This window comes from Micromonospora sp. GCM10011542, assembly GCF_042650685.1.
GTDB lineage: Bacteria > Actinomycetota > Actinomycetes > Mycobacteriales > Micromonosporaceae > Micromonospora.
This window is the reverse complement of record NZ_JBHSBO010000026.1, coordinates 1-56,436: the sequence shown is the minus strand read 5'-3', so window position 1 is coordinate 56,436 and position 56,436 is coordinate 1. Positions and strand designations below refer to the sequence as shown.

Genomic DNA, 56,436 nt, shown 5'->3' with positions numbered 1-56,436 from the left:
GCCCCGACTGGGACCCGGCCGAGGCGGTCCGCCGGCTCGCGGGCCACCCGGAGGAGACCATCGGCGAGGCGCTGCTGGACCAGCGCAACCTGGCCGGCGTCGGCAACCTCTACAAGTGCGAGGTGCTGTTTCTGCGCGGCGTCTCGCCATGGACGCCGGTGGGCGCGGTGCCCGACCTCGCCGGCACGGTGAACCTGGCCCAGAAGCTGCTCGCCGCCAACCGCGGCCGCTGGACGCAGAGCACCACCGGTTCCCTGCACCGGGGGCAGACCAGCTACGTCTACGGTCGGCGCGCGCAGCCGTGCCGCCGCTGCGGCACCGCCATCCATAAGCAGGAGCTGGGCGAACGGGTCACCTACTGGTGCCCGGTCTGCCAGCCCGAGCGCCGGGCCGGGCCGACCCCCGCCTGATTCCCCACGCGCCGGCCAAGATCGGCCAGATACGGACGATTGGGTAATTCCTAACCGGCCGTCCGCGTCGCATGCTGCGGTTGAGTCCTCACCGATCGTCAGCAGAATGCCGGGCCCGACCCGGTCGCCACGCCGGGGTGGCGACCCTCTGGCCCCGACCCCGGGGAGAGCCATGGCGATGTTCCGCAGACTCCGCTCCACCTGGACCGAGCGGACCACCCGCGACGGGAACGGCCGGACGGGGTCCGTCCCGGCCGCGCGTACCGCCGAGGAGACCACCCCGGCGGCCAGCCTGGACCCGGCCGCCGTCCCCCGCTGCTTCGGCCCGGTGCCCAACTTCGCGTACAGCCCCCGGCCGGTCCAGGACCCGGACGGGCGGGTGGTCCCCGGCACCGGGCTGCGCAAGTTCGTTGACGCGCTGCCCACCCCCGGCCCGCTGGGCCGCAACGACCTGGGCGGGTACCTGCCGGTGGCCGTGCCGGACACCATCAGCTACCCGGGCTGCGACTACTACGAGATCGGGCTGCAGGAGTACGCCCAGCGGCTGCACCGCGACCTGCCGGCCACTCGGCTGCGCGGCTACCGGCAGCTCAACCTGGGCACCGACGCGGCGGGGCACAACACGGTCGCGCCCCCGGAGCGGCCCTTCCACCTCGGGCCGATGATCGTCGCGCGCCGGGGCCGGCCGGTGCGGGTGAAGTTCATCAACCAGCTTCCCACCGGGCGGGGCGGCGAACTCTTCCTGCCGGTGGACGCCACCGTCGAGGGGGCCGGACTCGGCCCGCTGGACGGCCCGGCCCCGTACCCGCAGAACCGCGCGGTGCTGCACCTGGCCGGCGCACAGACCGGCTGGATCAGCGCGGGAAACCCGGGGCAGTGGATCACCCCGGCCGGGGAGATCACCCCGTACCCCACCGGGGTGGGGCTGACCCACGTGCCGGACATGCCGCCGCCCGGCGCCGGCGCCACCACGCTCTACTACCCGAACGAGCAGAGCGGCCGGCTGATGTGGTTCCACGACAACACCCTCGGCCTGGCCCGGCTGACCGTCTACGGCGGGCAGCTCGCGCTCTACCTGCTCGGCGACCCCGCGGAGGACCAGCTCGTCACGGACGGGGTGCTGCCCTGCGACCAGGTTCCGCTGGTCATCGAGGACAAGACGTTCGTGCCGGACGACACCCAGCTGGCCGCCGAGGATCCCACGTGGGACCGGGAGCGCTGGGGTGCCCGGGGCAGTCTCTGGCACCCGCACGTCTACCAGCCCCGGCAGCACCCGTACCGGGCCGGCGGGCGCAACCCGACCGGCCGCTGGGACTACGGACCGTGGACCGGGGGCAGGACCGACGACCACGGCCGGCCGGACGGGTGGCCGGTCGCCGACGGGCTCGACGGCGCCGCGCCGCTGACCGGCCCCGGCCCGGTGCCCAACCCGCACCACGATCCGGTCGGCGCCCCCGACGAGCCACCGCTGAGCCCCGGCGTGCCGCACCCGTCGGCGGTGCCCGAGGTGTTCGGCGACACACCGCTGGTCAACGGCGTCGCGTATCCGTACCTCGAGGTGCGCCCGCGCACCTACCGGTTCCGTGTCCTCAACGCCTGCCCGGACCGCAGCCTCAACCTCCAGCTCTACCGAGCCCGCTCGGACGCGCCGATGTGGGCGGCCGACGGCAGTCTCGCCGACGCCCACGCCGGGGAGGTGCCGATGGTGCCGGCCGTACGGGCGGCGGGCCGGCCCCCGGGCTGGCCGACCGACGGGCGCGACGGCGGGGTGCCCGACCCGGACGCCGCCGGACCGGAGTTCATCCAGATCGGCAACGAGGCGGGGCTGCTCCCCGCACCGGTGGTGCTGCCCAACCGCCCGGTCGGCTACCGGTACGACCGGCTCGACCCGACCGTGCTGAACGTCGACGGGCACGCCCTGCTGCTCGCCCCCGGCGAGCGCGCCGACGTGCTGGTCGACTTCTCCACCCTGCCTCCGGGCAGCACCCTGATCCTGTACAACGACGGCCCGGCCCCACTGCCCGCCTTCGACCCGCGCTACGACCAGCACACCGACGCGTCGGACCGCACGGCGGAGGGCGGCCCGCCACCCACCGTGCCCGGGTACGGGCCGAACACCCGCACGCTGCTCCAGTTCCGGGTGACCGGCGCGCCGGCGCCCCGCTACGACCTGAACCGGCTGCGGGAACGGCTGCCCCTCGCGTACGCGGCCAGCCAACGCCCGCCGATCGTGCCGCAGCGGGCGTACGACCTGGCGTTCGGCACCCGCACCGCCCGGGACACGACCGTGCCGGTGCACGCCACCTCGCTCACCTTCACCCCGACCGGCGCCCCCGGCCCGGTCACCCTGCCGATCGCGGTGAAGGCCGCGCAGCAGGTCTTCGAGCCGCAGCACGGCCGGCTGGCCGGGCGGCTCGGCGTCGGGCACCCGCAGGCCGGGCCGCTCACCGCGGCCACCCTGCCGCTCGGCCCGACCGACCCGGCCACCGAGGTGCTCTTCGTGACCGACCCGGCGGTGCCCATCGGCGCGCCTACCGACGGCACCCAGCTCTGGCGGATCAGCGGCAGCGCCCGGCAGACCCAGCCGCTGTGCTTCGCCGGCTGCGACGTGCAACTGGTCAACCGGGTCGGCTGGGACGGGACGATCCGCCCCCCGCACCTTGCGGAGCTGGGCTGGAAGGAGATCGTCCGGGTGAACCCCCGGGAGGACGTCGTGGTGGCGCTGCGCCCGCTCGCGCCCACCCTGCCGTTCAAGCTGGGCGACAGCGTCCGGCTGCTGGACCCGGGGCGTCCCGCCGGCGCCCGGACCGGCTCCACCCCGGTCAGCCCGGCCGACGGGCGACCGGCCGTGGTGGTGAACCAGCTGGTCAACCTGGGCTGGGAGTACCGCTGTCACAGCCAGTTGGCCGGCCACCGCGACCTGGGCATGAGCCGCCCGCTGGTGCTGCGGGTCGCCCCGAAGGCGCCGACCGGGTTGACCGCCACGCCGGTGCCGGGCTCGGCCACCGCGCTGCCGGCGATCGCGCTGGCCTGGACCGGCAACGGTGGCCGCCCGCCGGCCACCAGTCACCTGCTGCAACGCTCCACCGACGCGACCTTCGCCGGCGCGGTCACCGCCATCACCGTGGCGGCTGCCGCGACCCGGTACACCGACGCGACGGTCACCCCCGGGGTGACCTACCACTACCGGCTGCGCGCGGAGAACGCGGTGAGCTGCTCGTCCTGGTCGAACAGCGTGCCCGCCTCGGTGCAGCTCGCCGCGCCCGCCGGCCTGACCGCGGCGATCCCGCCGGCCCCGCCGCTACGGGTCGCCCTACGCTGGACCAACCGCTCCTTCGCCACCGGCATCGACGTGCAGCGCGCCACCAACCCGACGTTCACCAGCGGCCCGGGCACCACCGCGATCGGGGTCGGGGACAACCACCTCGACGGTGCCCTCGCGCCGGACACCACCTACTACTACCGGGTCCGCACCACGTACCTGGGCGCCGCCTCGGCGTGGTCGACCGTGGCCGCGGCGCACACCCCGCCCGCGCCGGGCACACCCACCGGGGTACGCGCCACCGCCAGCGCGCCCGGACCGGACACCGCGACGGTGATCCTCGGCTGGGCGGCGAGCACCCCCACCGGCCCCGGGTCGGGGTTCATCGTGCAGCGGGCGCTGGACCCCGCGTTCGGTCAGGAGGTGGTCACCTTCACCGTGACCGGGCGGGGCTTCACCAACACCGGGCTCGCCCGGGGGGTGACCTACCACTACCGGATCCGCTCGTTCAACGTGGTCGGCAGCTCGCCGTTCACCGGCCCGATCCCGGTGACCACCCCGCCGTGAGCGGGTCAGTTGGTGGGCGCGCGCAGCGGCATGGCGACGGCGCGCAGCTCGGCCAGCGCCGAGGCCACCCCGTGCAGCAGGTCGGTGGCCTCGGTGAGTCGGGCGGCCGGGTGGGTGGTCTCCGGTCGGGCGTCCTCCGCGAGGTAGCCGGCGGCGGCCACCACCAGCCGTTCGTAGGCGACGACTCCGCTTTCCAACTGGGCGGTCAGCACGGCGTGCGCCTCGGCCAGCGGCGGGCCCGCGTCGGCCGGGGCCAACCGCAGCGCCCGTTCGACGCTGGCCACCCGCGCGGCCAGCTCCCGCAGCGAGCGGTCGGCGGCGGCGGCCTCCAGCACGGCCGGCTCAGCCAGCCCGGTGAGCCGGGTCGCCATCCCCGCCAGGGTGAGCGCCGCCCGGTCGAGCCGGGCCCACGGCTGCGCCGCGCTGGTGCCGCGCAGGGCGACCCGGGAGCGCACCCGGCGTACCTCGGCCAGCACGCCCGGACCGACCGGCAGCCGCTCCACGGCCGCGACCAGTCGGGCCCGCGACCGGGCCGCCGCCTCGGCCGGATCCAGCGCCGGCGGCACCGGCCGGGCGGCGAGTGCGCGCAGGTCGACCCAGCGCCAGGCGGCCAGCGCGATCGCGCTGCCCGCCGCGCCGGCCCAGGCCGCGTCCGGCAGACCGAGACCGGCGTACGGGGTCAGCACCGCCGCCGCTCCGCCGAGCCCACCGGCCAGCACGCTCCACCGCCGGGCGGAGCGGCGCAGCCGACCCAGCCGGCGGAAGTACCGTGTCCGTTCGTCTGCCACCCTGACCTCCTCGGACCGGCCGCTCAGCCGGCGGCGGTGGGATCGCCGGTGCCCCGCTCACGGGCCATGTTCGCCCGGATCTCGTCCAGCCGGGCGGAGGCGGCCGGGTCGGCGGGCGGGGCGGCCGAGTCGGCCGGGGTGGCCTGCGGCACCGAGGGCCGCTGCGGCGCCCCGCCGAGCTGCTCCCCCGCCATGCTGGAGCGGATCTGCTCCAACCGGGCCGAGCCGGCCGAGTCGAGCGTCGCCTTCTGGATCTCCAGCATGCGGCCCTCGACCGAGTTGCCGGCCAGCTCGGCGCGGCCCATCGCGTTGGCGTAACGCCGCTCGATGCGGTCGCGCACCTCGTCCAGCGATGGAGTGGTGCCGGGCGCGGTCACCGACGACATCGACTCCAGCGAGCGGGCCACGCTCTCCTGCATCTTGGCCTGCTCGAGCTGGCTGAGCAGCTTGGTGCGCTCGGCGAGCTTCTGCTGGAGGATCATCGAGTTGTTCTCCACCGCCCGGCGGGCCTGCGCGGCGGCGCCCAGCGCCTGGTCGTGCAGGGTCTTCAGGTCCTCGGTGGCCTGCTCGGCGGAGACCAGCTGGGTGGCGAGGGCCTGCGCGGACTGCTCGTACCGGCCGGCCTCGGCCTCGTCGCCCCTGGCCCGGGACTGGTCGGCCAGCACCAGCGCCTGCCGGGCATTGGCCTGCAACCGCTCGACCTCGGACATCTGCCGGGACAGCTTCATCTCCAGCTGACGCTGGTTGCCGATCACGGCGGCTGCCTGCTGGACCAGCGCCTGGTGCTGGCGCTGGGCATCCTCGATGGCCTGCTGGATCTGCACCTTGGGGTCGGCGTGCTCGTCGATCTTCGCGCCGAAGAGCGCCATCAGGTACTTCCAGCCCTTGACGAACGGGTTCGCCATCTCCGCGGTATCCCCTCAGTAGCGTCGCTCCGCCGAGGCCGGGCCGGATGGACCGACCGACCACGACACGGCCGGTCTCCATCGTCCCAGCCAGACGCCAGACCGGCATCCGTACCGGGCGGTCGACGGCACCGGTGGCCCCTGCGGGCCACCCTACGCGGCCCGGACCAGCCCGCCCAGGTAGCGGCTCAGGCGGCGCAGACCACGTCCCGGTCCCGATCGGTGGGACGGACCCGGGTGCTGCGCAGGGTCGCCTTGAGCGGCGAGTCCTGACGGACCGAGACGGCGACCTTGCCGTCGGAGCTGACCTGGCGTACCCCGCGGTTGGTGCTCCTGCGCACGGCGGTGCCCGCCCCGACGGGAGCGGGCTCGACCGGCTCGTCCTGCACCGGCACCAGCACGTCGGGCATCTGCTCGGCCAACGCCACGGTGTGACTGACCTCGCGCAGCAATTCGGAGAGGCGGGCGCCGAGCGCGTCGCAGATCGCCGCGAGCAGCTCGCTGGACGGCTCCTTGTGCCCCCGCTCGATCTCGGAGAGGTAGCCGAGGCTGACGTTGGCGGCGGTTGAGACCTCGCGCAGGGTGCGGTGCTGCCCCTGGCGGCGCGCCCGCAGTGCGTCACCGATCACCCGGCGTAGCAGGACCATCGCACCTCCCCCTGAGGGATACCACTCGTCCGGCGCGCCGGACGGCCGGTCGCGGCGGACCGCGCCGACCCCGCAGCGCCGGAGCCTTCCCGCAACCGTACCCGGTGCGGGCCCGGGCGACATCCCGCCCCGCCCGTCAGCTCGGTCGGACGCCTCACCGGCGCCCGGCCCCGGCCGTTCCCGTCGCGTCCCGGGCGTCCTCGCCCGGCCCGTCGGCGCTGCCACCGCCACCGGCCTCGTCGGCCGCGTGGATCCGCTCGGCGAGCAGCCGCAGCGCCTCGATCACCGCGGCCGAGCGGACGTGGTCCCGCCCGCCGTCCAGGTCGAGTTGGCGTACCTCCCCGCCGTTCGGGCCGGCGACCGCGACGTAGACCAGGCCGACCGGTTTGCCGTCCTGCGGCTCCGGGCCGGCCACGCCGGTGGTGGCGAGGCCCCAGTCGGCCCCGCAGCGCCGCCGCCCGCCCTCGGCGAGCGCCGCGGCCACGTCCGGGTCCACCGGCCCGCGCTCGGCCAGCAGCTCGGCCGGTACGCCGGCCAGCTCGCTCTTCAGCTCGGTGGCGTAGACCACCAGGCCACCCCGGTAGACCCCGCTGACCCCGGCGATCTCGACGATCGAGGCGGAGAGCAGCCCACCGGTCAGCGACTCGACCGTGGCCAGCGTCTCGTGCCGCTGCGCCAGACTGTGCACCACACCGGCCGCCGGACTACCGATCGGTCGCCGTCCGTCGGCGTCACTCTCCCGCTCCATACACCCGTCCTTCCCGCGCCCGCATCGCCTAACCCTCACCGGCCAACCTCGTTGATCATGAAGTTGTCGCCACGACCCGCCGCGCCGGACGGCAACACATGGTCAACGGGCGATGGGCGGGTTCAGTTGGGGCGGCGGAGGCGGAGGGCCTGGGCTATGTAGTCGAAGCCGGTCAGCACCGTGACCACGACCGCGGCGGCCATGATCCAGGGGCCGACGGTGGCGAGGGCGGCCGGCATCGGCCACAGGTACCAGGCGATGGCCAGGATCTGCAGCGCCGTCTTCGCCTTGCCACCCCGGCTGGCGGCGATCACGCCGTGCCGGATCACCCAGAACCGCAGCCCGGTGATGCCCAGCTCCCGGACGAGGATCAGCGCCGTGACCCACCAGGGCAGCTGGTCGTACCAGGAGAGCAGCACCAGCGCGGCGCCGGTGAGCGCCTTGTCGGCGATCGGGTCGGCCACCTTGCCGACCGAGGTGATCAGACCGAAGCGGCGGGCGATCCAGCCGTCCACCAGGTCGGTGACGGACGCCACCGCGAAGATCAGGCAGGCGGCCATCCGCCAGCCGGCGTGACTCATCCCGGAGAGGACCACCGAGGCACCGAAGACCGGCACCAGCACCAGCCGCAGCGCGGTCAGCGCGTTGGCCGCGTTGAGCACCGGAACGACCGGGACCACCCGGGCCGGCTTGGGTTCCGTCGCCTCGGTCACCGCCTCGCCCCGCTCCGGTCGCCGCGTTCCCGGCACCGCGCCACCTGGCTCCCCCGCTCCGTCCGGCCCGCCGTCACCGTGCCGCGCCGGGCGCCGCCGAGATCATCTCATCCGGCACGGCGAGCAGGTCCACGCCTTCGGTGCCGGTCACGGTGGCGCGCACCAGGTCGCCGGGGCGCAGCGCGGCGAGGTCGACCCCGCCCTCGACCGGGGCGACCAGCGTCGTGGAACCGTCCACCTCCGGCGCCTGGTGGGCCGCCCGGCCCTCCACCACGCCGTCGGTGACCGAGTCGACCAGCACCTCGACGGTGGAGCCGAGCCGGTCCTCGGCCCGCTGCGAGCAGAGCTCGTCGGCGAGCGCGCTGAGCCGGTCGTACCGCCGCTTGACGGTTGCCGCCGAGACCTTGCCGGGCAGGCCGGCGGCCTCGGTGCCGTCCTCGTCGCTGTAGTCGAACATGCCGATCGCGTCGAGCCGGGCCTCGGTGAGGAACCGGATCAGCTCATCGACGTCGGCGCGCGTCTCGCCGGGGAAGCCGACGATGAAGTTGCTCCGCGCGCCCGCCTCGGGGGCCAGAGCGCGGGCGCTGGCCAGCAGCTCCAGGAACCGGTCGGTGGAGCCGAACCGGCGCATCCGGCGCAGCACCGGCTCGCTGGAGTGCTGGAACGACAGGTCGAAGTACGGGGCGACGCCCGGCGTGGTGGCGATCACCTCGACCAGGCCGGGCCGGGTCTCGGCCGGCTGGAGGTAGCTCGCCCGGACCCGGACGATCCCGTCGATCGCGGCGAGCTGCGGCAGCAGCTTCTCCAGCGCCCGGGGGTCGCCCAGGTCCTTGCCGTACGAGGTGGAGTTCTCGCTGACCAGCACCAGCTCCCGTACGCCGGTCTTGGCCAGCCACTCGGCCTCGGCGAGCAGCTCGTCCGGCGTACGCGAGACGAAGGCGCCGCGGAAGGCCGGGATGGCGCAGAACGCGCAGCGCCGGTCGCAGCCGCTGGCCAGCTTCAGCGATGCGACCGGGCCGGTGTCGAGCCGGTGGCGCAGCACCTGGCGCAGGTGCGCCGGGGTGTGCTCGTCGGTCTCGGTCACGATGCGGGTCGGGGTGCCGTGGCCGGGCAGGGAGACCGCACTGTCGCGGCGGGAGACCGGGGTGAGCGGCAGCAGCTCGCGCCTGTCGCGCGGGGTGTGCGCGTCGATCGCCTCGCCGGCCACCACGGCGTTCAGGCGGGCGGAGATCTCCGGGTAGTCGTCGAAGCTCAGCACGGCCTGCGCCTCGGGCAGGCTGTCGGCCAGCTCACGGCCGTACCGCTCGGCCATGCAGCCGGCGGCCACCACCTTGGCGCCGGTGTCGGCGGCGGCCAGCAGGGTCTGGATGGAGTCCTGCTTGGCCTTCTCCACGAAGCCGCAGGTGTTGACGACCACCACGTCGGCCCCCTCGCCGTCGGTGGTCACCTGCCAGCCGTCGGCGTGCAGCCGGGCGGCCAGCTCCTCCGAGTCGACCTCGTTGCGGGCACAGCCCAGGGTCAGCAGGGCGACACGACGGCCGTCGGCAGCGGGAGAGGAGGTGGCAGACACCATCCGAGGGTACCGGGCCACCCGGCGACGCCCACGCACGGCGGGCCGCCGGCATCGGCCGGCTCACATCCGGTCGGCCCGGCGGGCGCTCAGACCGGGGCGGCGACGGCGACCAGCCGGCTTAGCAGGAAGACCTCCGTGCCGGCCAGGCCGACCGAGCAGAACAGCGAGATCTGGTCCGCGCCGGTCCGGCCGGGGACCGCCCCGGCCAGGATCGCGCCCAGGTCGTGCAACCGCTCGGCGTACGGGGGCGCGGCGGCGAGCATCGGCGGCTGGTACGCGTGCGCCTGCGCCGGCGAGTCGGTGACCAGCAGGTCGGCGGTGTCGAGCAGGTCGGTGTCGAACTCGCTGCGGTCGCGCTGCTTGAAGCCGACCGCGTTGACGTGCGTGCCGGGGCTCAGGTCGGCGGCACGGAGCACCGGGGTCGGGCTGGTGGTGGCGAGCACCACGACGTCCCGCCCGGCCACCGCGGCACCGGGGTCGGCCACCGCGCGGGCGGGCACGCCCAGCTCGGCGCGGACCCGGGCGGCGAAGGCGTCGCGCCGCGCCGACGAGCGGCTGTGCACCACCACCTCGCGCAGCGGGCGTACCGCCGCCGTGGACCAGACCTGGGTCCAGGCCTGCCGGCCGGAGCCGATCACCCCGAGCGTGGCCGCGTCGGGGCGGGCCAGCGCGTCCACCGCGACCCCGCCCAGCCCGCCGGTACGCCGCGAGCCCAGTTCCTCCCCGACGGCCACCGCCCGGACGGCGCCGGTCCGGCCGTCGTGCAGCACCACCACCTGCTCACACTGCGCGTGGCCGAAGGTGTCGTACGAGCGGAAGCCGTACCACTCACCGACGAGGTGGCCGGCGGTGAGCACCATCCGCCCGCCGCCGAGCGAGGCGGCGGCCCGGGGCGGGGCGACCAGCCGGCCGTCGTACACGGCCAGCAGGGCCGCCCGCATCGCATCGACCGTGGTGGCGGCGTCCAGCGCGGCGGCGACCTCGGGATCGGCGTAGAGCAGCGTCATCCGGAGATCCTGCAAGTTGAAGTGAGGTACAGGTCAACGGAGGGTGGCCGGCGTCACCCGCTCGCCGCCGGTGCTAGCGTCGGCACCGGTGGCCCGGTCGCCCGTGGCCGCCCCGGACGAGTGGTGGGCGTACCCGGTCAGGCCAAGACGCCCGCGTGACGTGCAGACTCGACTCGTCCGGCCCGGCGGGCCCGGGCGCTCCTCCGCGAGGTGAACGATGGCCTGGTTGGTACTGGTGATCTCCGGACTGCTGGAGACGGCGTGGGCGGTGGCGCTGGACCGCAGCGCCGGGTTCAGCCGGCTCGTCCCGTCGCTGGCCTTCGTGGTGACCCTGGTGCTGAGCATGGCCGGCCTGTCGTACGCGCTGCGGGAGATCCCGGTCGGCACCGGGTACGCGGTGTGGGTCGGCATCGGCGCAGTCGGCACCGCGCTGGTCGGGATGCTGGCGCTCGGCGAGTCGGCGAGCCTGCCGCGGATCCTCTGCCTGCTGCTGGTGGTCGCCGGGGTGGTCGGCCTGAAGGTCTTCCACTGAGCCGCGCTGGGCGTGGTGCCGACCAGTACGCGTGCTGATCGACCACAGTGGGTAGAAATCGACCGTCCACGCAGGCTCTCATCCCGGAGGCAGACATGGCCGACATGCCCACCACCGCCCGTCCGCGCAGCCAAGCCGCCCGGATCCTCACGATCCTCGGTTTCGTCTTCGCGGTGCTCGCGCTGCTGCTCAACCCGGTCATCTTCGGCGTGCTCGGCGTGATCGCGGGCATCGTCGGCGCGGTGCTCGGCGACAAGCCGCTCGGCTGGTACGCCGCCGCGGCCAGCGTCGTGGCCGCGGTGATCAGCCTGGTCATCATCTCCGCGCTGATCAACAACTGACCTCGCCGCTCCCCGCGCCCCGGGCCCGTCGGACGATCGGCGGGCCCGTGGCGTACCCGGGCGCCGGTCAGTCGCCGCCGCCGCGCAGGCCGACCAGGACCTCCTTCAGCTCGTCCGGCTTGACCAGCACGTCACGCGCCTTTGAGCCCTCCGACGGCCCCACCACGCCGCGGGTCTCCATGAGGTCCATTAGCCGGCCCGCCTTGGCGAACCCGACCCGCAGCTTGCGCTGGAGCATCGAGGTTGAGCCGAACTGCGAGGTGACCACCAGTTCCACCGCCTGCACCAGCAGGTCCAGGTCGTCGCCGATGTCCTCGTCGATCTTCTTCTTGCTCTCCTGCGCGGGGGCCAGCACGTCCGGCCGGAACTCCGGCTCCCGCTGGTCCTTGCAGAACTTCACCACGTCGGCGATCTCGCGCTCGGTGACCCAGGCGCCCTGGATGCGTACCGGCTTGGACGCGCCCATCGGCAGGAAGAGCCCGTCGCCACGGCCGAGCAGCTTCTCCGCGCCGGGCTGGTCGAGGATGACCCGCGAGTCCGCGAGGGAGGAGGTGGCGAAGGCCAGCCGGGACGGCACGTTGGCCTTGATCAGACCGGTCACCACGTCGACCGAGGGCCGCTGGGTGGCCAGCACCAGGTGGATGCCGGCGGCGCGGGCCAGCTGGGTGATCCGGACGACCGAGTCCTCCACGTCGCGCGGCGCGACCATCATCAGGTCGGCCAGCTCGTCCACGATCACCAGCAGGTACGGGTACGGGCGCATCTCCCGCTCGCTGCCCGGCGGCGCCTTGATCTCGCCGTTGCGCACCTTGCGGTTGAAGTCGTCGATGTGCCGGACCCCGTTGGCGGCCAGGTCGTCGTAGCGCATGTCCATCTCGCGGACGACCCAGTCCAGCGAGTCGGCGGCCTTCTTCGCGTTGGTCACGATCGGGGTGACCAGGTGCGGGATGCCCTCGTAGCCGGTCATCTCGACCCGCTTCGGGTCGATCAGCAGCAGCCGCACCTCGTCGGGCGTGGCCCGGGTGAGGATCGACACCAGCAGGGTGTTGAGGCAGGACGACTTGCCCGCGCCGGTCGCGCCGGCGATCAGGATGTGCGGCATCTTGGCGAGGTTGGCCACCACGTAGCCGCCCTCGATGTCCTTGCCGAGCGCCACGACCATCGGGTGGTGGTCGCTGGTCGCGGCCCGCGAGCGCAGCACGTCGCCGAGGGCCACGTTCTCGGGGTCGGTGTTCGGGATCTCCACGCCGACCGCGCTCTTGCCCGGGATCGGGCTGAGGATCCGCACGTCCGGTGACTTCACCGCGTACGCGATGTTGCGGGAGAGCTGCGTGATCCGCTCGACCTTGACCCCGTGCCCCAGCTCGACCTCGTACCGGGTGACCGTCGGGCCGCGGGTGAAGCCGGTGACCGCCGCGTCCACGTCGAACTGGTCGAACACGCCGGTCAGCGCGGCGATCACCTCGTCGTTGGCCTTGCTGCGGGTCTTCGGCGCGGCCCCGCTGCTGAGCATGTTGGCCGGCGGCAGGGTGTAGTCGCCGGCCAGCCCGTTGAGTTCGAGCTGTTCGGCGCGGGTGGGCAGCGGCGAGTGCTCCGGCGGCTCGGCCGGCTTGCGGCTCGCCGGCACCTTCGCCGGTGGCTTGCGCGGGATGACCAGGGTCTCCTGCATGTCGACGCCGTCGACGTCGTCGAAGTCGTCCGGATCCACCGGCGGTCGGGTGCGCTTGGTCGGTCGCCGACGGGCCGGCGCGGCGGGCGCCTCCTCGGCGTCCTCGGCCGACGGCGGCGCGACCAGCGTGCCGGCGAGCAGGCCCAGCCGCTCGGGGATCTTGTTGATCGGCGTCGCGGTCACCACGAGCAGGCCGAAGAGCAGCAGCAGGATCAGCAGCGGCACCGCGACCCAGGCGGTGACCGCCCGTTCCAGCAGCCCACCGACGCCCGCGCCGACCAGGCCGCCGGCGAAGTCGCGCTGCACGTCGTCGACCGGGTCCTGGCCGATCTGGAGCAGCGCCGCCGTGGACACCAGCAGCGACCCCCAGCCGATCAGCCCCCGGCCGCGGTGCGCCGGATCGGCCGGCTGGCGCATCAGCCGCCAGGCGCCGATCATCAGCAGCACCGGCACGACGATCGCGATCGCGCCGAGGAACAGCCGCACCGTGTCGGCCAGCCGCGCCCCCACCGGCCCGGCACCGGAGAGCCAGATCGCCACGGCGCTGAGCAGGGCGAGCCCGAACAGCAGCAGGCCGGCACCGTCGCGCCGGTGCTCCGGGTCGAGGTCGCGGGCGGAGGCGGCCTGCCGGCCGGCGGCCCGCACCGCCCAGCCCATCCCGTGCGCCAGGCCCATCCACAGTGCACCCACCGCGCGGCCGACGTAGACCGCCGGACCCGGCCGGGCCGGCGCGGTGCGCCGGCGGACCGGCGCCCGGGTCTTCTTCGCCGGTTGACGGGCACGGCTGTTGGAGCCACCGCGCGGCGACGCGCCGCGCCGCCGGCTCGCCTGAGAGGTACGGCCCGCCATAGAGTCACGGTAACGGCGGGACCCGGTAGATCCCCGCTTTTCCGGGTCGTGTCCGCGCGTCGCAGCACGGACCCCGCCGCCGGTCGTGATATCCGCCGCAGAAGGGATGCCCGATGGCGTCGTCGGGAATCGAGGACGGTCCGGACGATCCACTGGCCGGGCCCCCGGAAGCACTGCGTCCGCTGACCGGCGAACTGGTCGCCGCGGTGCTCGCCGCCCGCGGCCGGTCGGTCGGCCGCGACGTCGAGGGCGACCTGGTCGGCCGCTTCGACGACAACCTGATCTGGTTTCTGCGCCTGGGCGGGGCCGGCGAGCTGCTCCAGGTCCGCACCATGGTCACGCCGACCTTTCCGATCGAGCAGGTGCCCGCGCTCTACGCCTTCTGCAACTCCTGGAACCACGACCGGCTGTGGCCGAAGGCGTTCGTCCACGTCGACGACGACGGCCGGGCCCGCGTCTACGGCGAGGTGATCACCGACCTCGAGCGCGGGGTCACCCCGCACCAGCTCGACCAACTGCTCGACTGCGGCATCTCCACCGGTTGCCAGCTAGCCGCGGCGGTGGGTCGACTGCCCGGCGCGGTGCCGGCGTGATCGGCCGGGAGGAGCCCGGCGTCGGTGTGACCGGCCGCGGGACCGGTGCCCGGGGTCCCGACGCCGCCGACCCCGCCCTGGTGGCCGCGCTCGCCGATGCTCGGGACCTGCCCGACGGAACGGCCCGGGTGGCGGCCCTGGAGCAGATCGCCGGGCGGGCCGACGCGGCCGGCGACGTCAAGTCCGGAGTGGAGGCCAGGTTCGCGCTGATCGAGGCGTACCTGCTGCACGGGGAGCGGTGGCGGCTGATCGAGCCGGTGCGGCGCTGCCGGGCCGCCGTGGACGCCCGACCCGAGCTGCTCGACGACGCCGAGGCTGGGCTGCTGCTGCGCTACCAGCGCTACGCGGTGGAGGCGTTGCTCGGCACGCCCCGGATCGGGTTGGACCAGACCCGGTCCCTGCTCGACGACCTGGCCGGTCGGGTCGAGGCGGACGCCCCGGACGCGGCGACCGTCGCCGAGCTGCGCTGCCGCATCGCCGACCACCTCGGCGACGAGCCCACCGCCCGGAGCTCGTACCAGAGGTGGGTCGACGCCGAACCCGGGCCGGCCGGGGGCTGCCCCGGCTGCGCCCCGGCCCGCCGGGCGGAGCTGCTCGCCGGTTGGGGCGAGTGGGCCGCCGCACTGGCCGAGCTGGCCGAGCCGGCCGTGGACTGCACCGACCAACCCGAGCGGGCACTGGTGGCGGGGCTGCTGCCGTGGCTGCGGGTGGGCGAGCCGGAGCGGGCCGCGACGGCGCACGTGCGGGCGTACCGGCGCCACCGGCGGGAGCGCTCGGCGTTCCCGTACCTCGCCGCGCACCTGCGGTACTGCGCGCTGGGCGGGCACCCGGCGCGCGGGCTCGACCTGCTGGCCGAGCAGCTGCCCCGGCTCGACCAACCCGCCGACGACCTGGCCGCGATGGAGTTCGCCGCCGCCGGTGCGCTGGTCTGCGCGCTGGCCGTGGAGGCCGGGCTGGGCGAGCGGCGGGTACGCCGGCCGGCGCACGGCGGGCGGCCAGCGATCGAGCTGGACGTCCCGGCGCTCGGCACGCTGCTGCTCGGTGTGGCCACCGAACTGGCCGGCAGCTTCGACGCCCGCAACGGCACCGGCCACCAGTCCGGGCGGATGGCGGCCTGGCTGGCCGAGCGCCCGCTGGCGGCGCCGGTGCCGCTGCCCACCGAGGCGTCCGACGACGAGTCGGACGACGAGCCGCCGGCCGGTCCGGGCGGCGCGGGCCTCGACGAGCTGGAGCCCGTCCCGCTCAGCCTCAACCTGATCACCGCGGCGCTGGACCGACGTGGCGACCGTTACGTGGTGGACGAGGGCGGCACGGTGGTCGGTCGGTGGGGCGCGGCGGTGATCCAGTTCCGCCGGGCCGGCGAGCGCGGCGAGGTGCTGCACGCGCGGGCGTTGGCCACACGCCGGCTGCCGGCCGACCGTCGCGCCGAGGCATACGCCTTCTGCAACGCCTGGAACCACGACCGGCTGCTGCCCAAGGCGTACGCCCACGAGCTCGGCGACGAGCTGGTGCTGGCCGGGGACGTCGCCACCGACCTGACGCACGGGGTGGCCCCGGCGCAGCTGCTGGTCCTCGTGGACGCCGCGGTCGCCACCGGCGTCGCGTACGCCGAGGCGGTGGCCGCCCTGCCCTGATCCGCGAACGGGGCAAACGGTTGCAGGCAAGGCGGAAAGAGTGCGACATCCGACAGTACGCAACCGGGGGCGTCGGACGGATGTGGTACCGCCGTCATCCGCCGCACACCCCCGGGAGTTGTCATGAAGCGCTCAGTCAGGGCCGCCATTCTCGCCACCGTCGTACTGTCCGCGCTGGCCGTCGCCGGACCGGCCGTCGCCGGACCGGCCGCCACACCGACGTCGACCCCCACGACGGGCGCGACCACCGCAGCCGCGGAGGCGACGATCACCGCCCGCGCCGAGCTCCTCCCCCTCGGCGGCGACCCGTGGCACCCGTCGGCCCCGCTGGAGGTCGACGTCCGGAATCAGGGTGCGACGGCGGCGAAGGGCTTCTTCGTGCTCCGCCTTCCGCAGAATGTCGGGCTGACCTCGGGCGGGGACTGCCGACCTGACGACGGTGCGAAGAGGACCTGGCTGTGCGGCGGCGCGCAACTGCCGGCCGGAGGTGGCCGGGTCTACCGGCTGACGGTGACGTCGTCGGCCCCCGAGCCGGTCTTCGGGTTCAACGCGTGGGGCTCGGTCGCCGGCCGGGACGCCGACGGCGTCACCGAGCGACCCACCGACTTCCGGATCAACTGGCCGGATCGCACGTCGCTGCGTCTGCGGGCCACCGCCGGCCCGGTCGTGGACGGCGTGGCGACCATCCGGGTGGGGGTGACCAACACCGGCACCTTCGACCTCGGCGGGTACGCACTGAACATCGCCACCCCGGCCGGGGTGCGGGTGACCGCGCCGGCGTGCTCCGACAGCGGCCGGATGAACGGCGTGGGCTGCGAGATCCTGCGGCTGCGTGCGCTTCCGGACGGCGCCACGGACGGCTTCGACGTGCGGGTGGCGGTCACCGGCGGCACGAAGGACGTGCGGCTCTGGCTGGCCCCGGTCAACCGGTACACCAACAAGGACACCTCGGTGACGCTTCGGCTGACGGGCGGTGGGTCCGGCGCCGGCGATGCCACCACCCCGCCGCCGGTGAACCCGACCGCTGCACCGACCTCGTCCACCCCGAAGGCGGCTGAGCTGCCCCGCACCGGGTCGGCCAGCACCACGTACGTCCTGGTCGGCGCGGCGTTGCTGACGCTGGGGGCCGGGCTGCTGCTGCTCCGACGCCGGTTCTTCCGCGGCTGAGCCGGACCGGCTGTTGCGACGACCGGGCAGTCCGCGAACGGCGACGCCCGCCGGCACACAGGGTGCGGACGGGCGTCGCAGCGCGCGGTCTCAGACCTCGACGACCGTGGGCACGATCATGGGCCGACGGCGGTACTTGTCGTTGACCCAGCGGCCGACGGTGCGCCGGACGATCTGCTGGAGTTGGTGCGGGTCGGTGATGCCGTCCGAGGCGGCCCGGTTGAGCGCCTCGGTGACCAGCGGGACCACCGGGTTGAATGCCTCCGGGTCCTCGGAGAAGCCCTTCGCGGACAGCGTCGGACCGGCGACGACCTTGCCGGTGACCGAGTCGACCACGACGGTGGTGGCGATGAAGCCACCGTCGCCGAGGATCCGCCGCTCGGTGAGCAGCGACTCGCTCACGTCGCCGACCGCGAGGCCGTCGACGTAGACGTACCGGCTCTTCACGTGCCCGACCAGACTGGCCCGGCCCTCGACCAGGTCGACCACGTCGCCGTCCTCGCAGAGCACCACCCGGTCGGCGGCCACCCCGGACTCCACGCCGAGGCGGGCGTGGGCGCGCAGGTGCCGCCACTCGCCGTGCACCGGCATGAGGTTGCTGGGCCGGACCACGTTGAGCAGGTAGAGCAGCTCACCGGCGGGAGCGTGACCGGAGACGTGCACCTTGGCCACGTCCTTGTGCACGACCACCGCGCCGGCCCGGGCCAGCCGGTTGATCACCCGGTAGACCGAGGTCTCGTTGCCCGGCACCAGCGAACTGGCCAGCACGACGGTGTCACCGGGGGCGATGGTGATGTGCCGGTGGTCGCCGCTGGCCATCCGGCCCAGCGCGCTCATCGGCTCACCCTGCGATCCGGTGGACATCAGCAGGATCTGCTCCGGCGGCAACGTGGTCGCCTCCTCGATCCCGACCACCAGTCCGGCCGGGATGTTGAGCAGGCCCAGGTCCCGGGCGATGCCCATGTTGCGGACCATCGACCGGCCGATCAGCGCGACCTTGCGGCCGTGCTCGGCGGCGGAGTCGAAGACCTGCTGGACCCGGTGCACGTGCGAGGCGAACGACGCCACGATGATCCGGCCGGTGGCCTTCGCGAAGATCGAGTCGAGCACCGGCCCGATCTCCCGCTCCGGGGTGACGAAGCCGGGGATCTCCGCGTTGGTGGAGTCGGACAGCAGCAGGTCGACGCCCTCGGCGCCGAGCCGGGCGAAGCCGGCCAGGTCGGTGATCCGGCCGTCCAGGGGCAGCTGGTCCATCTTGAAGTCGCCGGTGTGCAGCACCAGGCCGGCCGGGGTGCGGATGGCCACGGCCAGGGCGTCCGGAATGGAGTGGTTGACCGCGAAGAACTCGCACTCGAACGGGCCGAGCCGCTCCCGGCCGCCCTCGCGCACGGTCAGCGTGTACGGCTGGATCCGCCGCTCGGCGAGCTTCGCCTCGACCAGGGCCAGGGTGAACTGCGAGCCGACCAGCGGAATGTCCGGCTTGTGGGCGAGCAGGTAGGGCACGGCGCCGATGTGGTCCTCGTGACCGTGGGTGAGCACGATCGCCTGTACGTCGCCGAGCCGGTCCAGGATCGGCCCGAAGTCGGGGAGGATCAGGTCAACGCCCGGCTGCTCGACGTCGGGGAAGAGCACCCCGCAGTCGACGATCAGCAGCTTGCCGTCGTACTCGAAGACGGTCATGTTGCGACCGATGGCGCCGAGCCCGCCGAGCGGGATGATCCGCAGCCCACCCTCCGGCAGCGGCGGGGGCAACTCCGCGTCGATGTGCGCCTCGGTCACGCGTCCACCTCATTCTGCGACGCCGTCACTCGGCGCCCATCGTGTCGTTCGATCATTCGGGCAGTTCCAGGCCCGCTGCCGCGAAGTCCGCGCGCAGCTGGGCGATCTCGTCGTCGGTGGCCTCCACGAGCGGAGGGCGCACCGGACCGGCCGGCAGGCCAAGCGCCGCGAGGCCCGCCTTCACCAGGATGGTGCCCTGGGTGCGGAAGATGCCGGTGTACAGGGGCAGCAGCCGCCGGTGCAGGGCCAACGCGGTCGACATGTCCCCCGCGTCGTACGCGTCGATCATCTGGCCGGTCAGGACCCCGGTGAAGTGCGTCGAGGTGCCGACCACGCCGACGCTGCCCACGGCCAGCGCGGGCAGGATGAGCGCGTCCTCGCCGCTGTAGAAGGCCAGACCGGTCCGGCTGGTCACCCAGCTGGTGGCGGTCAGGTCGCCCTTCGCGTCCTTGACCGCGACGATCCGGCCGTGGTCGGCGAGCCGGACCAGCGTCTCGGTGTCGATCGGCACACCGGAGCGGTGCGGGATGTCGTACAGCATCACCGGCAGGCCGGTGGCGTCCGCCACGGCGGTGAAGTGCCGCGCCAGCCCGGCCTGCGGCGGCTTGTTGTAGTACGGGGTGACCACCAACAGGCCGTGCGCGCCCGCCTTCTCGGCGGCGGCGGCCAGCTCGATGGTGTGCCGGGTGTCGTTGGTGCCGACCCCGGCCACGACCCGGGCCCGATCGCCGACGGCCTCCACCACCGCGCGGATCAGACGTTCCTTCTCCGCGTCCGTGGTGGTCGGCGACTCGCCAGCGGTGCCGTTGACCACCAGTGCGTCGTTGCCCTGCTCGTCGACCAGGTGCCGCGCCAGAAGGGCGGCGCCGTCGAGGTCGAGCGAGCCGTCGGGAGTGAACGGGCTCACCATGGCCGTGATCACCCGCCCGAAGGGGCGGGACACCGCGCGGTCGGCGGCGTCAGGGTGGTCGTGCGTCATGCCTCCAACCTAGCGGACGACCAGCGGCGGCCCGCCGGGGAAGGGCTCAGGACGCCTCGGCGTGCGGGCTGGTCGCCACCTCGGTGCCGTCCGGAAGCTTGGAGATCACGAAGTCGGCGAAGACGTTCGGCGCGACCCGCTGGAGCTGGCGCAGGCACTCCACGGCCAGCTCGCGGATCTCCACGTCGGCGTGCTCGGTGGCCCGCATGGCGACGAAGTGCCGCCAGGCCCGGTAGTTGCCGGTGACCACGATCCGGGTCTCGGTGGCGTTGGGGAGCACCGCGCGGGCGGCCTGCCGGGCCTGCTTGCGGCGCAGCGTCGGGTTCGGCTCGTCGGAGAAGCGCTGCTCCAGCCCCTCCAGCAACTCGTTGTACGCGCGCACGCTCGCCTCGGCGGCCTCGACGAAGCGCTTGTGCAGCTCGGGGTCGTCGGCGATCACGGCGGGCTCGACCATGGCGGCGTCCCGCTCCGGGACGTAGCGCTGGGAGAGCTGCGAGTACGAGAAGTGCCGGTGCCGGATCAGTTCGTGCGTGAAGGAGCGGGACACCCCGGTGAAGTAGAAGCTCACCGAGCCGTGCTCCAGCACCGAGAGGTGCCCGACCTCCAGGATGTGCGCCAGGTAGCCGGCGTTGGTGGCGGTCGCCGGGTTCGGCTTCTTCCAGGACTGGTAGCAGGCCCGGCCGGCGAACTCGGCCAGCGCCTGACCGCCCTCCGCGTCGGTCGACCACGGCACGTCGTCCGGGGCCGCGAACTGGGTCCACGCGATCAACTTGACCTGGGGTTGCACCATCTCCGGCATTCCTCGGACTGTAGTGGGCCACCGCCGCGCACCCAACTCCGGCTCGCGGCGGTGAAACCGCCCACCCGCCGCCAGGCACGGACACTTCCGGTAGGTCCCGCCCGACAGGTGTCCAAGATCTCGGCATGCTGTCCGTCGGTGTGGTCGTTGTCGTGCCCCATGGCCGGCCGACGCCGGCGGCGGCCAGGGTCACCGGCCCCTCGGCGATGCGGTCAGACGTAGAGAGAGGTGAACGGCGCCCAGGGCAGGTTGCGCAGTACCGAGAAGGCCAGCCACGCGGCCAGGAAGCCACCGATGACCTTGGAGCTGATCCGCAGCTCGGGCAGCCGCCAGCCGAACGCCTGGCTGCCCGCCCAGGCCACGAAGAGGTACGCCAGGAACGGCAGCGCGAACACGAACAGGAAGTGGTGCCGGGCGGCGGCCGGCAGGTCGCCGTGCAGCACGTACCAGAGAGCGCGGGTGCCGCCGCAGCCCGGACAGTCCAGGCCCGTGGTCAGTTTGAGCAGGCAGCTCGGGGCGGCGTCCGGATCGGCGTGGGTCGGGTCGCTGAGCAGCGCGTAGCCCATCCCGGCGGCGACGCAGCCGACCGCGGCCAGCGGCACCGCCCAGCGCGGCGAGCGGTCGTAGAGCTTGAGGACGAAGCGGGTGAGCCGGTCCGGCTCGGCGGCCGGGTAGCCGCCCACCGGCGCCGTCGGCCAGCCGGCGGCGGGCACCGTCGTGGGCGTGGGCTGCGGCTGGTCGACCGGTCCGTCAACGCTCGTCACGCGCTCACGGTACACCGGACACGCCGGCCAACGCGGCGGTGAGCGGACCGGCCAGGTCGCCGGCCGCGGGCGGGGCCACCGCGTCCAGCCCGAGCCAGCCGGCGAGCCGGTACAGCTCGGCGGCGAGGGCCACCGCGGTCTCCCCCGGGTCGGCGCCCGGCTCGACCCAGGCGGCCGGCACCAGCAGCACCCCGGCCTTGCGGTCGGCCTTGAGATCGACCCGGGCGGTGAAGCGCTCGCCCTGCAGGAAGGGCAGCACGTAGTAGCCGTACACCCGCTGCGGCGCCGGGACGTAGATCTCGATCCGGTACGCGAAGTCGAAGAGCCGCTCGGTGCGGGCGCGTTCCCAGATCAGTGGGTCGAACGGGCTGACCAGGGTGTTGCCCCGCACCCAGCGGGGCAGCCGGGCGTCGGCGTGCAGCCACGCCGGCTGGCGCCAGCCGGCCACGGTGACCGGGACCAGCTCACCGGCCTCGGCCAGCTCGGCGATGGCCTGCCGCGCGCCGGCCAGCGGCAGCCGGAAGTAGTCGCGCAGCTCCGGCTCGGCGGCCACCCCGAGCGACCGGGCGGCGAGCGCCACCAGCGCGCGGTACGCCTCGGCGTCGGTCGGGGTGGGCGCGTCCAGCACGGCCGCCGGCAGCACCCGCTCGGGTAGGTCGTAGCGGCGGGCGAAGGAGGTGGTGCGCTCCGCGGCGGCCACCTCGCCGGCCCAGAACAGGAACTCCAGGGCCCGCTTCACCGCCGACCAGTTCCACCCCCAGTGGCCGGTCTCCCGGGGCGCGTCGTGCTCGATCTCGGCGGCGGTCAGCGGCCCCCGGGCGGCCACCTCGTCGCGGACCCAGGCGACCAGCTCGGGCTGCTCCTGGGCGATCCGCCGCATGCCGCCCCAGGACTCGGAGTGGGCCCGGGCCATCCGCCAGCGCAACGCCGTGTGCAGCGCGACCGGGACCAGCGACGCCTCGTGGCCCCAGTATTCGAACAACTCGCGGGGGCGGCGGTAGGCGGCCTGGTCGAGCAGCGTGGTCGGGTAGGGCCCGAGCCGGCTGTAGAGCGGCAGGTAGTGCGCCCGTTGCAGCACGTTGACCGAGTCCATCTGGATCAGCCCGACCCGGTCGAGGACCCGGCGCAGATGCCGCCGGGTGGGCACGCCGGCGGGCGTGGGATCGGCGAAGCCCTGGGCGGCGAGCGCCACCCGCCGGGCCTGGGCGAGGGAGAGCGATTCCGGTGCGGCCATCGTCGGCGACCCTAAAACATCGGTACGACGTCGGTGCGGGAAGCTGGACTCCGACGGCTCCCGGGGCATAGAACGGTGCAATGCTGACCATCCGCCGCGAAGAACCGGACGACGCCGAGGCGGTCGCCCGGGTGCACGTACACGGCTGGCAGGTGGGCTACGCCGGCATCGTGCCGGACGAGGTGCTCGGACGGCTCAACGTCGCGGCCTGGGCGCAGCGCCGACGCGACGTGGGCACCGCCGAGCCGGAGCACCCGTTCACCACCCTGCTCGGCGAGGTCGACGGGGTGCTCGCCGGCTTCACCACCTTCGGGCCGTACCGCCGCAACCAGGACCGCGACGACCTGGACCCGACGTTCGGCGAGGTGCTGGCGCTCTACGTCGAACCGGCGCGCTGGGGCGACGGGACCGCGGCCGCACTGCTGACCGCCGCCCGGGCCGGGCTCACCGAACGGGGCTGGACCGGGTACCGGCTGTGGGTGCTGGCGGAAAACCGGCGGGCCCGCCGGTTCTACGAGCGGGCCGGGCTGTCACCGGACGGTGAGCGGTCGACCTACCCGGTGCCGCTGGCCGGCGGGCGCCCGCCCGTCGGGTTGGTCGAGCTGCGGTACGCCGGCAGCCTCGACGGCTGACCCCGAGCCGGTCAGCCAGTGGCGCACCGGCAGGAACGCCAGCAGCGCCAGGCTGATCCAGACGTAGGCGTTGCTGCCGAGGAAGCCGTCGAACCCGCTGAAGTCCTTCTCCCAGGCCCAGACGGTCCGGCTGATCAGTAGGACGTACCCGACGAACGCGGCGGCCAGCAGGACCCGGCGGCGCCGGCCCTCGGCGGGCGCGGCCATCGCGTTGTCGACCAGCAGGATCAGGGCGGGCAGCAGCCAGACCAGGTGGTGCACCCAGGTCACCGGGCTGACCAGGCACATCACCGCGCCGGTCAGCGCCAGGCCGGTGGCCTCGTCGCCGGCCGCGACCGCGGCCCGGGAGCGCCAGGCCCAGAGCGCCAGGGTGCCGAGCACCAGCAGCAGCCAGGCCAGCGTGTTCGGGTGCTCCGGGTCGAGCCGGGCGACCACGCCCCGCAGGGACTGGTTGGAGACGAACGCCAGCTCGCCCACCCGGCCGGTGTTCCACAGTGCCTCGGTCCAGAACTCCCGGGAGGCGTCCGGAAAGAGCGCGCCGGCCAGCAGGGTCACTGCGGCGGCGGTCCCGCTGGCGGTCAGCGCGGCCCGCCACCGGCCGGTGACCAGCAGGTAGACGATGAAGATGCCAGGGGTCAGCTTGATCGCGGTGGCCAGCCCGATGCCGGCTCCGGCCCACCGGTTGCCGGCCGGCAGCAGTCGCAGCAGGTCCACCGCGACCAGGAAGAGCAGCAGCGTGTTGACCTGGCCGAAGTTGACCGTCTCCCGCATCGGCTCGAACGCGGCGACCAGGCAGAGCGCCACGGCGAGGGTGTACCAGCGGGTCCAGCCGGCCCGGCGGGCGATCGGGTCGACCAGCCACCAGATCAGCAGCGCGGTGGTGGTCACGCTGGCCAGGACGCTCACCACGATCGCGGCCGACCACGGCAGGTACGCCATCGGCAGCATGACCAGCGCGGCGAACGGCGGGTAGGTGAAGCCGTACTGCGTGCCCGGCTTGAGATAGTCGTAGATCTCCCCGCCGTCGTGCACCCACCAGGTCAACGCGCCGTAGTAGACCTTCAGGTCGAAGAATCCATGCCGGACGGCCGCCATCGACAGGAAGAGGGCGACCGCGACCGCGAGCCCGACCACGCCGCCGACCTGCCCGAGCGTCCTCCTGGCACCCTGCGCCACCGTCGCCTCCCTGGTTGTGCGTAGGCTTCCGTCCCATGGCTCTCGGGTACGTCCGCCCGGCGCGTCCCGAGGACGCCGGCGAGATCGCACGCATCCAGCTCGCGACCTGGCGGGTCGCGTACCGCCGGATCCTGCCCCGGCACGTGCTCGACAACCTGGACGAGGCGTTCCTCGCCCGGCGGTGGAGCGCTGCGGTGCTGGAGCCGCCCTCCGGCGCGCACCGGGTGCTGGTCGCCGTCGAACAGGCCGAGCAATCGTATCTGGTGGGCTTCGTCGCCTCCGGTCCGGCCGACGCGGAGGCGCTGGCCCCGGGCGAGCCGGCCGACGCGTTCGGCCCGGACGCGGCAGCGGTGACCGACCTGCTGGTCGAGCCGCGCTGGGGCCGGCGGGGGCACGGCAGCCGACTGCTGGCCGCAGCCGTCGACCTGTGGCGGGAAGACGGTTTCGCCCGGGCGGTGGCCTGGGCGTTCGACGGCGACGAGGCGACCCGCAAGTTCCTCACGAGCACCGGCTGGGAGCCCGACGGCGCGGCCCGGGCGCTGGACGTCGACGACATGCTGGTCCCCCAGGTGCGCCTGCACGTCGCCGTGCCGACCGAGCCCGTGCCGGACGACCGACCCGCCGACTGAGACTCCCCGCCCGGCGGCGCGTCGCAGCCGTCGGGGTGGGGATGTCGGACGGGTCGCCTACCGTCGGTCCCATGAGCTCAGCGACCGCGCCGGTGACGGCGCCGACCGCCGGCGACGACCGGCTGGAGCAGCACCGGGTCGAGCTGACCGGCTACTGCTACCGGATGCTCGGTTCGCTGTTCGACGCCGAGGACGCCGTGCAGGAGACGCTGCTGCGGGCCTGGCGCGGTCAGGGCGGCTTCGACGGGCGGTCCAGCCTGCGCACCTGGCTCTACCGCATCGCGACCAACGTCTGCCTGGACGTGCTGCGCGGGCGCGGCCGGCGGGCCCTGCCGATGGACCTGGGGCATGCGTCCGCGCCGGTCGCGGCGGCCATGGGCAGCCCCGAGTCCGGCTGGGTCGGGCCCGCACCGGACGCGGCCGTGCTGCCGACGGTCAGCGACCCGGCCGAGGTGGCGGTGGGGCGGGAGTCGGTCCGGTTGGCCTTCGTCGCCGCCCTGCAACACCTGCCGCCGCGCCAGCGGGCCGTGCTGATCCTGCGGGACGTGCTGCGCTGGCGGGCCGACGAGGTCGCCGAGCTGCTCGACGGCAGCGTCGCCGCCGTCAACAGCGCGCTGCAACGGGCCCGGGCCACCCTGGCCGGGCGGGACACCGCCGGGCCGGCCGATCCGCTCGACGAGGCGCACCGTGAGCTGCTGGAGCGCTACGTGCGGGTCTTCGAGCGCTACGACATCGACGGGCTGGTCGCGCTGCTACGTGAGGATGCGGTGCACAGCATGCCGCCGTACCGGATGTGGCTGTCCGGAGCGGCGGACATCGGCCGCTGGCTGGTCGGGCCGGGCTCCGCCTGCCGCGGCTCCCGACTGCTGCCGGTGTGGGCCAACGGCGGGCTGGCGCTGGCCCAGTTCCGCCCCGACCCGGCCGGCGGGCACCGGCCGTTCTCCATCCAGCTGCTGGAGGCCGCCGACGGTCGGATCACCCGGCTCACCCACTTCCTGGAGCCGGCGCTCTTCGCCCGGTTCGGCCTGCCCGAGCGGCTGCCCTGAGCACCCACCGATGAGTTCCGCGCCGACCGGTCGTCCACCCCTGTGACACCTACCGTCAGCAGGAGGGCGAGAACCATGCGGACAGCGAACCCCGGCGCCGGGCGTCGGGAGTGGGTCGGGCTGGCGGTGCTGGCCCTGCCCACCCTGCTGCTGGCGCTCGACCTGAGCGTGCTCTACCTGGCGCTGCCCCGCCTCAGCGCCGACCTGGACGCGGACAGCACCCAGCAGCTCTGGATCACCGACGCCTACGGCTTCCTGATCGCCGGCTTCCTGGTCACGATGGGCACCCTGGGCGACCGGGTGGGCCGTCGGCGCCTGCTGCTGATCGGAGCCGGCGCCTTCGCCGTGGTCTCGGTGGTTGCCGCCTACGCGCCGAACCCGCCGCTGCTGATCGCCGCCCGGGCGCTGCTCGGCGTCGCCGGGGCCACCCTGATGCCCTCCACGCTGGCCCTGATCAGCAACATGTTCCGGCTTCCGGCCCAGCGGGCGGTCGCGGTGGGAATCTGGATGAGCTGCTTCATGGGCGGCATGGCGGTCGGCCCGGTGATCGGCGGGGTGCTGTTGGAGAACTTCTGGTGGGGCTCGGCGTTCCTGCTCGGCGTGCCGGTGATGGCTCTGCTGCTGGTGACCGCGCCGCTGCTGCTGCCGGAATACCGCGACCCGCACCCCGGGCCGCTGGACGTGGTCAGCGTCGCGATGTCGCTGGCCACCATCCTGCCGGTGGTGTACGGCCTCAAGGAACTGGCCCGGCACGGCTGGCGTCCGCTGCCCGCGCTGGCGATCGTGGCCGGCATGCTGGTGGGGCTGCTCTTCGTCCGCAGGCAGCGCCGTTTGCCGCATCCGCTGCTGGACGTCGGCCTCTTCCGCAACCGCACATTCACCGCCGCCCTGCTGCTGTTCCTGCTCAACGGCCTGCTCATGGGCGGCACCTTCCTGCTGCTCAGCCAGTGGCTGCAACTGGTCGAAGGGCTTTCCCCGCTGCGCGCCGGGGTGCTGCTGGTACCGCAGGCGGTCGCCATGATCGGTGCGACCACGCTGGCCCCGCTGCTGGCCCGCCGGTTCCGGCCGGGGCACGTGATGGCAGTCGGGCAGCTGATCACGGCGGCCGGCTTCCTGCTGCTCAGCAGGGTGGAAGGCGACGCCGCTCTGCTGGTCGTGCTGGTCGCCTTCGTCGTCGCCTCGATCGGGATCGCGTTGCCGTCGGCGCTGATCACCGACCTGATCGTCGGCTCGGCACCGCCCGAGCGGGCCGGCTCGGCAGCGTCGCTCTCCGAGACCAGCGGAGAGTTCGGCATCGCCCTGGGCGTGGCGGTCCTGGGCAGTTTCAGCGCCGTCGTCTACCGCGCCGAGCTGGGCCCCGCGCTCCCCGCCGGCCTGCCCACCGGGGCGGCGGACCGGGCCCGGGACGGGCTGAGCGGGGCGGTGACGGTCGCCGGTGAGCTGCCCGGCGGGTTGGGGGCCGCGCTGGTCGACGCGGCCCGGAGCGCGTACACGAGCGGATTGAGCGTGACGGCGACCGCCGGTGCCGTTCTGCTGCTCGGGCTCGCCGTGCTGGCCGCGCTGGCGTTCCGGTCGGTGCCGCCCTATCCGCCGGCCGGCGCCGAGCCGGCGCACGATGAAGCACCGACGCCGGCCGGCGTGGCCCCGCTCTGACCATCGGATCACGACGATCGAGAAGGAGACCATCATGTTCCGGGACACCAAGGCGTTCAGCGGGTTCTCGGTGGACGACACCGACCGTGCCGAACGGTTCTACGCCGAGACGCTCGGCCTGCGGGTGACGCGGGACGAGGCGATGGGCGGGTTGCTGACCCTGCACATTGCCGGAGACCGGCCTGTCCTGGTCTACCCGAAGGCCGACCACTCCCCCGCGACCTACACCGTGCTCAATTTCCCGGTCGACGACATCGACCGGGCGGTCGACGAGCTGACCGCGCGAGGTGTGCGTTTCGCCCGCTACGACGGAATGCCGCAGGACGACAAGGGGATCATGCGCGGGCAGGGGCCGGCGATCGCCTGGTTCACCGACCCGGCCGGCAACGTCCTGTCCGTCCTCGCACAGCGCTGACCGGCGTGGCGGTCCCGCCCAGGTGGGGGGCCCGCCACACCTCTCGGTCAGCCCTTGTCCGAGCCGCCCCCTTCGCGAGGCGCCACAACTGCATGATCGGCGGGGTGGAACTCGGCGACCAGCTCGTCGTCCTCCAGGTCGCCCGTGGGGTGGAAGCCCAGGGAGCGGTAGAGGTTCGCGGCGGGGACGTTGTCGGGGTGGTACGAGAGTCGGACCGGGGCGCCGTCGCTCCGCTCGGTGAGCCAGGTGGTCAGGGTGAGCACGGTTGCCCGGCCGACGCCGCGGCCCTGCTCGGCGGCGTCGGTCACCATGCCGCCGATCCACCGCGACCCGTCGTCGTCCACGCCCCACATGACGTGCCCGACGACCGTCTCGTCGGCGTACACCGCGAGCGAGGTCCAGACGTCGCTGCGCAGCGAGAGCAGCAGGTACCGGGCCGCCAGCGCGGCCACGTACCTCCGCTGCCCGTCGTGCGGGGCGACGTCGGCCACCGCCCGCCAGTTGTCGTCGTCGACCGGTCGGAGGGTGACCCGCCGCCCGCCCCGGTCCAGGTGCCCCTTTTCGATCATCCGGCGCAGCCTAGAACCGACCCGCGACCCGGCGATCGATTATGCGCGACCTGCTCAGTCGAGCAGTGGGTCCAGCCCGATGGTGAGGCCGGGGCGGGTACGCACCGCGCGGACGGCCAGCAGCACCCCCGGCATGAACGACGCCCGGTCGTACGAGTCGTGCCGGATGGTCAACGTCTCCCCGGTGGTGCCGAAGAGCACCTCCTGGTGGGCGACCAGCCCGGTGGCGCGTACGGCGTGCACGCGCACCCCGTCGATGTCGGCGCCCCGCGCGCCCGGCACCTCGTCGGAGGTGGCGTCCGGCACCGGGCCGAGGCCGGCCTCGGCGCGGGCCCGGGCGATCTGCCGTGCGGTGTGCGTGGCGGTGCCACTCGGCGCGTCCAGCTTGCGCGGGTGGTGCTGCTCGATGATCTCGACCGACTCGAAGTGCCGGGCGGCCCGCGCGGCGAACTGCATCATCAGCACCGCGCCGATGCCGAAGTTCGGCGCGATGACCACGCCCACGCCGGGCTTGGCGGCCAGCCAGCCACGCACCTGCTCCAGCCGCTGCTCGGTGAACCCGGTGGTGCCGACCACCGCGTTGATGCCGTGGTCGATGCACCAGTGCAGGTTGTCCATGACGACGCCCGGCGTGGTGAAGTCGACGACCACCTCGGCGCCGGAGACGGCGGAAAGATCGTCACCCTGGTCGACCGTGGCCACGAGGTCCAGGCCGTCGGCGGCGTCGACCGCCCTGCACACCTCGGCGCCCATCCGGCCCCGGGCACCCAGCACGCCCACCCGCAGCGGCTCGACCGGGCTTCTGTCCTGCTCGTCAGTCACGGGGCACAACCTATCCCAATCGGGACGTGCGCCCCGTCCGGACCGGATCAGCCCACTACCCGGGGGACCGGCCGCCGGTGCGCGTTCAGCCCGCGGCGCTGAAGTCGCTCGCGCCGAACGGACCGACCACGGCGAGCGACATCGGCCGGCTGAGCAGCTCCGCGGCGAGGGTGTTCACGTCCGCCACGGTGACCGCGTCGACCCGCCGCAGCAGCTCGTCCACCGGCATCAGGTCGCCGTAGAGCAGCTCGCCCTTGGCCAGCCGGCTCATCCGCGAGCCGGTGTCCTCCAGGCCGAGCACGAACGAGCCCTTGCTCATCCCCTTGCCCCGGGCCACCTCGGCCTCGGTGAGCCCGTCCGCGGCCACCCGGGCCAGCTCGGCCCGGGTCAGCTCCAGCACCTCGTCCACCTTGCCCGGCGCGCAGCCGGCGTAGACGGCGAACAGGCCGCTGTCGGCGTACTGGCTGGCGTAGGAGTAGACCGAGTAGGCCAGACCGCGCTGCTCGCGGATCTCCTGGAACAACCGGCTGGACATGCCGCCGCCGAGGACGTTGTTGAGCACCCCGAGGGCGAAGCGCCGCTCGTCGAGGCGGTCGATGCCGGGGCAGCCGAGCAGCACGTGCGCCTGCTCCGTCTCCTTCGGCTCGACCAGGGTGGTGGCGGGCCGGGTGCGTACCGCCGGGGTGGCCGCGCGGTGCGGCGCCGGCCCGGCCGGGTCACTGTCCAGCGGGGTGCCGCGCACCGCCTGCCGGACCATCCTCACCACCGCGGCGTGGTCGAGGTTGCCGGCGGCGGCGATCACGATCTGCGGCGCGGTGTAGTGGCGCCGGTAGAAGCTCTGGATCTGCCGCCGGGTCATCGGCGTGACGGTCTCCTCGGTGCCGGAGATCAGCCGACCCAGCGGGTGGTCGCCGTAGACGGCCCGCGCGAAGAGGTCGTGCACCTCGTCACCGGGCTCGTCGTCGTGCATGGCGATCTCCTCCAGGATCACGCCGCGCTCGGTCTCCACGTCGGCCGGCTCCAGCAGGGAGTCGGCAACCAGGTCGCACATCACGTCGATCGCCAGCGGCAGGTCCTCGTCCAGCACGCGGGCGTAGTAGCAGGTGTATTCCTTCGTGGTGAAGGCGTTCGTCTCGCCGCCGACCGCCTCGATCCGTGAGGAGATCTCCAGCGCGGTCCGCTTGTGGGTGCCCTTGAAGAGCAGGTGCTCCAGGAAGTGCGCGGCACCGGCCTGCGTGCCGGTCTCGTCGCGGGAGCCGACCGCCACCCACACGCCGAAGGAGACGCTGCGCATCGCCGGGATCGCCTCGGTGAGCACGCGCAGGCCGCTGGGCAGCACGGTACGACGTACCGTGCCGCCCAGCGGGTCGTCACTGAGCGTGCGGGTCACCGCTCGGGCGGCACCGCCGGAGCGGGCCGTCCCGGTGTCCCGGGACGCGGCCACCCCCCGTCGATCCGGTGGAAACGGCGCACTGATGGCCCGACTCACGTACTGCTCCAGATCGACGAGGGGTGGGTGATGCGGTGGTACGGGGTCAGCTGTGCCGGGTCCGGCGGCGCGGACGCTCGCCGCCCTCGCCACCCTCGCCGCCGCCGCCTTCGCCGCCGCGCTCCGGGCCACGGCCGCCGCGGTCGCCGCCACGGTCACGGTCACCCCGGTCGCGCGGGCCCCGGTCGCCCCGGTCCCGGCTGGCCGGTCGGTCGCCGCCAGCGGCGGCGGCCTCACCGGCGGCGGGCGCCTCGGCGCCCTCCGGGCGGACCTTGTCCAGGTAGATCTTGCCGCGGGCGTCGATGTCGGCGATCTCGACCTCGACCCGGTCACCGACGTTGAGGAAGTCCTCGACGCGCTCGACCCGCTTGCCGTCGCCCACCTTGGAGATGTGCAGCAGGCCGTCACGGCCCGGCAGGAGCGAGATGAACGCACCGAACGCGGCGGTCTTGACCACCGTGCCGAGGAACCGCTCGCCCTGCTTCGGCAGGGTCGGGTTGGCGATGCCGTTGATCCGGTCCACCGCCGCCTGGGCCGACGGACCGTTGGTGGCCCCGACGTAGATCGTGCCGTCGTCCTCGATCGAGATCTCGGCGCCGGTCTCGTCCTGGATCGCGTTGATGGTCTGCCCCTTCGGGCCGATCACCATGCCGATCTTGTCCACCGGGATCTTGACGGTGGTGACCCGCGGCGCGTAGTCCGACATCGTGGCCGGAGCCTCGATCGCCGCCCGCATCACCTCGAGGATGGTCTGCCGGGCCTCGTTCGCCTGCTGAAGCGCGGCGGCGAGCACGTCCGACGGGATGCCGTTGAGCTTGGTGTCGAGCTGCAGCGCGGTGACGAACTCCGGCGTGCCGGCGACCTTGAAGTCCATGTCACCGAACGCGTCCTCGGCACCGAGGATGTCGGTCAGCGTCACGTACTGGGTCTTGCCGTCCACCTCGTCGGAGATGAGGCCCATCGCGATGCCGGCCACCGGCGCCTTGAGCGGCACACCGGCGGAGAGCAGCGCCAGGGTCGAGGCGCAGACCGAACCCATCGAGGTCGAGCCGTTGGAGCCGAGCGCCTCCGAGACCTGCCGGATGGCGTACGGGAACTCCTCGCGAGCCGGCAGCACCGGGATCAGCGCCCGCTCGGCCAGCGCGCCGTGGCCGATCTCGCGCCGCTTCGGCGAGCCGACCCGGCCGGTCTCACCGGTCGAGTACGGCGGGAAGTTGTAGTTGTGCATGTAGCGCTTGGACTTCTCGGGGGCGAGAGTGTCCAGCGACTGCTCCATGCGCAGCATGTTCAGCGTGGTGACGCCCAGGATCTGGGTCTCGCCCCGCTCGAACAGCGCCGAACCGTGCACCCGCGGCAGCACGCCGACCTCGGCGGTCAGCGGGCGGATGTCCCGCGGGCCGCGGCCGTCGATGCGGACCTGCTCACGCAGCACGCGGTTGCGGACCTCGGACTTGGTCAGCGAGCGAAACGCGGCGCTGACCTCCTTCTCCCGGCCCTCGAAGCGCGGGTTCAGCTCCTCGGCGACGCGGGCCTTGACCCGGTCCAGGGCCTCCTCGCGGTCGGCCTTGCCGGCGATGGTGAGCGCCTCGGCCACCTCGGTGCGTGCCAGGTCGGCCACGGCGTCGTACACGTCGTCCTGGTAGTCCAGGAAGACCGGGAACTCGGCGACCGGCTTGGCGGCCACCTCGGCCAGCTCGCTCTGCGCGCGGCACAGCTCGCGGATCGCCGGCTTGGCGGCCTCCAGGCCGCTGGCGACGATCTCCTCGGTCGGCGCGGTGGCGCCACCGGCGATGAGGGCCACCGCGTTCGGCGTGGCCTCGGCCTCGACCATCATGATCGCGACGTCACCGTCGGGCAGGGCGCGGCCGGCAACGACCATGTCGAAGGTGGCGCGGGCCAGCTCCTCCAGGGTCGGGAAGGCCACCCACTGGCCGTCGATGTGCGCGACCCGGGTCGCCCCGATCGGGCCGGAGAACGGCAGGCCGGAGAGCTTGGTCGACATCGAGGCCGCGTTGATCGCGACCACGTCGTACGGGTGCTGCGGGTCGAGCGCGAGGATGGTCTCGACGACCTGGACCTCGTTGCGCAGGCCCTTGACGAAGGACGGGCGCAGCGGCCGGTCGATCAGCCGGCAGGTGAGGATGGCGTCCTCGCTGGGCCGGCCCTCGCGGCGGAAGAACGAGCCGGGGATCCGGCCCGCGGCGTACATCCGCTCCTCGACGTCCACGGTCAGCGGGAAGAAGTCGAACTGCTCCTTCGGCTGCTTGCCGGCCGTGGTGGCGGAGAGGACGACCGTCTCGCCCAGCTGGGCGATGACGGAACCGGCGGCCTGACGGGCCAGCCGGCCGGTGGAGAACGTGATCTCGCGGGTGCCGAAGGACCCGTTGTCGATCACGGCGGTGCGGGATTCGGTGCCGAGGTTGGTCTCGGTCATGTGCGGTAGTGCTCCTTGTCGTCGGGGGCCCGCGACGCTCCGGAGCTGCTCAGACGGCCGGTCTTCGATCGAAGCGCCCGGGGCGCCGGCGTGCTGCCGGGACCCTCGGGGGCCACTACCGGAGACCGGTACGCTGAACGGCTCCCTGTCGGGTGGTCGCACAGCCCTGTGTCTCTGGTGGTACGGAACGGGGGAGCGGCCGTCCGGCCACTCCCCCGTCAGGTCATCGGCGCAGGCCGAGCCGCTCGATGAGCGACCGGTAGCGGGCGATGTCCTTCTTCTGCACGTAGTTGAGCAGCCGACGGCGCCGGCCGACCAGCAGCAGCAGCCCACGACGGCTGTGGTGGTCGTGCTTGTGCACCTTGAGGTGCTCGGTCAGCTCGGCGATCCGCTTGGTGAGGACCGCGACCTGGACCTCCGGCGAACCGGTGTCGCCCTCGGCGGTCGCGTACTCGGAGCGGATCTTGGCCTTGGCTTCCTGGTCGAGCGCCATGTTCTCCCTGTTTCGGTGGGTTGATCAATGAGTGTCCGTCGTTCCGGTGGACCGGAAACGGACCGGTACCTCGCACCCGCGGCGTCGAGCAGGCACGCGAGGCCCCACGCCGGTCACCCGACGTCCCCGCCAGACTACCAGCACCCGCCGGTAGCAACCGGTCAAGGGCCTCGGGGCGGGCGGACACGCCCCGCGCGATCAGCCCAGCGCGCGCCGGGTGCGCTCGACGTCCTGTTCCATCTGGGCGATCAGCGGTTCGATCGAGTCGTACCGGATCTGCCCGCGCAGGTGCGCCACGAAGTCCAGGGCCAGCCGCTCTCCGTAGAGGTCCCCGCTGAAGTCCAGCGCGTACGCCTCCACCCGTCGCTCCCGGCCGGAGAAGGTGGGGTTGGTGCCGACCGACACGGCCGCCATCAGCGGCTCGTGCTGCCCGCGGCGCATGAGCCGGGCGGCGTAGACGCCGTCGGCAGGCACCGCGGCGTACCGGTGGCAGAGCAGGTTGGCGGTCGGGAATCCCAGCTCCCGCCCCCGCTGGTCGCCGCGGACCACCACTCCCTCCAGCCGGTGCGGGCGACCCAGCGCGGCCGCCGCCGCGCCCACGTCACCGGCGTCGACGCAGGAGCGGATGTACGTCGAGGAGAAGACCGTCCCGTCCTCGGCCACCAGCGGGGCGCCCTCGACGCCGAAGCCGAAGGTGCGTCCCAGCCGCTCCAGGAGCCGCACGTCGCCGGCGGCCCGGTGCCCGAAGCGGAAGTTGCCGCCGACCACCACCAACGCGGCGTGCAGGTGCTCGACCAGGACGTCGTGCACGAACTCCTCGGCGGACAGCCGGGAGAACTCCGGCGTGAACGGCACCACGCAGAGCACGTCCACGCCGAGCGCCTCGATCAGCTCGGCCTTGCGGGCCGGCTCGGTGAGCACCGCCGGGTGCGAGCCGGGACGGACCACCTCGGCCGGGTGCGGGTCGAAGGTGACCACCACCGACTGCACGCCCAGCTCCCGGGCCCGGGCCACGGCGTGCCCGATGATCGCCTGGTGCCCCTTGTGCACGCCGTCGAAGACGCCGATGGTGACGACCGACCGTCCCCAACCGCCGGGCGCCGCGTCGTACCCCCGCCACCGCTGCATGCCGCTCCTCCCCTGAAGGAAGGGCCCCTTCTTAACGCCTCGTGCAGAGGAAGGGCCCCTTGTTAACACTGGCCTGGCAGTTCTTGCGCCGCCGGGCACACCCCGACAAACCTGCGCCCGCCGTCAGGCCGGGGCGAGCACGATCTCCGCGCGGGCCCGCCCGTCCCGCTCGCTGACGATAGCGATCAGCCCACCGTCCGGGCCGAAGACGGCGTACGGCCCGGCGATGCCGGCCGGGTCCAGCGGCCCGCCGTGGCCGAGCACCTTCGCCTCGTCGGGTGTGGCGTCGCGGCGCGGGAAGAACCGGTCGGCCGCCGCGTCCAGCGGCAGGTTGACCACCTCCGGCGCGCGTCGCTCCAGCTCGTCGAGGGTGGCGGCCTCGGCGAGGGCGAAGCCACCCACCGCGGTACGCCGCAGCGCGGTGAGGTGCCCGCCGACCCCGAGCGCCAGGCCCGCGTCGCGGGCGATGGCCCGGATGTACGTGCCGGAGGAGCAGGTCACGTCCACGTCCACGTCCACCACGTCCGGCTCGGTGCGGCGGATCGCCAGCACGTCCAGCCGGGAGATGGTGACCCGCCGGGCGGGCAGCTCGACGCTCTCCCCCTCGCGCACCCGCTTGTACGCCCGCTGACCGTTGATCTTGATGGCGCTGACCGCGCTGGGCACCTGCTCGACCTCACCGGTCAACGCGGCCAGCGCGGCCCGGATGCCGTCGTCGGTGACCAGACCGGCCGGGGTGGTGGCGATCACGTCGCCCTCGGCGTCGTCGGTGACGGTCGCCTGACCGAGCCGGATCGTGCCGGCGTAGCTCTTCGCGGCGCCGATCACGTAGGTCAGCAGCCGGGTGGCCCGGCCCACCCCGATCACCAGCACGCCGGTTGCCATCGGATCGAGGGTGCCGCCGTGCCCGACCCGCCGCGTCTTCGCCAGCCGGCGGATCCGCGCCACCACGTCGTGCGACGTCATGCCGCCGGGCTTGTCGACCACGATCAGACCATCGGTGCTCACGTCGGCCAAGCCTGCCAGACGCGGTGTCGCCGCTCGGCACCGCAGGGCAGCCCCGGCGTCCGGACGCCGTCGGTGCCGGCGCACACGACGGGGCACCGCGACAGCCGCCCGGGTGCGAAGATCACTCGCCGCGCCCCGCCGAACCAGGACGACAGATGACCAGCGCAGAACCCCCCACCCCGTCCGCCGCCCCGGACCCGTACGCCGTCGCCGCCGCGCCCGAGTCGATCCGGGTACCGGAGTGGATGCGGCAGCCGGAGACGGAACACACGCTGACCCGGCCGGAAAAGGTGCGGCTGCTCTGGGAGCGGCACGCCATGAAGCTGGTCGGCACCGCCGCCGGGGTGCTCGCCGTGGCGCTGCTGGGTGTGCTGGCCTGGAGCGGGTTCAGCCTCGTCCAGCGGACCCACGACGGGGTGCCGCTGCTGCCCGGACTGGCCAGCTCACCCTCGCCGGCGCCCCGGCCGGTCGACGACATGGGCAACAGCCTCGGCCCGTTCGTGGCCACCCCGGCGGAGAAATTCGCCGCGGGCGAGGAGGCCATCACCCTGCCCGCGGCCCGGGCCACCGCGCCGTTCACCGGAAAGCAGGTCGCCGACGCGCTGGCGAAGGTCCGGCAGGCGCTGATCCAGGGCCGGCTCGAACCGTCGATGCTGGGCGGCCGCCACGACGCGTTCCTCGCCCTGCTGGCGGCCGACGCACAGGACGACATCCGCAAGGAGTTCGGGACCGGCGACAACCTGGGTTACGCCACCCGGATCCTCGCCGACGCCGAGCCGCGCTGGGACTATCGGGACGACATCCGCGCCCAGGGCACGGTGACGTACCGATCGACCAAGGACCGGGACGGGGTCAGGGTGCTCGAGATCACCACACGGTTCATCTGGGTCTACTCCTTCGACCTGCCCCGCCCGCAGGCATACCCGCCGGGCAGCGAGCTGGTCACGCTGCGGGACCAGGTGGTCTGGCAGGTGCCGCATCCGGACGACGTCACCTCGTCCTCCCGCGGGCTCTGGGTGGACAGCGCGGACGTCACCGTGTTCAACGCCACCTGCGCGGCGATCGAGAAGGGCGCCATCGACCTGGACGTCGAGGACCGCCGGTTGGTCCCCGGCCCCCAGCCCACCGGCGACATCTACGACCCGGGCTGGCGTCCCGGGGATGGCGAGGACTGCTGACCGGCGTCAGCGGACGGCGCCGATGACCGCCCAGCCGCCGCTACGCAGCCGAAGCAGCAGGGCGACCAGCCGGATCACCACGAACAGGGTGAGCCCCGCCCAGATGCCGCCGAGCCCGAGATCGAGCCCGTAGGCCAGCCAGATCGACGGCAGGAAACCACCCAGCGCGGCGACGATGGTGAGGTTGCGCAGGTAGCGCACGTCGCCGGCGCCGATGAGCACCCCGTCGAGAGCGAACACCACCCCGGCCAGCGGTTGCATGGCGACGAACCAGGGCCAGGCCACCATCGCCTGCTCGCGTACCCCCTGATCGGAGCTGAACCAGCCGGGGACCACGCCGGCGCCCGCGGCGATCAGCAGCGCGAAGCCGACGCCGCACGCCCCACCGAGCAGCGCGATCCGGCGGGCCAGCGCCTTGGCGCCCGCCTGGTCGCCCGCGCCGAGCGCGGCGCCGACCAGCGACTGCGCGGCGATGGCCAGCGCGTCGAGCACCAGTGCGGTGAAGAACCACAGTTGCAGGGCGATCTGGTGGGCACCCACGGCGGTGGCGCCGAACCGGGCCGCGACCGCGGTCGCGGAGAGGAAGCTGGCCTGGAACGCGACGCCACGGATCAGCAGGTCCCGGCTGAGCACCAGTTGCTGGCGGATCAGCCGGGGCCGGGCGCGCAGCGACACCCGCTCGGCGACGAGCGCCGCGGCGAAGAGACCACCGGAGATCGTCTGGGCGACCGCGTTGGCCACCGCCGAACCGGTGAGACCCAACCCGGCCGGATAGACCAGCAGCGGGCAGAGCAGCGCGGAGAGCAGGTTGGGGCCGAGCACGAAGACCAGCGGGCGGCGGGTGTCCTGCACGCCGCGCAACCAGCCGTTGCCGGCGGCGGCGAGCAGCAGCCCGGGGGCGCCCAGCGCCGCGATCCGCAGCCACTGCCCGGCGGCGTCGGCCACCTCGCCCCCACCCCCGGCGAGGGTACGGGCCAGCGCTCCCCCGCCAAGCTGCATGCCGATGGCGACCAGCAGCCCGACGCCGAACGCCAGCCAGGACGCCTGGACTCCCTCGGCGACCGCGGCGGCCCGGTCACCCGAGCCGAAGCGGCGGGCCGAGCGGCCGGTGGTGCCGTAGGCGACCACGGTGCCGAGCCAGGCGGTGAGGGTCATGACCGTGCCACCCACGGCGAGCGCGGCCAGCGGCACCCGGCCGAGATGCCCGACGACGGCCGTGTCGACCAGCACGTAGAGCGGCTCGGCGGCGAGCACGACGAGAGCCGGCAGGGCGAGCGCGGCGATCCGGCGCGGCGAAGCGGGCCGGTCGGTGGTGGCGGCGGTCTGACTCATCGCCGCCGATCCTGGCACGGAGTCGGTAAGGATCGCAAGGCCACCGCAGGCTTACCGAGCGGATCGGGGCGGGCAGTGGCCGGGACCACCGTCCCGGCGGAAGTCAGGAACGGCCCGGGTGGGTCAGAGCGAGGACGCCGGGTGGGCGGTGACGCTGTCGGCGGGGACCGTCGGCGGCGTCACCGCCGGGCGACTCGGGTCACTGGCGGGTGTCCATCGAGGTCTGCAGGGCGCGGCGAGCCTGCTCGCGGGCGTCGTCGGTGGTCTCGGGCTTGGGCTTGCTCGGCATGGTGGTGTCCCTTCCAGGGTGCGAGCCACCGCTGAGGCGGCGGCCCTCACGGGCGGTCGTGCGCGGCGCCCACGGCGGTCCGGGATCACCGGAGCGGCCGGCTGGGCAACGTGAGCCCGGGTCGGTCCGACCCTGGAGGGAGGCGGCGCCGGGTGTGGCACCACCGCCCACGACCTGCGCCGCCTGCGGCGCCGGCCGCCTCCCAAGCTATCGTTCAGGTCCACATGCTGCCCATGGTTCCCGCCATCTGGACAGGCGGTGACCCGACTCAGCGGGCCAGGAGGTGCCAGCCCAGCCACCACCAGAAGCCGAAGAGTCCGATCCGGCCCACCGGCACCGACCCCACCTCGTAGCGCATCACGTACGCGCAGACCTCGCCGAGGGTCGGCACCCGGGAACCCTCCCGGCGGGCCAGCCACTCGACCAGACCGAACAGGGCCAGCGCGGCGAGGAAACCACCGATGGCAAGTGCTCGCATCATCGCCGCACCAACCCCCAGAACGCGGCCAGCCAGGCGAACCAGACCGTCGACCGGATGAGCCGGTCCTCGAGGAGGGGATCGGCCAGCCGGGAGAAGGTGGGAAAGTCGTCGCCCGCCGCCAGCACGAACGTCGTCCCCTCGAAGACCCCGAAGACCACCACCGGCAGCGCCCACCAGGCCGCGCCGGCGCCCAGCCGTCGTGGCGCCGGCCGGCGCGGCACCCGGTTGCTCAGACCGAGCCAGATCAGCACTCCGCCGGTGCCGAGGGTGTACAGGTTGGCTTCGGTGGAGAACGATGCGAACCGGCCACCGACCAGCGAAAGACAGACGAGCACGGGCACGGAGACGGCGGGCCGGTCCCAGGCCCGGGGCGCCTCCACGGTGAGATCGTGCGGCTGCTCCATCCCGCAATTCTCCCCGGCCTCACGGAGCGCGGGAAGGCCGACACTCCCCGGAGCTGACCCTGATCTTCGGCGCTCACCGGGCACCGACGGAGACCCGCGCGGCGGTCAGTCGCCGGGACGGATCAGAGCCGCGTCGAGCTGGCCCCGGATGCCCTCGACCACCTGCTCGACGGTGCCCCGCCCGGTGAAGCCGGCCGCGAACCGGTGCCCGCCGCCGCCCAGCGCGACCGCCACCCGGCTCACGTCCACGGCACCCTTGCTGCGCATCGAGACGGCCCACTCGCCGGGCGCGGTCTGCTTCACCACGCAGCTCACGTCCGCCTCGGCGGTGCACCGCACCGAGTCGATCAGCGCCTCCAGGACGTACGGCCGCTGGTCGTGCCGGGCCAGGTCGTCCAGGGTCGCGTAGGTCCAGACCAAGCCCCGACGGTCGGCCGCCGCCGGCTCCAGCCGAGCCCGACCGAGCACCTCGCCGAAGAGCCGGACCGCACCGAAGGGTCGGGTGTCGAAGACCCGCCGGGAGATGTCACCGGGACGGATCCCGGTGCCGAGCAGCCGGGCGGCCAACTGGTGCACCGCCGGGGTGGTCGCCTCGAACCGGAACGAGCCGGTGTCCGTGGTCAACGCCACGTACAGGCACTCCGCGATCGCTGCATCCAGCCCGACGCCGAGGCGGGCCAGCAGGTGCTCGGCCACCACCGAGGTCGCCGCAGCGGCCGGATCGACCAGGTTGACCCGACCGAAGCCGGTGTTGGAGGCGTGATGGTCGAGCACCAACGCGGCCCCCGCCGACGACAACCGGTCGGCCAGTTCGCCGAGCCGCGACTCGCTCGCCGCGTCGAAGCAGATCACCAGATCCGGGGCCGGGTCCGCGGCACCCGCCGGGACCAGCAGCTCCAGCCCGGGCAGCCCGCGGAACGGCTCGGGCACCTCCGGCGGCCCGGGAAAGGTCGCCTGCAACCGTCGTACGCCGAGCCGGCGCAGGCCCAGGCCGAAGCCGAGCATGCTGCCCAACGCGTCGCCGTCCGGGTTGACGTGACAGATCAGCAGCACCCGGGCGTCCGGCGACAGACCGCGGATGAGCGCCTCCGCCGCGGCCCAGTCCGCCTCCTCGGGGCCGGAGCCGACCGCGGTCGCGAGTTGGCCGCCGGCGGTGCCGGTCACCGCGCTTCCCCACCCCGGGGCGTATTCGTCTCGGGGACGTCGACGTCGGCGACCTCGTCGGCCTCGTCCGTCTCGTCCTCCAGCCGGTACGGCTGGGCGTCACCCGCGTACGCCGCCCGGGCGGCGAGCCGCTGCACCTCGGCGTCGGCGTTGCGGGCCGCGGCGAGCAGGTCGTCGATGTGCTTGACCTGGTCCTGCACGTCGTCGAGGACGAAGGTGAGGGTCGGCGAGTGCCGCAGCCCGAGCGCCTTGCCCACCGTGCTGCGCAGCAGCCCCTTGGCGCTCTCCAGCGCCGCCGCGGTGTCCGCCTGGGCCGTGGCGTCACCGAGCACCGTGTAGAAGACCGTCGCGTCGCGCAGGTCGGCGGTGATCCGGGCGTCGGTGATGGTGATCATGCCGAGCCGCGGGTCCTTGATCTGGCTCCGCACCACCGACGCGACCAGCTCACGCACCCGTTCCGCGTGCCGGCGTACCTTGGCCGGATCAGACATCTCGCCACCTCCACGGCGTCCTGCTCCCGGGCGGCCCGGCGACCCGGGGGCCGCCGGCCGACCGGCCAACATCTCGAACATTACCTGCGCGGCCGGGCCGTTCGTCCGGCACAGCCACCACCACCGCCGCCGGCGGGGCTACCCGCCGGTCAGTCGTCCGCGCCGTGCAACCGGCGCCGGACGGACAGCAGCTCCACCTCGGGGCGGGCGGCCACCAGACGCTCGCACGAGTCCAGCACCTCCTGGACGTGCGCCGCCTCGGCGGCCACCACGGCCACCGCTATCTCGGCTCGACCTTGCAGGTCGAGCGCGCCCACCTCGGCGGCCGACACCTCGAAGCGGCGCAGCGCCGCCACGATCGGCCGTACATATGATCTCTTGGCCTTGAGCGACCTGGAGTCGCCCGGCAGCAGCAGGTCGAAGACCGCGGTTCCCGTGAACATCGCCCCGGACGATACCCGCTACCGGCCCCGCATGATCAAGGGGTTTACGCCTTGCGGCGTAAACCCCTCGATCAGTGCGTCACCGCAGGATCAGGCGCGAGCCTTCTCCCGCATCTCGAAGGTCTCGATGATGTCGCCGACCTGGACGTTGTTGTAACCACCCAGGGTCAGACCACACTCGAAGCCCTCGCGGACCTCCGTGGCGTCGTCCTTGAACCGCTTCAGCGAGCTGATCGTGAGGTTGTCCGCCACGACCGCTCCGTCGCGCAGCAGGCGCGCCTTCGCGTTGCGGCGAAGGACACCCGACCGGACGATGCAGCCGGAGATGTTGCCGATCTTGGACGAGCGGAAGACGTCGCGGATCTCCGCGGTGCCCAGCTCGACCTCCTCGTACTCCGGCTTGAGCAGGCCCTTGAGCGCCGCCTCGATCTCCTCGATGGCCTGGTAGATGACCGTGTAGTACCGGATCTCCACGCCCTCGCGGTCGGCCATCTCACGGACCTTGTTGGAGGCCCGCACGTTGAAGCCGATGATCGTGACCGGCTCGGACGAGGCGCTCGCGAGCATGACGTTGCTCTCGGTGATCGCGCCGACACCCCGGTCGAGGACCTTGAGCTGGACCTCCTCGGGGATGTCGAGGTTGAACAGCGCGTCCTCGAGGGCCTCCACGGAACCGGAGACATCGCCCTTGAGGATGAGGTTGAGCGAGGTCTTCTCGCCCTCCTTGAGCTGCTCCATGAGCGTCTCGAGGGTGGCCCGACCGCGGGAGTTGGCGAAGGACGCCGCCCGCCGCCGTGCCTGCCGCTGCTCGGCGATCTGCCGCACCGTACGGTCGTCCGCCGCGGCGAGGAACGTGTCGCCCGCGCCGGGAGGCGCGGTCAGACCCAGCACCATGACCGGACGCGCAGGACCGGCCTCGGTGAGCTGGTTGCCGTTCTCGTCGAGCATCGCCCGGACCCGGCCGTGCGCCCCACCGGCGACGATCGAGTCGCCGGCCCGCAGGGTGCCCTTCTGCACCAGCACCGTCGCCACCGCACCGCGGCCCTTGTCCAGGTGCGCCTCGATGGCGACACCCTGCGCGGGCCCGTCGATCGGAGCGGTGAGCTCCAGCGACGCGTCGGCGGTCAGCAGGACGGCCTCGAGGAGCTCCTCGATGCCGATGCCCGGCTTGGCGGCAACGTTGACGAACATGGTCTCGCCGCCGTACTCCTCGGCGACCAGGCCGTACTCGGTCAGCTGCTGGCGGACCTTGTCCGGGTTGGCGTCCGGCTTGTCGACCTTGTTGACCGCGACCACGATCGGCACGTCGGCCGCCTTGGCGTGGTTCAACGCCTCGATCGTCTGCGGCATGACACCGTCGTCGGCCGCGACGACCAGGATCACGATGTCCGTGACCTGGGCACCACGGGCACGCATGGCGGTGAACGCCTCGTGACCCGGGGTGTCGATGAAGGTGACCGCCCGGTCCTCGCCCTCGTGCGGGACGTGGACCTGGTAGGCGCCGATGTGCTGGGTGATGCCACCCGCCTCGCCCGCCACGACGTTCGCCTTGCGGATCGCGTCGAGCAGCTTGGTCTTACCGTGGTCGACGTGACCCATGACGGTCACCACCGGCGCACGGCTGACCAGACGCTCCTCGGCCACCTCCGCGTCGAGGTCGATGTTGAACTGCGCGAGCAGCTCGCGGTCCTCGTCCTCCGGGCTGACGATCTGCACGTCGAAACCGAGGTGCTCACCCAGCAGCTGCAGGGTCTCGTCAGAGCAGGACTGGGTCGCGGTGACCATCTCGCCCAGGTTGAACATCTCCTGGACCAGCGAACCCGGGTTGGCGTTGATCTTGTCGGCGAAGTCCGAGAGCGAGGCGCCACGGGAGAGCCGGACGACCTGACCCTGACCCCGGGGAGCACCCGAGCTCATGGTCGGAGCCGACAGGTTGTCGAACTCCTGTCTGCGCTGCTTCTTGGACTTGCGGCCACGGGTCGGACGACCACCCGGACGCCCGAAGGCACCCGCGGCGCCGCCGCCACGGCCACGACCGCCACCACCGGGACGACCACCGCCGCCGGCCGGGGCACCCGGGCGGAAACCGCCGCCGGGAGCACCGCCACCGCCACCGGGACCACCGCGGTATCCACCGCCGCCGGCACCGCCGCCGCCACCGGGACCGCCGCGGTAACCACCGCCGCCACCGGCACCGCCGCCGCCACCGGGACCGCCACGGAAGCCGCCGCCACCGCCACCAGGACGACCCGCGCCGCCGCCGGGGCGACCAGCGCCACCGGGACCGCCGGGGCGACCGGTGGCCGGACGCTGGCTGGGCATGGACGCCGGGCTGGGCCGCGGCGGCATGGAGGCCGGGCTGGGCCGCGGCGGCATCCCCGCCGGGGTGCTGGGCCGGGGGCCACCCGCGCCGGCGGCCGGGGGCCGCTGCTGGCCACCCTGGATGCCGAACGGGTTGTTACCGGCACCGCGCGCCGGCGGGCGACCGCCCGGCCGGGCACCCGGGCCCGGGGTCGGCGCGCCGGGACGACCGGCGGCCGGCGAACCGGGACGAGGGGGCATGGCGGTGGGACCCGGCCGGGGGCCGGGCCGGTTGCCGTCGGCCGGAGGCTCCCGGCGGACGTTGTCCCGCTGCTGCTGGCGGGCGGCCTGCGCGGCCTTGACCGCGGCCTCCTGCTCAGCCTTCAGCGCGGCGGCACGCGCCTCGGCGGCCGCCACCTCGATGTCGTGGGCGCTCGCCGGCTTGGCGACCGGGGTCGCCGGCTGCGGTGCGCCGGGAACCGGCCCCTTCGGCTTCGGACCGGGCGCCGGCGCGGACGGTCGCCGCGGCGGCATCGGCCTGGCCGAGACCCGGGGCGCGCCCGGGGTCGGGGTCGGGGTCGGGGACGGCGTCGGGGTCGAAGCCGGCGCGGACGCGGGCGCCGACGGGGCGGCTGCCGACGCCGGAGCACCGGCGGACGCGACGAATGCGTTACGCAGCCGTCGGGCGACGGGCGCCTCGACCGTGCTGGACGCGGACTTCACGAACTCGCCCATTTCCTTCAACTTGGCGAGAACGGTCTTACTCTCGACCCCGAGCTCTTTTGCCAGCTCGTGTACGCGGGCCTTGCCTGCCACTGCACTCCTCACTCCGAGGTCGTGCGGGCAGCACCCGCAGCGACCTCACTCGTGCACTTGAAGCCTGGTCATTTCAGGGACTTCATCGTGTGCTCATGTCGGTCGTCCTACCCTGCTAGCGACCCTCGCCCGGTCGGGCTGACCGGACGTAGTGGTTGGCGCATCGACGTGCTTCGCCAGCTCACCGTGGTCAGGGACCCCGGTGATGCGCAGCGCACGCCCGAAGGCGCGGCGCCGCACCGCCAGCGCGAAGCAGGCCGGATCCGGGTGCATGTTCGCTCCCCGACCCGGCAACCTGCGGGCTGGGTCAGGCCGGAGGCTGTGACCAGCCTCGTCCCCGACCGCGACGACCCGCAGCAATTCGCTGGCCGGCGCGCGTCTCCGGCAACCCACACAGGTGCGTTCCGGTTGTGCGCGTCGTACCACTGGAAGAAGTCTACCCCTAGCTGCCCGAGATCGCGCCGCCCGGCTCCCGGACGTGATCAGCCCCGCCCCGCGCGGCCGGACCGGCCTGCTCGGCGTCGGAGCGGATGTCGATCCGCCAACCGGTCAAGCGGGCCGCGAGGCGGGCATTCTGCCCCTCCCGGCCGATGGCGAGGGAGAGCTGGAAGTCGGGCACGGTGACCCGGGCCGTCCGGGTGGCCAGGTCGACCACCTCGACCCGGAGCGCCTTGGCCGGCGACAGGGCGTTGCCGACGAAGGTGGCCGGGTCGTCCGACCAGTCGATGATGTCGATCTTCTCACCGTGCAGCTCGCTCATCACCGCGCGTACCCGCTGCCCCATCGGGCCGATGCAGGCACCCTTGGCGTTGACGCCCGGCGTGGTGGAGCGTACGGCGATCTTGGTGCGGTGCCCGGCCTCGCGGGCGATCGCACCGATCTCCACCGTGCCGTCGGCGATCTCCGGCACCTCCAGCGCGAACAGCTTCTTGACCAGCGCCGGGTGCGACCGGGACAGGGTGATCTGCGGTCCGCGCATGCCCTTGGCCACGTGCACCACCACGCACCGGATCCGCTCGCCGTGCGCGTACCGCTCGCCGGGCACCTGCTCGGACTGCGGCAGCACGCCCTCGAGCTTGCCGAGGTCGACGCTGACGATGCCCTTCTCGGTCCGGATCTCGTGCGCCTGCACCACGCCGGTGACCAGGTCGCCCTCGCGGCCGACGTACTCGCCGAAGTGCACCTCGTCGGTGGCCTCCCGCAGCCGCTGGAGGATCACCTGCTTGGCTGTCATGGCGGCGATCCGGCCGAAGTCGTGCGGGGTGTCGTCCCACTCGCGCACGAGCGTGCCGTCCTCGTCCATCTCCTGCGCGTACACCAGGGCGGCGCCCGACTTACGGTCGATCTCCACCCGGGCGTGCGGCTCCGCGCCGTCGGTGTGCCGGTAGGCGGTCAGCAACGCGGTCTCGATCGCCGCGAGAATCGTGTCGAACGGGATCTCCCGCTCGCGCTCGAGTGCGCGCAGCGCCGCGAGGTCGATGTTCACCTCTCCTCGTCCTCCACATCATCTTCGTCGTCGAAGTCGTCTGACTCGTCGGTGTCGTCGGTGTCGTCCGCGTCGTCGAACTCGTCCGGCTCGCCGGGGCGGGTGAACTCGACCTGCACCCGGCCGGGGCCCAGCTGGGCGTACGTCCAGTCGGTGCGGCCGTCGTCGGTCTCCAGCTGCACGCTGTCGTCGTCGGCTGCCACCACCCGGCCGGTCAGCTGGCGGTCACCGGCGGGCTGCTCGCCGCGCTGGCCGGGCGCCGCCGCGGCGCCCCGGACGGTGACCTTGACCAGCCGGCCCACGTTGCGCCGCCAGTGTCGGGGCAGGGTCAGCGGTCGGTCCACGCCCGGAGAGCTGACCTCGAGCTGGTACTCCCCGGCGACGATGTCGCCGCCGGCCTCCTCCGCGGCGTCCAGCGCCTTGGAGACGGCCCGGGAGACGTCGGCGACGGCGTCCAGATCGATCCCGCCGTCGGCGTCCACGATCACCCGCACCACGTGGCGGCGGCCCGCCCGGGAGACGGTGAGGTCCTCCAGGTCGTAGCCCACGTCGGCGACCACCGGCTCGATCACGGCCCGCAACCGGTCGCGTCGGGCGGCGAGGTCGCCGCCGCGGGGACCTCCACCGCCGCGGGGTCGCCCCGTCGACCCGGTGGCACGGCCACGCTGCGTCATCTCCGCACCCTTTCCCTGATCGACGGCGACGGGTCGTCCCGCCATGCCGTCACGCCACCGGAGCGGACGCGCCGGTGGCTGCGCAGAGCGTAACGCGCCTGCCCGTCGCCGGGCCGGGCGGCGCACCGACGCCAGTGGCCCCCGGAGCGGCGGCGATGGTGTTGACTTGTCCGGTGGCGACGGGCAGAACGACACAGCGCGACCAGGCATCCGGGCATTCCCGGCGAAAGTTGCTGCGCGCCGGGGTGCTGGTGGCGCTCGGCGGCGCCGCCGTGCCGCTGACCGGCTGTGATCTTTTCGACCGTGACGAGGAGCCGCCGCCGGGACCGGACCCGCTGCGTCCGCTGCTGGACGAGTCGCTGGCTCTGGCCGCGGCGCACCGGGCGGGCGCCACCGCCCACCCGGAGCTGGCCGACCGGCTCGGTCCGATCGCCGAGGCCCACACGGCACACGCCGCCGAGCTGGCCCGGGTGATCGGCGTACCGCTGCCCAGCTCGCCCGCCGCGCCGCCGACCGCCGCGGCGGACCCGGCCGGCGCGCTGGCCGACCTGCGCGGCCTGGAGAAGACCGGCCAGCAGTCCGCCACCCGGGCCTGCGCCGCCGCCCCGGCCGACCGGGCGGCGCTGCTCGGGTCGATCGTCGCCGCCCGGGCCACCCACCAGGAGGCACTGAAGTGACCCAGCGCTTCGCCACGCCCACCGCCGGGGAGGCGCTCGCCGCCGCCCTCTCCGCCGAGTACGCGGCCATCTACGCCTACGGCCCGATCGGGGTACGGCTCACCGGGGCGGCCCGGGACGCCGCGCGCCAGGCGGAGGCCGCGCACCGGCGCCGACGCGACGCGTTGGTGGTGCAGCTCAGCACGGCCGGCGGCACGGTACCGGCGGACCGGGCCGGGTACGCGCTGCCGTTCCCGGTCACCGACCGGGCCAGTGCTCTGCGGTTGGCTGTCGAGGTCGAGGAACGCACCGCGGCGCACTGGCGCGCGGCGCTGGCGGCCACCACGGGCGCCGACCGGGATCTCGCTCTGGCCGCCCTGGTGGACTACGCGGTGCGTTCCACCCGCTGGCGCCGGACGGCCGGAGTCGCCCCGCTGACCGTTCCGTTCCCCGGCCGACCGGCCTGAGCTGGTCCGCTCCGGTTGCGGTACGCATACCAGGTATGCATACTCCGTTGCCATGTCCATCCGTCACGGGCTGCTCGCCCTGCTCGAACGCGGCCAGATGTACGGCTACCAGCTGCGCGCCGCGTTCGAGGAGTCGACCGGGTCGACCTGGCCGCTGAACATCGGGCAGGTGTACACCACGCTGTCCCGGTTGGAACGGGATGGCCTGGTTCGTCCCCTGCCGGAGAGTGAGGCCGGACAGCGTCCGTACGAGATCACCGACGCTGGACGGGCGGACCTGGCACTGTGGTTCGCCACCCCGATCAGTCGCACCGACCGGCCCCGCGACGAGCTGGCGATCAAGCTGGCGCTGGCGCTGACCACCCCGGGGGTGGACGTCCGCTCGGTGGTGCAGACCCAGCGCAGCGCGACGATGCGGGCGTTGCAGGAGTTGACCCGGTTGAAGTACGCGAGCGACCGGCCGGAGGACCTGCCCTGGCGGCTGGTGCTGGACTCGATGGTGTTCCAGGCCGAGGCGGAGGTCCGCTGGCTGGACCACTGCGAGACCAGCCTGGTCCGGCACCGCCCCGGAGCCCCGGCACCCCCACCCGCCGGGAGCGCGGCACCCGGTGCGCAGCGGTGGGCCGACGAGGAGGCGCGACGGTGAGCGGAGCGGACGACGACGCGGTGCTGGAGCTGCGCGCCGTCCACCGCACCCACGGCGCGGGCCCCGCGGCGGTGCACGCGCTACGGGGCGTCAGCCTGGTCGTCCGGCCCGGCGAGCTGGTCGCCGTCATGGGTCCGTCGGGCTCCGGGAAGTCGACCTTGCTGGCCCTGGCCGGCGGCCTGGACCGCCCCACGAGCGGGGAGGTACGGGTCGAGGGGCAACCGCTGGGCGCGCTCGACCGCCGGGGGCTGGCCCAGTTGCGCCGCCGTCGGATCGGCTACGTCTTCCAGCAGCTCAACCTGCTGGGCAGCCTGAGCGCGGTGGAGAACGTCGCGCTCCCACTGGAGCTGGACGGCACCGGTGTCCGCCGGGCCCGGACGCTGGCCCTGGCCGCGCTGGCCGAGGTGGGCCTGCCGGAGCTGGGCGACCGTTTCCCCGACCAGCTCTCCGGCGGGCAGCAGCAGCGGGTGGCGATCGCCCGGGCGCTGGTCGGTCAGCGGCGGCTGATGCTCGCCGACGAGCCGACCGGAGCGCTGGACTCGCAGACCGGCGAGGCGGTGCTGCACCTGCTGCGCCGCCGGGTCGACGCGGGCGCCGCCGCCGTCCTGGTCACCCACGAGGCCCGGCACGCGGGGTGGGCCGACCGGGTGGTGTTCCTGCGCGACGGGGTGCTGGTGGACACGACAGCCCCGCTGGGCAGCGTCGAGCAACTGCTGTCCGGTAGCGACCGGTGAGCGTACGCCGGGCGCCGCGGGCCCCCGGCGGGGCGGACATACCGGCGATCCGGCCGGTCGGGGCGCCGAGCCGGGCCGACCGGCGACGGCTCGCCGAACTGACCGGTTCCTGGCGGGCCGCGCTGCGGATCGCCCGGCGGGAGGCGGGCCGGGCCCGCCGGCGTACCGCCCTCGTGCTCGCGATGATCGCTCTGCCGGTGCTGGTCCTGACCTTCGTCGCAGCCAGCTACGACATGGCGGAGCTGACCCCGCAGGAGCGAATCGACCGCCGGCTCGGCGCGGCCGACGCGGAGCTGCGCTGGGTCGCCGACGTCCCGGTCCGGCAGGACGAGCGGGGCGAGAGCTGGTATCCCCTGGACGGGGACCTGCCACCGAACGCCCGGGTCGCCACCTCCGAGGAGGTGTCGGCGCTGCTCGACCCCGGCAGCCGGGTCACCGAGGTGCGCTGGCGGATCCCGCTGGGGGTGCGCACCCCCGAGGGCGACGAGACCGTCCAGGCGCGGGCGCTGGATCTCACCGACCCGCTGGCCCGCCCGCTGGTGCGCTTCGAGGCCGGGCGGGCCCCGCAGCAGCCGGGTGAGGTGGCGGTGAGCGCGGCGGCGCTGCGGCACCTGCGGGTCGGGCTCGGCGACGCCGTGGCGACCGCCGACGGGATCCGCGTGTACACCATCGTCGGGGTGGTCGAGTTCGCCGACGATCTCGGTCCGGTGTTCGCGCTGCACCCGGCCGCCGTGCCCAGAACCGCTCTGGAGCCGGACAGCGCCTGGCTGGCCGACCTGCCCGGTGACGTCGACGCCGCGCTGGTGTCCCGACTCAACCACCATGGCGTGGTGGTCACCCGACGTGACCTGCCCGGCTCGTCGCCGTCCCGGCTCTGGCCCGGTTCGCTCGGCCCGACCGACCCCGGCCAGCTCGGCACCGTCGTGCTGATCGGCGGCCTCGGGCTGCTGGAGGTGGTGCTGCTGGTCGGACCGGCCTTCGCGGTCGGCGTGCGCCGGCGGCGCCGAGACCTGGCACTGGTCGCGGTGGCCGGCGGTGACGCCGCCCAGCTGCGACGCATCGTGCTCGCCGACGGCGTGGTGCTGGGACTGCTGGGCGCCGTCGCAGGGCTGCTCCTCGGCGTCGGCGCGGCGTTCGCCGGCCGTCCGCTCGTCGAGCAGTACGTCTTCACCGCCCGCTTCGGCGGGTACCGCTGCTGGCCGACCGCGCTGGCCCTGCTCGCCGCGGTGGCCGTCCTGGCCGGGGTGCTCGCCGCGCTGGCACCGGCTTGGACGGCCGCCCGGCAGGACGTGGTCGAGGGGTTGGCCGGGCGGCGTACCCCGCCCCCGCCGCGGCCCCGGTGGTTGGCCATCGGGCTGACGCTGGTGGTGGGTGGGACGGCGCTGGCCGCGTTCGGCGCCACCCGGACCTCGTCGACGGTGATCCTGACCGGCCTGATCCTGGGCGAACTGGGCCTGGTCTGCTGCACCCCCACTCTGGTCGGCCTGCTCGCCCGGTTCGGCCGGGTCCTGCCGCTGGCGCCGCGGATCGCGCTCCGCGACGCGAGCCGCAACCGGGCCGCCGCGGCGCCGGCCATCTGCGCCGTGATGGCGGCGGTCGCCAGCAGCGTCGCGCTCGGCGTCTACCTGGCCAGCGGCGAGGCCCGCAACGTGCACGCCTACCAGCCGATGATGCCGCGCGGTCACCTGCTGGTCAGACCGTCCGAGCCGGCGGAGCGGCCCGCAGCCACGCTGGAGCAGGTCACCCGCGCGGCCCGGGACCACCTCGGCGCCGACGCGGTGGCCCCGGTGCGGACTCCGACGTGCGCACCGCAGCCCGGCCCCGCCGGCTTCTGCTACGTCGCCCCGCAGCTGCCGCCGGAGCGGGCCTGCCCCTGGCAGCCGGGGGACGACCTGTCCGCGGCGGACCGGCGGCGGGCCCTGGCCGACCCGCGCTGCGTGGCTCCCAACGTCGACTACTACGGCGCGTACGTGCAGCCCACAGTGGACGACGGCAGCGCGCTGCCGATCCTCACCGGCGCGGACCCGGCGACGACCGCCACAGCCACCGCGGTGCTGCGCACCGGCGGAGTGGTGGTGACCGACCCGCGCTACCTGCACAACGGCCTGGTGACCGTGACGGTGACCCGTGGGACGGACAGCGACAGTCAGCCGGCCACCTCCGCGGCCACGCTGGCCGGGTACGCGCTGCCCGCGGCGGTCGGACCGCCCCGGCTGCTGCTGTCCGACCCGGCGGCCCGACGGCTCGGGCTGCACTGGACGCAGTCCGAGTGGGCGGTGAGCACGCCAACCCCGCCCGACCGGAAGAGGCAGGAACGGTTCACCGCCGCGCTCGAGCACGTCGGCGCGTTCTCGCTCAACGTGGAGTACGGCACCGCGACACGAAACACCTCGCCGATGCTGCTGCTCCTCGCCGCGGCGGCCGGGCTGATCACGGTGGGCGCGGCGGGGATCGCCACCGCGCTCGCCGCCGCCGAGGGCCGCGCCGAACTGGCCACCCTCGCGGCGGTCGGCGCCGCCCCGGCGGTACGCCGACTGCTGGCCGTCTGCCAGGCCGGGGTCATCGCCGGGGTCGGTTCGGTGCTGGGCATCGCGGCCGGGCTGGGCACCGCCGCGATCGTGCTGGTCTCGGTCAACCGGCAGTACGCCACCGACTGGCCGCTGCGCGAGCCGTACCCGTTCGTCACGCCGTGGGCGGCGCTGGGCATTCTGGTGCTGGTGCCGCTGGTGGCGATGCTCGGCGCGGGGCTGTTCACCCGGTCCCGCCTGCCGGTCGAGCGACGCCTGGACTGATCCCCGACGCGGAACCGGACCGGATCGGGGATGCCGGCCGGGCGGCGCAGCCGGCAGACTGGTCCCCGTGTCCGTGCTGGGAACCCTCACCCGTCGAGTCGGCCACCACCGCTGGTTCGGCGCCGCCGCCCGTCTGCTCGTCCCCGCCGACCGGGTCGTCGGCCGGCTCACCCGGGGCCGGGTGGTCGCGCTCGGGCTGATCCCGTCCCTGGTGATCACCACCACCGGTCGCCGGTCGGGCAAGCCACGCAGCAACCCCCTGCTCTACGTGCCGGACGGCGACGCGTACGTCGTGATCGGCTCCAACTGGGGGCAGACCCACCAGCCCGGCTGGGCGCTGAACCTGCTCGCCGAGCCGGCCACCGAGGTGGACGTGAAGGGCAGGCGGGTCCCGGTCCGGGCGGAGCCCGCCGCCGGGGCGGAACGGGACCGGCTGTGGCAGCTGCTGGTCACCGAGTGGCCGGCGTACCGCACGTACGTGCAGCGGGCCGGCGACCGGGACATCCGCATCTTCCGGCTGGTGCCGACCGGGCGCGGCGTGCCGGTCCAGCCCCCGCCCGCTGGCTAGGCTGACGCCCAGTCACCAGGCGGGGTCGTTCCGGTGAGGGCGAGGAGTGAGCCGGTGAGCGCGAGCAGCGAGCAGGCCGGTGTCGACCGGCACCTCGACGATCGACGGTGGACGGTGGCCGAGCGGGTCGCCGACGCGGCTCGACGACGTTTCCCCGCCGACGTGCTCGCCGTGGCGGTGCACGGCCCCCTCGCGCACGGCGACGACGACGGTGGCGGCGACGGCGAGGTCGGCATGCTGATCGTCACGTACCGCCCGGGCACCGGTCCGGCGCCGGCCACCCGCCGGGTGGACGGCGTGCTGGTCGACCTGACCGTGGCCGGCGCCGAGGCCTACCTCGGGCAGGCCCGCGTCCTCTCCCCGCTCTGGCCGCTGACCGCCGACCGGTACGTGACCACCCGGGCGCTGCACGACCCGACCGGGTGGCTGCGGACGTTGCGCGACGAGCATCTGGGCCGGCTGGCCCGCGCCCGACCGGCGGAGTTCAGCGGCGCGGCCCGGCAGGCCTGGTACCGGGGCAGCGCCGCACACTCCCGGGCCGCCCGGCTGGCCGAGTGGTACGAGACGGACCAGGCCCTGCTGATGCTCGGTGAGGCGCGGCTCGCCGCGGCCACCGTGACCGGGCTGCTCAGCCGCACCTACTTCCGCGACCCCGGTGACGCGGTGCGCCGCACCGGGCTGGCCGGCGCGGACATGACCGAGGTGGGTGTGGTGCTGACCCGGCAGGCCGAGGAACTGGCCGCCCGGGGCCGGCCGGTCGACGGCACGGTCGACGACCTGCTCACCCACTGACCCGGGTCAGAGGCTGCCCTGCACCCCGATCAGGCTGCCGACCAGGTAGGTGGCGGCGGCCGCCGCCGCGCCCAGCAGCAGTTGACGCAGACCGCTGGTCCACCAGGGACGGTTGGTGAACCGAGCCACCACCGCCCCGGCGGCGAAGAGGCCCAGCCCGCCGACGCCGAGCGCCAGCCAGAGGTCGGTGGCGCCGAACAGGTAGGTCAGCAGCGGGACCAGCGCGCCCACCGAGAAGAACAGGAACGAGGAGATCGCGGCGGCCCAGGGGCTGGGCTGGTCGTCGGGGTCGACGCCCAACTCCTCCCGGACGTGCATCCGCAGCGCCTCCTCCGGGTTGCGCCGCACCGCTTCGGCCACCTGGGTGGCCAGGTCTCGGGGCAGGCCCCGGGCCACCCAGGCGTCGGCGAGCTCCCGCGCCTCCGCCTCGGGGTGCCGCTCCAGCTCCCGCCGTTCCTTGGCCACCTCGGCGGCGACCTGCTCGTTGGCCGAGCGCACGCTCGTGTACTCGCCGAGGCCCATGGAGATGGCGCCCGCGACCAGGCCGGCGGTGCCGGTGAGCACGATGCTGCGCGGCGACACCCCGCCGCCGCCGACACCGGCGATCAGGGCGATGTTGGTGACCAGACCGTCCATCGCGCCGAACACCGCCGGCCGCAGCCAGCCGCCGGACACGTCCGCGTGGTGCGCCTCGCGCAACGCCGCCGGTGTCTCGGTCACGGCAGGGTCAGGATCTCGTGGCCGTCCTCGGTCACCACGATGGTGTGCTCGAACTGGGCCGTCCACCTGCGGTCCTTGGTGACCACGGTCCAGCCGTCGTCCCACATGTCGTACTGGTAGGTGCCCAGGGTGATCATCGGCTCGATGGTGAACGTCATGCCCGGCTCCATGATGTCGGTGGGCCGGGGGCTGTCGTAGTGCGGCACGTAGAGGCCGCTGTGGAAGGACTCACCGATGCCGTGGCCGGTGAAGTCGCGTACCACCCCGTAGCCGAACCGCTTCGCGTACGACTCGATGACCCGACCGATGACGTTGATCTGCCGACCCGGGGCGACCGCGCGGATGCCGCGCATCATCGCCTCGTGGGTCCGCTCGACCAGCAGCCGGGCCTCCTCGTCGACCGCGCCGACGCAGAAGGTCGCGTCGGTGTCGCCGTGCACCCCACCGATGTACGCGGTCACGTCGACGTTGACGATGTCGCCGTCCTGGATGACCGTGGAGTCCGGGATGCCGTGGCAGATGACCTCGTTGAGGCTGGTGCAGCAGGACTTCGGGAAGCCCTTGTAACCCAGCGTCGACGGGTACGCGTCGTGGTCACAGAGGAACTCGTGCACCACCCGGTCGATCTCGTCGGTGGTCACGCCCGGCTTGCAGTGCTCGCCGGCGAGCTGGGTCGCCTGCGCGGCCAGCCGACTGGCGATCCGCATCTTTTCGATGGTCTCCGGTGTCTGCACGTGCGAGCCGCGCCACTCCTGGGGGCGCTTCTTTCCCACGTACTCCGGTCGCGGGATGTGGGCAGGCACCGGTCGCCACGGGGAGAGCGTGCCTGGGGTCAGCGGCGCACGGACGGTCATCCGTCAAGCCTATCGTCGGAGCCGGCGGTGACCCGCGCCACGGCCTGGCCGGACCGGTTGTTGCCCTGCCAGGCCGGCTGTGCCATGGTGTCTCCGTGGATCAAGGGGGAGCACCACCCGTCTTCTCCGCCAGCGCGGAGATCGACGGTGACCACCTCCAGGTCGTGGTGACCGGCGAGGTCGACATGGCCACCGCGGACACCATGCTCCAGACCGCGCTGCGCGAGCCCGCCGAGCGGATCGTGCTCGACCTGCGCGCGGTCACCTTCTTCGACTCGGCTGCCATCCACGCTTTGGTCCGGCTCGCCCAGCAGTTTCCGGGCACCCTCACCGTGCTGCCGTCCCGGCAGGTCCGCCGGGTGCTGGACATCTCCGGCCTGGGCGACCAGGGCTGGCTGCGCCCGGCCTGAGAGAGTGTTGTGATACCTCGGCGTGATCATCGCTGACTCTGTCAGCGATGATCACGTCTGTGTCGCTGTGTCTGTAAACCGGCGTACGAGTCGTCGCTGACGGATGGGCAGTGGGCGGTGATCGAGCCGTTGCTGCCGAGGCGGGACCCGCGTCGGGGTGGTCGACCGTTGCGGTATCCACGTCGGTTGGTCATCGACACGATCCTGTACGTGCTGCGCAGCGGTACCGCGTGGCGGCATGTGCCTCATGACCTGGCGCCGTGGGACGTGGCGTATCGATGGTT

55 protein-coding genes and 1 riboswitch (1 of these 56 only partly in view) are annotated in these 56,436 nt (G+C 73.8%); of the genes, 22 read left to right on the top strand and 33 right to left on the bottom strand.

What is annotated here, in order from left to right:
- Both ACFOW4_RS09030 and ACFOW4_RS09025 read left to right on the top strand, forming a co-directional pair.
- Positions 1-410, top strand: partial view of a DNA-formamidopyrimidine glycosylase family protein gene (locus ACFOW4_RS09030; RefSeq protein WP_377526204.1) — the 3' portion only. 400 nt of this gene lie to the left of the window's left edge; the window shows 410 of its 810 coding nt (coding positions 401-810); its start codon lies beyond the left edge, outside the window; the stop codon is at positions 408-410.
- Positions 411-582: 172 nt separating this feature from the next.
- A complete protein-coding gene (locus ACFOW4_RS09025; protein ID WP_377526203.1) occupies positions 583-4,239 on the top strand; it encodes a hypothetical protein in 3,657 nt (1,218 codons plus the stop codon).
- 5 nt (positions 4,240-4,244) lie between these two features.
- Here the strand turns inward: ACFOW4_RS09025 and ACFOW4_RS09020 are convergent, their stop codons facing one another.
- From ACFOW4_RS09020 to ACFOW4_RS08990, 7 genes are all read right to left on the bottom strand, one after another.
- Positions 4,245-5,027 (bottom strand): hypothetical protein, encoded by a 783-nt coding sequence (locus ACFOW4_RS09020; RefSeq protein WP_377526201.1) that lies wholly within the window; start codon positions 5,025-5,027, stop codon positions 4,245-4,247.
- Between the two features lie 23 nt (positions 5,028-5,050).
- Positions 5,051-5,932: a PspA/IM30 family protein gene (locus tag ACFOW4_RS09015; protein WP_377526200.1), complete on the bottom strand. Its 882-nt coding sequence runs from the start codon at positions 5,930-5,932 to the stop codon at positions 5,051-5,053.
- Positions 5,933-6,120: 188 nt separating this feature from the next.
- On the bottom strand, positions 6,121-6,579 hold the full coding sequence (locus ACFOW4_RS09010; protein WP_377526198.1) for a helix-turn-helix domain-containing protein: 459 nt from the start codon (positions 6,577-6,579) through the stop codon (positions 6,121-6,123).
- 154 nt (positions 6,580-6,733) lie between these two features.
- Positions 6,734-7,327 carry a CinA family protein gene (locus tag ACFOW4_RS09005; protein WP_377526197.1) on the bottom strand — a complete coding sequence of 198 codons (594 nt, stop codon included), beginning with the start codon at positions 7,325-7,327 and terminating at the stop codon, positions 6,734-6,736.
- A 122-nt stretch (positions 7,328-7,449) separates the two neighbouring features.
- On the bottom strand, positions 7,450-8,040 hold the full coding sequence (gene pgsA, locus ACFOW4_RS09000; protein WP_377526216.1) for a CDP-diacylglycerol--glycerol-3-phosphate 3-phosphatidyltransferase: 591 nt from the start codon (positions 8,038-8,040) through the stop codon (positions 7,450-7,452).
- Between the two features lie 73 nt (positions 8,041-8,113).
- The gene (gene rimO / locus ACFOW4_RS08995) at positions 8,114-9,613 is read right to left on the bottom strand and encodes a 30S ribosomal protein S12 methylthiotransferase RimO (RefSeq protein WP_377526195.1); all 1,500 of its coding nucleotides are present in this window, start codon (positions 9,611-9,613) and stop codon (positions 8,114-8,116) included.
- A gap of 86 nt (positions 9,614-9,699) precedes the next feature.
- A complete protein-coding gene (locus ACFOW4_RS08990; protein ID WP_377526194.1) occupies positions 9,700-10,620 on the bottom strand; it encodes an ornithine cyclodeaminase family protein in 921 nt (306 codons plus the stop codon).
- Between the two features lie 89 nt (positions 10,621-10,709).
- A riboswitch (guanidine-III (ykkC-III) riboswitch) is annotated at positions 10,710-10,778 on the top strand.
- 59 nt (positions 10,779-10,837) lie between these two features.
- Between ACFOW4_RS08990 and ACFOW4_RS08985 the strand changes: the two genes are divergently transcribed.
- Together ACFOW4_RS08985 and ACFOW4_RS08980 are read left to right on the top strand one after the other, a co-directional pair.
- Positions 10,838-11,152 (top strand): DMT family transporter, encoded by a 315-nt coding sequence (locus ACFOW4_RS08985; protein ID WP_377526192.1) that lies wholly within the window; start codon positions 10,838-10,840, stop codon positions 11,150-11,152.
- Between the two features lie 95 nt (positions 11,153-11,247).
- The gene (locus ACFOW4_RS08980) at positions 11,248-11,493 is read left to right on the top strand and encodes a hypothetical protein (protein ID WP_377526191.1); all 246 of its coding nucleotides are present in this window, start codon (positions 11,248-11,250) and stop codon (positions 11,491-11,493) included.
- A gap of 67 nt (positions 11,494-11,560) precedes the next feature.
- On the opposite strand, the gene ACFOW4_RS08975 is transcribed toward ACFOW4_RS08980, so the two are convergent.
- A complete protein-coding gene (locus ACFOW4_RS08975; RefSeq protein WP_377526189.1) occupies positions 11,561-14,011 on the bottom strand; it encodes a DNA translocase FtsK in 2,451 nt (816 codons plus the stop codon).
- Positions 14,012-14,124: 113 nt separating this feature from the next.
- Here ACFOW4_RS08975 and ACFOW4_RS08970 point away from each other — a divergent pair, with 113 nt between their 5' ends.
- From ACFOW4_RS08970 to ACFOW4_RS08960, 3 genes are all read left to right on the top strand, one after another.
- A complete protein-coding gene (locus ACFOW4_RS08970) occupies positions 14,125-14,604 on the top strand; it encodes a YbjN domain-containing protein (protein WP_377526188.1) in 480 nt (159 codons plus the stop codon).
- 26 nt (positions 14,605-14,630) lie between these two features.
- Positions 14,631-16,238: a YbjN domain-containing protein gene (locus tag ACFOW4_RS08965; protein ID WP_377526214.1), complete on the top strand. Its 1,608-nt coding sequence runs from the start codon at positions 14,631-14,633 to the stop codon at positions 16,236-16,238.
- Positions 16,239-16,361: 123 nt separating this feature from the next.
- Positions 16,362-17,405: an LPXTG cell wall anchor domain-containing protein gene (locus tag ACFOW4_RS08960; protein WP_377526186.1), complete on the top strand. Its 1,044-nt coding sequence runs from the start codon at positions 16,362-16,364 to the stop codon at positions 17,403-17,405.
- A 90-nt stretch (positions 17,406-17,495) separates the two neighbouring features.
- On the opposite strand, the gene ACFOW4_RS08955 is transcribed toward ACFOW4_RS08960, so the two are convergent.
- From ACFOW4_RS08955 to ACFOW4_RS08935, 5 genes are all read right to left on the bottom strand, one after another.
- A complete protein-coding gene (locus tag ACFOW4_RS08955) occupies positions 17,496-19,184 on the bottom strand; it encodes a ribonuclease J (RefSeq protein WP_377526185.1) in 1,689 nt (562 codons plus the stop codon).
- A 52-nt stretch (positions 19,185-19,236) separates the two neighbouring features.
- On the bottom strand, positions 19,237-20,163 hold the full coding sequence (gene dapA / locus ACFOW4_RS08950) for a 4-hydroxy-tetrahydrodipicolinate synthase (RefSeq protein ID WP_377526183.1): 927 nt from the start codon (positions 20,161-20,163) through the stop codon (positions 19,237-19,239).
- 46 nt (positions 20,164-20,209) lie between these two features.
- The gene (thyX, locus tag ACFOW4_RS08945; RefSeq protein WP_377526213.1) at positions 20,210-20,953 is read right to left on the bottom strand and encodes an FAD-dependent thymidylate synthase; all 744 of its coding nucleotides are present in this window, start codon (positions 20,951-20,953) and stop codon (positions 20,210-20,212) included.
- Between the two features lie 221 nt (positions 20,954-21,174).
- A complete protein-coding gene (locus tag ACFOW4_RS08940; protein WP_377526211.1) occupies positions 21,175-21,675 on the bottom strand; it encodes a DUF2752 domain-containing protein in 501 nt (166 codons plus the stop codon).
- A 55-nt stretch (positions 21,676-21,730) separates the two neighbouring features.
- Positions 21,731-22,960: a winged helix-turn-helix domain-containing protein gene (locus ACFOW4_RS08935; protein WP_377526182.1), complete on the bottom strand. Its 1,230-nt coding sequence runs from the start codon at positions 22,958-22,960 to the stop codon at positions 21,731-21,733.
- A gap of 80 nt (positions 22,961-23,040) precedes the next feature.
- On the opposite strand from ACFOW4_RS08935, the gene ACFOW4_RS08930 reads away from it, so the two are divergent.
- On the top strand, positions 23,041-23,592 hold the full coding sequence (locus tag ACFOW4_RS08930; RefSeq protein ID WP_377526181.1) for a GNAT family N-acetyltransferase: 552 nt from the start codon (positions 23,041-23,043) through the stop codon (positions 23,590-23,592).
- On the opposite strand, the gene ACFOW4_RS08925 is transcribed toward ACFOW4_RS08930, so the two are convergent.
- Positions 23,491-24,768 (bottom strand): glycosyltransferase 87 family protein, encoded by a 1,278-nt coding sequence (locus tag ACFOW4_RS08925; protein ID WP_377526179.1) that lies wholly within the window; start codon positions 24,766-24,768, stop codon positions 23,491-23,493. The two genes, ACFOW4_RS08930 and ACFOW4_RS08925, sit on opposite strands and share 102 nt — an antisense overlap.
- A 35-nt stretch (positions 24,769-24,803) precedes the next feature.
- On the opposite strand from ACFOW4_RS08925, the gene ACFOW4_RS08920 reads away from it, so the two are divergent.
- The 4 genes from ACFOW4_RS08920 (at position 24,804) to ACFOW4_RS08905 (ending at position 28,511) form a co-directional block, all read left to right on the top strand.
- The gene (locus ACFOW4_RS08920; protein WP_377526178.1) at positions 24,804-25,397 is read left to right on the top strand and encodes a GNAT family N-acetyltransferase; all 594 of its coding nucleotides are present in this window, start codon (positions 24,804-24,806) and stop codon (positions 25,395-25,397) included.
- Positions 25,398-25,468: 71 nt separating this feature from the next.
- Positions 25,469-26,443, top strand: coding sequence for a sigma-70 family RNA polymerase sigma factor (locus ACFOW4_RS08915; RefSeq protein ID WP_377526176.1), 975 nt, complete (start codon positions 25,469-25,471; stop codon positions 26,441-26,443).
- Between the two features lie 75 nt (positions 26,444-26,518).
- Positions 26,519-28,096, top strand: coding sequence for an MFS transporter (locus ACFOW4_RS08910; protein ID WP_377526175.1), 1,578 nt, complete (start codon positions 26,519-26,521; stop codon positions 28,094-28,096).
- Positions 28,097-28,130: 34 nt separating this feature from the next.
- Complete coding sequence (locus tag ACFOW4_RS08905) at positions 28,131-28,511, top strand: VOC family protein (RefSeq protein ID WP_377526173.1); 381 nt, start codon at positions 28,131-28,133, stop codon at positions 28,509-28,511.
- Between the two features lie 47 nt (positions 28,512-28,558).
- Here the strand turns inward: ACFOW4_RS08905 and ACFOW4_RS08900 are convergent, their stop codons facing one another.
- The 7 genes from ACFOW4_RS08900 to truB all read right to left on the bottom strand — a co-directional run bounded on the left by ACFOW4_RS08900 (position 28,559) and on the right by truB (position 36,454).
- Positions 28,559-29,080, bottom strand: a complete 522-nt coding sequence (locus ACFOW4_RS08900; protein WP_377526172.1) for a GNAT family N-acetyltransferase — start codon at positions 29,078-29,080, stop codon at positions 28,559-28,561.
- A 54-nt stretch (positions 29,081-29,134) separates the two neighbouring features.
- Positions 29,135-29,902: a 4-hydroxy-tetrahydrodipicolinate reductase gene (dapB, locus tag ACFOW4_RS08895; RefSeq protein ID WP_377526170.1), complete on the bottom strand. Its 768-nt coding sequence runs from the start codon at positions 29,900-29,902 to the stop codon at positions 29,135-29,137.
- Positions 29,903-29,987: 85 nt separating this feature from the next.
- Positions 29,988-31,391 carry a M16 family metallopeptidase gene (locus ACFOW4_RS08890; RefSeq protein WP_377526169.1) on the bottom strand — a complete coding sequence of 468 codons (1,404 nt, stop codon included), beginning with the start codon at positions 31,389-31,391 and terminating at the stop codon, positions 29,988-29,990.
- Between the two features lie 46 nt (positions 31,392-31,437).
- Positions 31,438-33,825: a polyribonucleotide nucleotidyltransferase gene (locus ACFOW4_RS08885; protein ID WP_377526167.1), complete on the bottom strand. Its 2,388-nt coding sequence runs from the start codon at positions 33,823-33,825 to the stop codon at positions 31,438-31,440.
- A 223-nt stretch (positions 33,826-34,048) separates the two neighbouring features.
- Positions 34,049-34,318 carry a 30S ribosomal protein S15 gene (rpsO, locus tag ACFOW4_RS08880; RefSeq protein ID WP_377526166.1) on the bottom strand — a complete coding sequence of 90 codons (270 nt, stop codon included), beginning with the start codon at positions 34,316-34,318 and terminating at the stop codon, positions 34,049-34,051.
- Positions 34,319-34,516: 198 nt separating this feature from the next.
- Positions 34,517-35,446, bottom strand: a complete 930-nt coding sequence (locus ACFOW4_RS08875) for a bifunctional riboflavin kinase/FAD synthetase (RefSeq protein WP_377526164.1) — start codon at positions 35,444-35,446, stop codon at positions 34,517-34,519.
- Between the two features lie 123 nt (positions 35,447-35,569).
- Positions 35,570-36,454, bottom strand: a complete 885-nt coding sequence (gene truB, locus ACFOW4_RS08870) for a tRNA pseudouridine(55) synthase TruB (protein WP_377526163.1) — start codon at positions 36,452-36,454, stop codon at positions 35,570-35,572.
- A gap of 155 nt (positions 36,455-36,609) precedes the next feature.
- Between truB and ACFOW4_RS08865 the strand changes: the two genes are divergently transcribed.
- On the top strand, positions 36,610-37,632 hold the full coding sequence (locus tag ACFOW4_RS08865) for a hypothetical protein (RefSeq protein ID WP_377526162.1): 1,023 nt from the start codon (positions 36,610-36,612) through the stop codon (positions 37,630-37,632).
- 6 nt (positions 37,633-37,638) lie between these two features.
- Here ACFOW4_RS08865 and ACFOW4_RS08860 read toward each other — a convergent pair whose 3' ends face one another.
- The 10 genes from ACFOW4_RS08860 to rimP form a co-directional block, all read right to left on the bottom strand.
- Positions 37,639-38,964 (bottom strand): MATE family efflux transporter, encoded by a 1,326-nt coding sequence (locus tag ACFOW4_RS08860; protein ID WP_377526160.1) that lies wholly within the window; start codon positions 38,962-38,964, stop codon positions 37,639-37,641.
- Between the two features lie 557 nt (positions 38,965-39,521).
- Positions 39,522-39,731: a DUF6186 family protein gene (locus tag ACFOW4_RS08855; RefSeq protein ID WP_377526210.1), complete on the bottom strand. Its 210-nt coding sequence runs from the start codon at positions 39,729-39,731 to the stop codon at positions 39,522-39,524.
- On the bottom strand, positions 39,731-40,138 hold the full coding sequence (locus ACFOW4_RS08850) for a hypothetical protein (RefSeq protein WP_377526159.1): 408 nt from the start codon (positions 40,136-40,138) through the stop codon (positions 39,731-39,733). Before ACFOW4_RS08850 ends, ACFOW4_RS08855 begins: the two co-directional genes overlap by 1 nt.
- 105 nt (positions 40,139-40,243) lie before the next feature.
- Positions 40,244-41,302, bottom strand: coding sequence for a bifunctional oligoribonuclease/PAP phosphatase NrnA (locus tag ACFOW4_RS08845; protein ID WP_377526157.1), 1,059 nt, complete (start codon positions 41,300-41,302; stop codon positions 40,244-40,246).
- Complete coding sequence (gene rbfA, locus ACFOW4_RS08840) at positions 41,299-41,793, bottom strand: 30S ribosome-binding factor RbfA (RefSeq protein WP_377526156.1); 495 nt, start codon at positions 41,791-41,793, stop codon at positions 41,299-41,301. The genes ACFOW4_RS08845 and rbfA overlap by 4 nt, the downstream gene beginning before the upstream one ends.
- A gap of 149 nt (positions 41,794-41,942) precedes the next feature.
- A complete protein-coding gene (locus tag ACFOW4_RS08835; protein WP_377526154.1) occupies positions 41,943-42,236 on the bottom strand; it encodes a DUF503 domain-containing protein in 294 nt (97 codons plus the stop codon).
- A gap of 90 nt (positions 42,237-42,326) precedes the next feature.
- Entirely contained in the window at positions 42,327-45,353 is a 3,027-nt protein-coding gene (gene infB, locus ACFOW4_RS08830) for a translation initiation factor IF-2 (protein WP_377526153.1), read from the bottom strand.
- 93 nt (positions 45,354-45,446) lie between these two features.
- Entirely contained in the window at positions 45,447-45,779 is a 333-nt protein-coding gene (locus ACFOW4_RS08825; protein WP_377526152.1) for a YlxR family protein, read from the bottom strand.
- A gap of 16 nt (positions 45,780-45,795) precedes the next feature.
- Positions 45,796-46,839 carry a transcription termination factor NusA gene (gene nusA, locus ACFOW4_RS08820; RefSeq protein ID WP_377526150.1) on the bottom strand — a complete coding sequence of 348 codons (1,044 nt, stop codon included), beginning with the start codon at positions 46,837-46,839 and terminating at the stop codon, positions 45,796-45,798.
- On the bottom strand, positions 46,836-47,513 hold the full coding sequence (rimP, locus tag ACFOW4_RS08815) for a ribosome maturation factor RimP (protein WP_377526149.1): 678 nt from the start codon (positions 47,511-47,513) through the stop codon (positions 46,836-46,838). Before rimP ends, nusA begins: the two co-directional genes overlap by 4 nt.
- 230 nt (positions 47,514-47,743) lie before the next feature.
- Between rimP and ACFOW4_RS08810 the strand changes: the two genes are divergently transcribed.
- The 7 genes from ACFOW4_RS08810 to ACFOW4_RS08780 all read left to right on the top strand — a co-directional run bounded on the left by ACFOW4_RS08810 (position 47,744) and on the right by ACFOW4_RS08780 (position 54,168).
- Entirely contained in the window at positions 47,744-48,190 is a 447-nt protein-coding gene (locus ACFOW4_RS08810) for a hypothetical protein (protein ID WP_377526208.1), read from the top strand.
- Positions 48,187-48,636, top strand: coding sequence for a ferritin-like domain-containing protein (locus tag ACFOW4_RS08805; protein ID WP_377526147.1), 450 nt, complete (start codon positions 48,187-48,189; stop codon positions 48,634-48,636). Before ACFOW4_RS08810 ends, ACFOW4_RS08805 begins: the two co-directional genes overlap by 4 nt.
- 52 nt (positions 48,637-48,688) lie before the next feature.
- The gene (locus tag ACFOW4_RS08800) at positions 48,689-49,282 is read left to right on the top strand and encodes a PadR family transcriptional regulator (RefSeq protein ID WP_377526146.1); all 594 of its coding nucleotides are present in this window, start codon (positions 48,689-48,691) and stop codon (positions 49,280-49,282) included.
- Positions 49,279-50,016 carry an ABC transporter ATP-binding protein gene (locus ACFOW4_RS08795; protein WP_377526144.1) on the top strand — a complete coding sequence of 246 codons (738 nt, stop codon included), beginning with the start codon at positions 49,279-49,281 and terminating at the stop codon, positions 50,014-50,016. Before ACFOW4_RS08800 ends, ACFOW4_RS08795 begins: the two co-directional genes overlap by 4 nt.
- The gene (locus ACFOW4_RS08790; protein WP_377526143.1) at positions 50,013-52,808 is read left to right on the top strand and encodes an FtsX-like permease family protein; all 2,796 of its coding nucleotides are present in this window, start codon (positions 50,013-50,015) and stop codon (positions 52,806-52,808) included. Before ACFOW4_RS08795 ends, ACFOW4_RS08790 begins: the two co-directional genes overlap by 4 nt.
- Positions 52,809-52,875: 67 nt before the next feature.
- Positions 52,876-53,376, top strand: coding sequence for a nitroreductase/quinone reductase family protein (locus ACFOW4_RS08785; protein WP_377526141.1), 501 nt, complete (start codon positions 52,876-52,878; stop codon positions 53,374-53,376).
- 54 nt (positions 53,377-53,430) lie between these two features.
- Positions 53,431-54,168 (top strand): nucleotidyltransferase domain-containing protein, encoded by a 738-nt coding sequence (locus ACFOW4_RS08780; protein WP_377526140.1) that lies wholly within the window; start codon positions 53,431-53,433, stop codon positions 54,166-54,168.
- Between the two features lie 6 nt (positions 54,169-54,174).
- Here the strand turns inward: ACFOW4_RS08780 and ACFOW4_RS08775 are convergent, their stop codons facing one another.
- Positions 54,175-54,888, bottom strand: coding sequence for a VIT1/CCC1 transporter family protein (locus ACFOW4_RS08775; RefSeq protein WP_377526138.1), 714 nt, complete (start codon positions 54,886-54,888; stop codon positions 54,175-54,177).
- Positions 54,885-55,742, bottom strand: coding sequence for a type I methionyl aminopeptidase (gene map, locus ACFOW4_RS08770; protein WP_377526137.1), 858 nt, complete (start codon positions 55,740-55,742; stop codon positions 54,885-54,887). Before map ends, ACFOW4_RS08775 begins: the two co-directional genes overlap by 4 nt.
- A gap of 95 nt (positions 55,743-55,837) precedes the next feature.
- Between map and ACFOW4_RS08765 the strand changes: the two genes are divergently transcribed.
- The gene (locus ACFOW4_RS08765) at positions 55,838-56,152 is read left to right on the top strand and encodes an STAS domain-containing protein (RefSeq protein WP_377526136.1); all 315 of its coding nucleotides are present in this window, start codon (positions 55,838-55,840) and stop codon (positions 56,150-56,152) included.
- 57 nt (positions 56,153-56,209) lie between these two features.
- Positions 56,210-56,436, top strand: a 227-nt coding sequence (locus ACFOW4_RS08760; RefSeq protein ID WP_377526206.1) for a transposase, incomplete at its 3' end; no start/stop codon positions are given.

Excerpts from the sequence above, each read along its gene's own strand:
- ACFOW4_RS09025 (WP_377526203.1), top strand. The coding sequence starts at position 583 with ATGGCGATGTTCCGCAGACTCCGCTCCACCTGGACCGAGCGGACCACC.
- ACFOW4_RS09015 (WP_377526200.1), bottom strand. The coding sequence starts at position 5,932 with ATGGCGAACCCGTTCGTCAAGGGCTGGAAGTACCTGATGGCGCTCTTC.
- ACFOW4_RS09010 (WP_377526198.1), bottom strand. The coding sequence starts at position 6,579 with ATGGTCCTGCTACGCCGGGTGATCGGTGACGCACTGCGGGCGCGCCGC.
- ACFOW4_RS09005 (WP_377526197.1), bottom strand. The coding sequence starts at position 7,327 with ATGGAGCGGGAGAGTGACGCCGACGGACGGCGACCGATCGGTAGTCCG.
- rimO (WP_377526195.1), bottom strand. The coding sequence starts at position 9,613 with ATGGTGTCTGCCACCTCCTCTCCCGCTGCCGACGGCCGTCGTGTCGCC.
- ACFOW4_RS08990 (WP_377526194.1), bottom strand. The coding sequence starts at position 10,620 with ATGACGCTGCTCTACGCCGATCCCGAGGTCGCCGCCGCGCTGGACGCC.
- ACFOW4_RS08985 (WP_377526192.1), top strand. The coding sequence starts at position 10,838 with ATGGCCTGGTTGGTACTGGTGATCTCCGGACTGCTGGAGACGGCGTGG.
- ACFOW4_RS08980 (WP_377526191.1), top strand. The coding sequence starts at position 11,248 with ATGGCCGACATGCCCACCACCGCCCGTCCGCGCAGCCAAGCCGCCCGG.
- ACFOW4_RS08975 (WP_377526189.1), bottom strand. The coding sequence starts at position 14,011 with ATGGCGGGCCGTACCTCTCAGGCGAGCCGGCGGCGCGGCGCGTCGCCG.
- ACFOW4_RS08970 (WP_377526188.1), top strand. The coding sequence starts at position 14,125 with ATGGCGTCGTCGGGAATCGAGGACGGTCCGGACGATCCACTGGCCGGG.
- ACFOW4_RS08960 (WP_377526186.1), top strand. The coding sequence starts at position 16,362 with ATGAAGCGCTCAGTCAGGGCCGCCATTCTCGCCACCGTCGTACTGTCC.
- dapA (WP_377526183.1), bottom strand. The coding sequence starts at position 20,163 with ATGACGCACGACCACCCTGACGCCGCCGACCGCGCGGTGTCCCGCCCC.
- thyX (WP_377526213.1), bottom strand. The coding sequence starts at position 20,953 with ATGGTGCAACCCCAGGTCAAGTTGATCGCGTGGACCCAGTTCGCGGCC.
- ACFOW4_RS08935 (WP_377526182.1), bottom strand. The coding sequence starts at position 22,960 with ATGGCCGCACCGGAATCGCTCTCCCTCGCCCAGGCCCGGCGGGTGGCG.
- ACFOW4_RS08930 (WP_377526181.1), top strand. The coding sequence starts at position 23,041 with ATGCTGACCATCCGCCGCGAAGAACCGGACGACGCCGAGGCGGTCGCC.
- ACFOW4_RS08920 (WP_377526178.1), top strand. The coding sequence starts at position 24,804 with ATGGCTCTCGGGTACGTCCGCCCGGCGCGTCCCGAGGACGCCGGCGAG.
- ACFOW4_RS08915 (WP_377526176.1), top strand. The coding sequence starts at position 25,469 with ATGAGCTCAGCGACCGCGCCGGTGACGGCGCCGACCGCCGGCGACGAC.
- ACFOW4_RS08910 (WP_377526175.1), top strand. The coding sequence starts at position 26,519 with ATGCGGACAGCGAACCCCGGCGCCGGGCGTCGGGAGTGGGTCGGGCTG.
- ACFOW4_RS08905 (WP_377526173.1), top strand. The coding sequence starts at position 28,131 with ATGTTCCGGGACACCAAGGCGTTCAGCGGGTTCTCGGTGGACGACACC.
- ACFOW4_RS08900 (WP_377526172.1), bottom strand. The coding sequence starts at position 29,080 with ATGATCGAAAAGGGGCACCTGGACCGGGGCGGGCGGCGGGTCACCCTC.
- ACFOW4_RS08885 (WP_377526167.1), bottom strand. The coding sequence starts at position 33,825 with ATGACCGAGACCAACCTCGGCACCGAATCCCGCACCGCCGTGATCGAC.
- rpsO (WP_377526166.1), bottom strand. The coding sequence starts at position 34,318 with ATGGCGCTCGACCAGGAAGCCAAGGCCAAGATCCGCTCCGAGTACGCG.
- ACFOW4_RS08875 (WP_377526164.1), bottom strand. The coding sequence starts at position 35,446 with ATGCAGCGGTGGCGGGGGTACGACGCGGCGCCCGGCGGTTGGGGACGG.
- ACFOW4_RS08865 (WP_377526162.1), top strand. The coding sequence starts at position 36,610 with ATGACCAGCGCAGAACCCCCCACCCCGTCCGCCGCCCCGGACCCGTAC.
- ACFOW4_RS08860 (WP_377526160.1), bottom strand. The coding sequence starts at position 38,964 with ATGAGTCAGACCGCCGCCACCACCGACCGGCCCGCTTCGCCGCGCCGG.
- ACFOW4_RS08855 (WP_377526210.1), bottom strand. The coding sequence starts at position 39,731 with ATGCGAGCACTTGCCATCGGTGGTTTCCTCGCCGCGCTGGCCCTGTTC.
- ACFOW4_RS08850 (WP_377526159.1), bottom strand. The coding sequence starts at position 40,138 with ATGGAGCAGCCGCACGATCTCACCGTGGAGGCGCCCCGGGCCTGGGAC.
- rbfA (WP_377526156.1), bottom strand. The coding sequence starts at position 41,793 with ATGTCTGATCCGGCCAAGGTACGCCGGCACGCGGAACGGGTGCGTGAG.
- ACFOW4_RS08835 (WP_377526154.1), bottom strand. The coding sequence starts at position 42,236 with ATGTTCACGGGAACCGCGGTCTTCGACCTGCTGCTGCCGGGCGACTCC.
- rimP (WP_377526149.1), bottom strand. The coding sequence starts at position 47,513 with ATGACGCAGCGTGGCCGTGCCACCGGGTCGACGGGGCGACCCCGCGGC.
- ACFOW4_RS08800 (WP_377526146.1), top strand. The coding sequence starts at position 48,689 with ATGTCCATCCGTCACGGGCTGCTCGCCCTGCTCGAACGCGGCCAGATG.
- map (WP_377526137.1), bottom strand. The coding sequence starts at position 55,742 with ATGACCGTCCGTGCGCCGCTGACCCCAGGCACGCTCTCCCCGTGGCGA.